Raw genomic sequence first — 48,675 nt, forward strand, 5'->3', positions numbered from 1 at the left:
TCCGAAGACCAGTGCTCTATCCAATTGAGCTACGGACGCAAAATGTGGCCTTTAGCATAAGGTCTAGGCGCCTCACCGACAAGCGACTGCTAGAAGGATGGGTAATGTCTTGCGATCAAACCAGCTTGCCCATCAGCCACAGAACGGCCATCACAACCACCATGAACACCACGATCCAGCCGGCGAAGCGGACCGCATGATTGACGATCGGCCGGAATTCCTCGTGATGCGTTGCCGCACAGACCAAGCTCACGCTCACGATCAAAGGCACGGCGTACCACATACTTACCACCGCAAGCAGTGGGTATACCGGAACAGTATTCAAAAATGAAAGCATGCTACGATCTCGCGACTAAGAGCTGCCATCGGATGGCGTCGGCTTGTCACGATCCTGTTTCTTGGGATGTGTTTTAAGAATGAGTGGCCCCGACACCGCATCGCAAATGACTAAAACATTCAGCAACCCCGCGATGACCGTGTAAACGGTTCCAATCTCGAAAAACGGATGGAGTTCAACGGTCCACTTGGCGAGTTCGTTGGGCTGCGTCGACATGTGGCCCGAATCGTCTTTCCAGGGAGTGGGCTCATTCTTGGGGGGAGCCATCAAGCCGTTCCATAGCGGAGGCTTGCCACTTTCAACGCGTTGACGTTGAATTAGCATGGGCGTTGCCGGCAGGCCTACGCCAAGCTGACACAAATACTGCCAGCGATATTGCTGCTCCCAATTCGTAGCCGCATAAACAACCTTGCCGCCACCCAGGTAAAGGCCATAGGCGAACGTGCCCAGGATGCAAATGAAAAACAGCAGGCCCTTGCCCGTGCGGCCTTGATACACGTGACCCAAGCCAGGAATGGCCCACGCCAGCAAACCGGCGAGCCACGGCTGCTTGAGGTCGATCACTACCGCTTCGCCAGGAGCGTCGGAACCGTCGGCATTAGGAATCAGGACTTTGGCCATATAGCATTGGAAAAAAATTCATGTCCGTTGGCCGCAGGCCTACGAAGAGTTGGTCTTAACACGAAATCCACGAATTCGCCATTTTAGAGAACGAGATGGAGTCGTCCCAGGGCAGAATTATCGCGTTGGCTTCGTGTTCTAAGGACAATTCGCCGCAGACGCTTGAATATTGCCTGCCGATGAAATTCATCGCAACGCGGCGATCAGGCCGATCACGGCGAGTACGACAGCCACAATCCCTAGCATTTTCAAGTTGGGGCCACTTTTTTCGACAGTTCCCCCTGCTTGCAAACGCTGGGTCAAGTTGGGAATGCTGACGGTCGAATCACTCGCCGATTCCGAGGCAGGTTGCTTGGCATTATTAAAACTCACCGCGTTTGCTTTGCCTGCGAGCAGGTTTTCCAAGGCTTCGGCGATGATCATCGCATTGGCAGGACGATCCTCGGGCTTCTTTGCCAACATTTGATCGACTAAATCGGCAAGCTCCGTAGGACAATCTTTCACCAACACATCAAGCCGCGCCGGCGCGGTTTCCAGATGTTGATCGAAAATTGTGGCAAAGTCTGGTCCGTCAAAGGGGACATGGCCCGACAACATTTCAAAAGTAATACACCCCAACGCATAGATATCTAACCGGCCATCAATGTTATCTTGTCCCGTGATTTGCTCGGGGGGCATGTATCGCCAAGTGCCAACAGTTTGGCCAGCCACGGTAAGACGCGAGTCGTTCAGGTCGCGCGCGAGGCCAAGGTCTCCGAGTTTAACCAATCCGTCGTCGGAAAGATAAAGATTGGCCGGCTTGAGATCGCGATGCACACACCCACGCTCATGAGCATGAGCCAACGCGCGGCAAACCTGTGCCGTCACTTCGGCGGCTTCACGCCAGGGGAGTCGATAGCGAGAGTTGAGGACGTCCTTTAACGTGCCGCACTCGACGAGTTCCATGGCACAGTAGATACTGCCTTCGTGGAGTCCCGCTTCATAAACACGGACGATATTTTGGTTGTCCAGTTTTTTCAATAAGGCCACTTCGCGGACAAATCGCCGCTGGACCTCGGGCTCCATCTCCTTAGTGCCGTGCAAGATCTTGATCGCGACGCGCTGGCCCGTTTCTTGATGATGAGCTTCAAAGACGGCGCCAAATCCGCCGCGGCCCAAACAACGGCCCAATACATAGGGCCCCACTGATTCTTCAGTCGTCGGCATAAACGCAAACCTTGCGCAAGTTCTAGGGAAAGAAAAATGCGAGGCCGCCTGACTCGCGATCGACCCACATTCTAACCATTGTTTCGTTGATTCCCAACAGATTTACCTTGCGAATTGGCAAGGAGTGCTGGAATATGAGGCAAGCCATTTTGGAGGCCCATTCGTGAAAAGTATGCCATTTTGGATTGTGATTTTGCTGTGGCTAAGTCCGGCTGCGCTCGCCGAAAGCCCGTCGGGGGTAACGGGCATAATCGAGCATCACCCCAACTTTCCCGCCAAAAATCTAGCCTCCAGGCACATCGACGTCTGGCTGCCGCCGTCCTATGGCACCGATCCCGACAAGCGGTATCCGGTCGTCTACATGCACGACGGGCAGAATCTTTTCGATCCCAGCAAGTCGTTCATCGGCGTTGACTGGGGCGTCGACGAAGCGATGACCAAGCTGATTGCCGAGAATAAGATTCGCGGAGCGATCGTCGTCGGCATCTGGAACACGATTGATCGGACCAAAGAATACTTGCCGGAACGCGCGTTTCGCGAACTCGCCGAGGAGTCGCTCCGCGATAAAGTCCTCAAAGACCTTGGGCATGGCGACAAGGCTCTCACACTCGATGACTTGCGTGCTGACCATTATCTCCAGTTTCTTGTCGATGAACTCAAGCCGTTTATCGACAAGACCTATCGCACGCAACCCGAATGCGCAAACACCTTCACCATGGGTTCCTCAGCAGGCGCATTCATTTCGCTTTATGCGATCTGCGAGTATCCCAATGTGTTCGGTGGAGCAGGGAGCATATCGGGGCACTATCCACTCGGTGACGGAATGCTGGTTGATCCCTTTCGTAAACGGCTGCCCGACCCGTGCTGCCACAAACTTTATTTTGACTTCGGCACCGAGACGCTCGACAAAGATTACGAACGCTTTCAGTGGATGATGGACGCCGCCGTCGCCGCGCGGGGTTATATCCGCGGTTGCAATTGGCTCACCTGTAAGTTTGCCGGTGCGGACCATTCCGAGCGTGCTTGGCGGGCACGGGTTGATATTCCGCTTGAGTTCTTTCTCGGCAAGCAATCAGGACGTTTCTATCCACGTCACTGGTGGTCGGCGATCGAGGATCCCAATAAACCCGCTTGGGAAATTTTGCCGCAGGCCGCCCAAGATGGCGAAGTGATCTTATCGAAACGCAACGAACTGGGGCTGCTCTCCAATTTTGCCGCGACACCATTTACGTTCTGCGACAAACGCTATGCAAGCCTGGAAGGGTTTTGGCAATCGATGAAATATCCGGAAGGTCCAGATGACCCACGCAACGATCATCCAGAAGTGAAGTGGGAGTTTACCCGCGACGAAGTGGCTCAGATGGTCGCCTTCGAGGCCAAGCAAGCCGGCGACTTGGCTTCCGAGAGCATGCGTAAAATGGGCATCGACTGGGTCAGCTTCAATGGCCGGCGATTTCCCTATCGTCCTGACCAACCCGGTGAACATTATCGCTTGATCGTCGCCGCCACGAAAGCGAAGGTTTGTCAGAACCCCATCGTATCAAGCGCGTTGCCTCGACCGGCGATCTCATCCTGAAGCCCGATCACCTTCAAGAGGGCGATACTCCCGCCGCTTGGCGTTATTACGACATCCTGATGCAAATACGAAGCGAACTACGCGAATTACACAAATAGGAACAAGAATTAACCGCTAATGCTCGCTAATATGCGCTTATGATTTGTTTTAAGGGGGGATCAATTGTCCCTTTGGATTTGCAATTTGATTCGTGCAGATTCGTCTTATTCGTGGTTCTTTAAATCTGTAACTTTGGACAAGCACACAATGCTAAAATCTGATCAAAAAGCCCCCCGGAAGTGGTGCTTTTGCGAAGAAATCATCCCGAAAACCTAGCTCAAGGCCAGATATTCTCGACACGGCCTACCAAGTCGTTAGAATGGCGATCCATGGTGCGTCGCATGCGGCACGCGCGCTACACAAGCTTTTCGAGCCGCAAATGCAGTGGGAGTCTTTTTTAAGCGCAAGAGGGTGTTTCCTCCCCCGGCCTTGGTGTTCGCCGCCAAAGTACCGTCTTGCGAGTGCCGGCACTTTTCTCGTCAGACTGAATTAATCTTGTCGCACGTGGCAAAGGGCCCGTCTTTTTGGAGTCCGTGAGATGAAATTGTATGTGGGTAACCTATCGTATTCGACCACCCAGGAAAGTCTTGAGACCGCGTTCAGCGATCACGGACGAGTGGAAGAAGTGGCTATCGTGATGGATCGCGAAACGGGCCGTCCCCGTGGATTTGCCTTCGTGACGATGAACAACGAGGACGAAGCGCGGGCGGCGATCGATAGCGTCAACGGCCAGGAGATCGACGGTCGAACCGTGACCGTCAACGAAGCTCGCCCCAAAGCTGAACGGAGTGGCGGCGGTGGTCGCAGCGGCGGCGGTGGCGGACGCCGTTGGTAATCGGTTCGAGTGAGTACAAAAAGAAACAGTCCGGAGAGTTTGCTCTCCGGGCTGTTTGTATTTCCAAGTTCAGCCAAACAAAATCAATAATCCGATTCCTTGAGGGGCGGATTCATGAATTGCCTCATTCTCTCGGGCTCATCATTGGCGGTGTAATCGAGTGCGTCCGCTTTTGCACCATTGGGTGTCATCAACTGCTGATAAACTCGATATTCGATATTCTCAGCGATGGCTTTAGCATTCCCACCCACAAAAACTACATTGAATACTTCCGAATGACTGCTCGCAGGACGAGCATAAAATCGACCCTCTGAAGCGTAATCCGAAACCGATGCATCTGCTCGATTCAGAGGTGCCTGCGAGGAAGGATTTGCAGGGGATGAGGGGTCGAAATCCCAAACCATGCCATAGATTTGCTCGACATTCAAACCGAGATTGGGCAGCCGCGGATCGAGCGTCACGGGACCCAACCAAGTCACCGCATTGGAACCGATGGTTTCATCACGATGGATGTTTTCTGAGAACATCAAAGTCGAATTACCGCCATCCTTGATGTCTGCGCCCAATTTCACTTTGGCGGCACCAGAGTATCTTTGGTCGTGGAATACGCCGTTGGCCTTTACGTCGTTGATCTGATTGCCACCGTTCTTCTGAGTGCGGTCGAAATAGCCTGAGTTGGCAACGTAACTCACTTTTGCAACTTCGGCATTCGTACCTTCGTCGCTAGGGCAAACGAAGATCGCGAGCCTGGGAGGGTTTTTATAAATCGATTGCGGGCTCGAGGGGTCCATACCCGCGCCGCCGTTGTTTGTCGTCAGCTGTTCGGCGAGACCTTGTTGGTCGAGATTGGCGAGTAGCTTCGCCGTCCAAGGCATCGCCAGATCAACAACTTTGTCCGGATTGTTGGGAAGACCATCCATAAATTCAAAATCGGCATACACATCAACTGGAATACCAATTCTTTGGTATTGAACGAGTCCGGGAAACTCGCCGTTCTTCGATGTGGTATAACTGCTCATCCCCGTGCCGAGTTCCTTCATGTTGTTCAGGCATTGCGCCTGGCGGGAACGGGCGCGAGCCGCATTGACCGCCGGCAAGAGCAAGCCCACGAGCGTGCCGATGATGGCGATCACGATCAACAGCTCGACCAAGGTGAAACCGCGACCCGCTGACAATTTTGCCGCTGGAAGTTTCATAAGAGACTCTCCTCGAAAAGTTTGTTCCGGCTCACGCCGCCGCGTCGCCTCAAAAGAATTGTTCCTGACACCTGGCGGACCAGCCACATAATTATCACCCAAATCCCGGGAAAATGCCAGCGATTGTAGAAAACAGCGAGCCGGGTGGTCCCCACCCCGGCCCCGGGCAGTGTTGAGACCCCCGGCCACGCTTCGTTTCTTGTCGGGAGGGCCTCCGGGTCGTAGATTAAAAGATGGCGGCGTGGGGGTGAATTTCTGGGGCCTCGCAATAGGATCCGAGATGGGGATTGGCTCGTTTTTCAAATCGATTCTCGACGGCGGCAAAGTCGACATTGCCAAGCGGTACGAAATCCTACGCGATGCCGTCTCCGGCACGATGTCGGACTTTCACAAGGCTCGCGACCGCGGGACGGATCAAATCGTCGGCTTGAAAATCCTCGACAAGGAAAAGACCGAGCAGCTCGAAATGCGCTTCCGTGGCTTGAACAAGCCCTCGGAAGGCGAAATCGCCATGTTGTTTCAGCACCCCCGCATCGTGCGAACCATGGGCTACGGCACCACTTCCAAAGGCCAGCAGTTTATCGTGATGGAGTTCCTCGACGGCCCCGGTTTGAACTCGCTCATCATCGGCAAGAGCAAGCAACTCGACGGCAACCGGGTCGCCCTCATGAGACAAGCCGCCGAGGCCCTGCAAGTTGTTCACGAAGCGGGTTACATCCATCGCGATATCTGCCCGCGAAATTTCGTCTGTTCGGCCGATGTGACATCGCTCAAGCTGATCGACTTCGGCCTAACCGTGCCGTCGCGAAAAGAATTTATGCAGCCGGGCATTCGCACGGGGACACCCAACTACATGGCCCCCGAGGTCGTCCGCCGCAAACCGACCGACCAGCGGCTCGACATTTTCGCCTTTGGCGTGTCGATGTACGAAATGTTTGCCTTTGACCTTCCCTGGCAGCGCGGCACGGGGGACGGCTTGGCGGCGATGAGCAACGGACAGTCCGAGCCCACGGCACTCACCAAGCACGTGGCGGATATCCATCCCGAAGTGGCCAAGGCGATCCATCATTGCCTGGCACCGGATCCCGAAGCGCGTACCTCGTCGATGAAGCAATTTTTATCGGCAATTTCTCATGTGGCCCACGAAAAAGCGGAACACCCCTCGAATTTGCGGCGGAAATAGGGCAAATTTTGCCGCCCTAAGCCTGCCGTGACACCCTTGCCGGAATACTAAACCGCGGTCTATACTGGTCGATTCGACCAAATTGATTTGCCACGCCTGAGGGTGTGGATCTTCGGGAGTTGAGTGAGATGACCATCGATAAAAGTTTGAAAGTTCGCCGCGGTGCGACCTCCAGTCGCAGCGTGCTCACGCGGATTGAGCGTCTTGAGAAGCTCAAGGAAATGGACCGCTGGACCGAGGGCGATTCCCCGTTGGGTCTGGCCAAGGTGCGAGTCCGCAAGCTTCAGCTGAAGAAGAAAAAGAAGGAAAAGAAGGAAGAAGATGCCACAACCAAGGGCAAGGGTGGAAAAGGTGCCAAGGGCGCTGCACCCGCCAAGGAAGCTCCAAAGAAAAAGAAGTAAGCCACTCGCGGCTTAACGAAATACACAGAGCTAATAAAACCATGGGGCTGGTGAGAAGCGATTCTCACCAGCCTTTTTTGTTTTTTCTACTTAGTAGAAACAACTTCTATTCCTTAATAATATCCCGCACGGTTTGGCCGCCGGGGATCATCGGCAGCACGTGCTCTTGATATGGCACGGCCACGTCGAGCACATAAGGCCCGTCGTGAGCGATCATTTCTTCGATGGCCGGCACGAGATCGACTTTCCTTTCGATATACGCGGCGCCGCAGCCGAACCCTTTGGCGATCGTCACGAAATCGGGATAGCGGTTGCTACGCTCGCGGGGGCCAATGCCGTCCCCTTCACCCCGCCATTCAGGGTTGTCGATCGGACCGAGATAGGTGTGTGCCCGATTGCCGGCCATGAAGCGATCTTCCCATTGCACCACCATGCCAAGGTGCTGGTTGTTGAGCAACAACACCTTCACCGGCAACTTTTCGCAGGCGCAGGTGGCCAACTCTTGAATGTTCATCAAGAAGCTGCCGTCGCCGTCGATGTCGAACACCAAGCGTCCGGGGTTGGCGGCTTGGGCGCCCATCGCGGCGGGGAGTCCAAACCCCATCGTTCCCAGGCCGCTACTGCAGAGCCAACGGCGAGGCTCGACGAATTTGTAGAACTGGGCGGCCCACATTTGGTGCTGGCCCACGCCCACTGAAATAATCGGATCATACTTTTGGGTAAGTTGCCACAACGTGTGAATCGCCGATTGCTGCAAAATTCCTTCGTAAGCCGTATCGTACTTGAACGGCTCGTCAGCTTTCCATTGCAGGCACTTCTCGACCCATTCAGAAATATCTTCAGGGGCTTCGACGATCTTGTTCAATTCATCCAAGGCATATTTCACGTCGCTGCACACGGGAATGTGCGCGAGCTTGTTCTTGTTGAGTTCCGACGCATCGATATCAACGTGAATAATCTTGCCATGCTTGCAGAATTCTTCGACCTTGCCGGTCACGCGATCATCGAACCGCACGCCCAAGGCGATCAGCAGATCGGCCTCATCTACGGCGTAGTTCGCATAGACCGACCCGTGCATGCCCAGCATGTCGAGGGATAAGCGATCCGTCGAAGGATAGGCCCCGAGCCCCATCACGGTGGTTGTGATCGGGATGCCGGTTTTCTTGACCAATGTCTGCAGCGCATCGCTCGCCTCGGCCGTGATTATGCCACCACCGGCGTAAATCACGGGACGGCGAGCTCTCTTGATCGCCGCGGCAATCTGATTGATCTGTTCGGGCCGCGCCTTCGGATTCTCAGCTTTGAACCCGGGCAGGTTGAGCGGTGATGTGTAGTCAGGCGTGCAATACGCCATCTGCACGTCCTTGGGCATGTCGATCAACACGGGCCCAGGACGACCCGACGTGGCGATTAAAAACGCCTCGCGAACCACACGGGCCACGTCGTTGACGTCGGTCACCAGATAATGATGTTTGGTGATGCCGCGGCAAACTTCGACGATTGGCGTTTCTTGGAACGCATCCGAGCCAATTACCTTGGTCGGTACCTGGCCGGTGATTGCGATCAGCGGAATGCTGTCGAGCTTGGCATCGGCGATGGCGGTCACGAGATTCGTGGCCCCAGGGCCACTCGTGGCCATACAAACACCCACCCTGCCGGTGCTGCGAGCCAAGCCTTGGGCCGCAAACGCGCCACCTTGCTCGTGACGGGGCAAAATCGTGCGGAGCTTGTCGCCATAGCGGGTAAGCGCCTGATGCAACGGCATGCTGCACCCGCCCGGGTAAGCAAAGATCTGGTCGACACCCAAGTTGACCAAGGATTCGACCAGAATGTCGGCACCACTCATCAGGTCAGTCTTGGGGGGAGTCTTCTTTTGCTTTTCCACTGTAGCCACGATGCACCTCAATCCAACGAATAAAATAAACGTGTTGATTCAAGCAACCAACAACTACTCGAACCCTTTATCTTAAACCGACTTGCGGCTTGAAACAAGGATTTCCACGATGTGCCAAATCGGCCGTGGGTTCAAGAAGAACGGCGAATTTCCCCGGAAAAACAGAGAAATCCGTCGACGAGACCGCCAGCACAGTCTCTGGACAAATTTGAACCCAGCTCGGTTCGCTCAGCCGTTCATCCGCTTGGGTATCGTGAACGAATAGAGGACCACAACCGCGCCACCCCCCATTAAGACGGAAGGAGCCCAGACCGGCGGCACGATTTCGCGTTGCTCGATGAAGGCTTTTTGACCCTCGGCGGGCTCCTTCAGCACGGCCTTTTCAACGGCTATGGCTTCGACCCCGAGCAAACAGGTGTAAGCACCCAGTGCCAAGAATAGAGAACGAAACATGGCGTGGATTCCTCAACAATCTGATTGAATGTACTGTGCCTCATCGTTCGGTATCGTCCAAGATGAGATGTGTCTCCAGAGAAGCAAACCACCTACGCATTAAGTGGCTCGCCACGATTGTGACGGCTTGATGTACTGTTCCTTCCAGCGAAATGCTACGATACGGCCATGGCAACTGCACCTCGCTCCTTCTTCCGCATTCGCTATCGCACAGCCATTTTGCTGTTGGTGGCGGGAATGATCCTCTGGAGCGGATTTTCTTACTGGTCCGAATATAGCGAGAATTCGGCGCGGCGCGCGCGGGAGCTGCATGCCCCGCCCTTGGGTGTTACCTGCACCGTGAAAGCCGTTAGTGACGAGCCGCTTGAGTGGATCGGCAAAATTACCGAACAAAGCGAGCGGTGGATCGTGTTGCAAACCGTGCCCGATCCGAACTCACCAAACACTCCCACGAAACACGTCTGGATTCCGCGCGAACGGATTGAGTCGATCGAGGTTTATTGATAGCGATTATTGCTGCGTCGTGGAATCTTTGGAACGGGCTTCGCGATCAACCTCTGCGTCAGGCTCGGTCAGAACCATCGAGCCAATCATCATCTCATCCCACGATTGATCCCCCCAATGGATATCCTTGGTGGGGTCCGGATTCATAAGATTGTCCGCCGAGTTATCAAAATAGGCGTCGCAGTGCATCACCGTGCCCGCGGGCATGAGTTTTGGTTCGGCGAGGACGTAGGCATTCTGCCAATTGAAATCGTAGTTCGGCACGTCAAGCAACACTTCCAGCGTGCCGTCGGGATAGTTAGCCGTGTAGCGGAAGGCCTTGCCGCGGAGGTGCATGTGCGGCACGAGCATGTGCAGAATCTTGTCTTCACGGAAGCGATGTTCGGCTGGGACATGATAATTCGGATCCCCCGCCGGAATGTTGAATCTCGGATTCACCGCCACGTCGTACTCAATTTTCTTCTGCACTTCGGCCGGATCGGCATAAACCAAGCCCAGTTCGGATCGATCGGTTTGAATACTGCCGTTGGGCGTGTAATGCAATTGGAAAACGAGTTTCGCCCCTTTGGGAATAAACCGTGCATATCCCTTGGGCCATGAGGCCGGGGGCATGCCTGGCGAATAAGTGCCAATCGAATTGATTAGCGGGTCGCTCGCCTTGAAATCGCGATCGGGCGGAATGAAAAACGCGATCGCATGATGCACTACCGCGTAGTTACTCGGCCGGACTTCCGCGGCGGAGATCCAAGTGTTTTCCGGCATGCTCGGCTCGATCACCATATAGACATAGGGCACAGTTCCTTTGGGGGGAACGGTGAACACCTTTTCCATCTTGTAGACTTTTTCCGGTTCTGGGATCTGCCAACCTTCGACGAAATCCAAAGGAGCGGGCAGCTTGCTGGAATCCCCCTCGGGCATGCCATTGTCGACCCACTGGCGAAACGTTTTCTTATCCGCGTCGCTCATGCGAGCGTCGTTGGAAAAGTGCCCCACTTTCGGATCGGCATGCCACGGCGGCATCCGCCCGTCGTCGATCACTTCAAGCATCGTTTCCGCCCAAGCGGCCACTTCGTCATAACTCGTGAGTGCAAACGGCGCGACCTGTCCCTCGCGATGGCAGCGGACGCAGTGTTGCTGCATCAATCTCGAAACATGTTCGGCGTACGTAATGTCGCCCGTTGGCTCGACCTTTTTACTACGCCCGATGATGCAGCCAACCGCCTCGGTCTCGGGGAGTGCGACTTCTTGACCCGCGAGCAAATCTTCTAACGCATTGGCCAAATTGTTTTGCTTGATCTCGCTCCGGCTGTAACCCACGCCAAACTGGTCGTCAATCCGGCCGCTGTAGCGAACCTTGCGATCCTTATCGAGCACGTACACCGTGGGGGTGCGTTCAGCCCCGAATTGATCGGCAAGCGTGTGCACGGAATCCTTAAGCAATGGGAACTCAATCTTGTGCTTCTCGGCGTAATGCGCGATCTCGCGAAGCGTGTCCTGTTGGTTGGAATTGACGCCAACGAACTGCACGCCGTCGGCTTCATATTCTTTGGCCATATCCGCCAAACGGCTGCCGTAAAGTTTCGCCAGCGGGCATTCCGTTCCCAAAAACGTCACAACCACGATCGGCTTGTCTTCCCAATCGCTCAGCTTGTGTTCTGCGCCCAGATAGTCCTGCAGCTCAAACTCGGAAATCACAGCCTCGGCGGCTTGGCTAGCCGAGGGAATGAGGATCAAACAAATTGCTGCCCAGATGAACTTCATCGTTATTCCTCTCCGTTCAAAGAACGCGAGACAAATCCTTTGTTAATCAAATCTCTGCGTTATTGTCCGACAAGTTTTCGCAACCTGCAACTCGGCCCCCAAATATCAACAAACAAGGTAGGCACCAGCAAATACGCTGGTGTACAGAGAGCGATTACAACTTTCCGCCAAATACCTGACCTGTAAATGCTCTCCTGCGGTAGACTGCTGAAAAAAATCGAATTGTCCGATCAAATCTCTCTATCAGGCAGATGCACTCAGAGTCCGTTATTGTCTTTTCTCAATCGTGCATCCGGCTTACAATTCGCTCACTTGCATGATGTCCACAGTCGTCGAGGCCAGTACGGCGGCTGCCCGTGAGCTGCACCAACTGGCCAACCAACTTGAGCGGCACAGCGGCTTCGCTGACGTGCTAGCGAGCTTGACCGCAGGTCATGGCGGGACGCTCGGCGGAGTCTGGGGATCCTCCTGCGCGCTCGTCGCGGCAGCCCTCGAACACCACGCCCCGCAAACCTTGGTCGTGGTTTTGCCGCACATTCGCGACCTCGATTCGCTCTCCGACGACCTCACGCTGTTTACCGACGCCACTGTGGCGCAATTCCCCGCCTGGGAAACCGACGCCGGCGAGCGGGTACTCAACGACGAAATCTATGGCCAGCGCCTCCGACTGCTCAAATCTCTGAGTTCCCAGCGCAAGCCGCGCATCGTTGTCACAGCCATTCAAAGTTTGATGCAGCCCGTGCCAAGCGCGGAGACGCTCACTCAAGCCACCCGGCAAATCAAAGTGGGCGACACGCTCGATACGGCCGAACTCACCCGCTGGCTTGCCGAGGAAGGCTGCACCAGCACCTCGGCGGTGGAACTCGCGGGCGAGTTTTCCTTGCGCGGTGGGATTCTCGACCTATACCCTCCCGATGCCGAACACCCCATTCGGGTCGAGCTCTTCGGCGATGAAGTTGAATCGTTGCGGACGTTCGACGTCGCCACACAGCGGAGCTTGGAATCACTGCAGTCCGTCGATATCACGGTCCTACAACCAACACGCGAGAACCGCACGCACCTCGCTGCTTACCTGCCCCAGGAGAGTTGGTTCTTACTTGTCGAACCCAACGAACTCCAAGAAGAAGGCCGCTACTATCACCAGCGGCTCGAAAAGCCGGAGAATTTTTTTTCCACGTCGCTCACGCTCAGCGAAATCAACAAATTTCCCACGGTCACAGCGGCGGGGGTGCCGACGGGGTCGTATGACACGACGGCCCATTTGCAGTTTGAATCGGTCGAACGCTTCAGCGGCGATATTCACCGCGTGCGAGAGGAGCTGGAAACCGCGGCGGCGGATCATCGCGTTTATTTGGTGACCGAAACCGAGGCCGAAGCCGAACGCCTTGGTGAACTTTTTTCTCAAACACGCTTGCTTAAAGAAGGACTGCTTCAGTTTGTAACCGGGCGACTTGCTCGGGGATTTCGCTTTGTCCAAGAGCAGGTGCTGCTCATCAGCGCCGCCGAGCTTTTCCATCGCGAAGAGTTTTCACGACCGACCCAACGCCAAACGGGCAGGGCGATCGACAGTTTTCTGCAACTCCGCGAAGGGGATTTGGTTGTCCATCTTTCCCACGGGATTGGCCGCTATCGGGGTTTGAAACTGCTTGAAAAAGAGCAGGGGGCCGAAGAACATCTCGAAGTTGAGTTCCACGGCGGCACGCGAATCTATGTCCCCACGAGCCGCATCGAGCTCGTGCAAAAGTATGTCGGCGGGCGGCAGGCACGGCCCACGCTCGCCCACATTGGCGGCAAATCGTGGGTTCGCCAGAAACAAGCGGCCGAAAAAGCCGTCACCGACTACGCCACGGAAATGTTGGAACTGGAGGCAGCGCGTAGTTCGCGCCCCGGCATAGCCTTTCCCGACGACACCGTTTGGCAGCAGGAGTTTGATGCCGCGTTTCCTTATCAAGAAACCCCCGACCAACTGTCGGCCATCGCCTCGATCAAAGCCGACATGCAACTTTCCAAGCCGATGGATCGCCTGCTTTGCGGCGACGTTGGTTTTGGCAAAACCGAAATGGCGATGCGAGCTGCGTTCAAAGCCATCGACGCCGGTTATCAAGTCGCCGTACTTGTGCCGACGACAGTGCTCGCCGAACAACATGGCCGCACTTTCAAGCAGAGAATGGCTGAGTATCCGTTCCAAATCGCCACGCTCACGCGGTTCAGCTCGGCCAAAGAGCAGCGGCAGATTCTGGAAGGGACCGCCGCAGGCAGTATCGACTTACTGATCGGCACGCACCGTTTGGTTTCGCCCGACGTGAAATTCCAAAATTTAGGCCTCGTAATCATCGACGAGGAACAACGCTTCGGCGTGACCGTCAAGGAACGACTCAAAGCCTTGCGGGCGAGTGTCGACGTGCTCACCATGACCGCCACCCCCATTCCGCGCACGCTTCACATGTCGCTGTTGGGGGCTCGCAGCATTTCCAATTTGGAAACACCCCCCAAAGACCGCTTGGCAGTCGAGACGCGTGTCGCCCGCTTCGATGAAACGCTCCTCCGCCATGCGATCTTGCGCGAACTCAACCGCGGGGGCCAGGTGTTCTTCGTCCACAATCGCATTCACGATATTCACAATCTTGCGGCCAAATTGCGAGAGATCGTTCCCGAAGCGAGCATCGGCATCGGACATGGCCAGATGACCGAGACGGAACTCGAAGACGCGATGCTCGGCTTTGTCCGCGGCAGTTACGACATCCTGCTGGCCACGACGATCATCGAAAGCGGTCTCGACATCCCCAACGCCAACACAATTTTCATCGACGACGCCGATCGCTACGGACTGGCCGACTTGCACCAACTCCGCGGCCGTGTAGGACGCTACAAGCATCGGGCTTATTGCTATTTGCTCGTCGATGAGAACCGACATCTTTCGCCCGAAGCCGCGCGGCGATTGCGCGCGATCGAAGAATTCAGCCAAATGGGGGCAGGCTTCGCACTCGCGATGCGCGATCTTGAACTCCGCGGGGCGGGCAATTTGCTCGGCACACAACAAAGCGGTCACATTGCCACGGTGGGTTACGAACTTTACTGTGCGTTGCTCGAAAAGGCAGTTCGGCAGCTCAAGAAACTTCCTCCACGCGATTCGGTCGACGTGTTGGTGGACCTCCCCATCGGGGCCTTCTTTCCACGCCAATATGTTCCCGACATGCGGATCAAAATCGATCTCTACCGCCGCTTGAGCCGTTTGGTTGCTGAAAAGGATCTCGACGAATTCCGCGCGGAACTGGTCGACCGCTTTGGTCCGCTGCCAGCCCCCGTGGAGCAACTGGTGCAGCTAGCACGCTTGCGGATTTGGGCCCACGGCTGGCAGATTGGCTCGATCCATGTAGAAGGGCAGTACGTGGTGCTGGGCTATAAAAGCCGCCGGCAACTCGACTTGCTGGTAGCACGCAGCCAGGGACAGTTGCGGATCGCCGACGATCAGAGTGCTTATTTGCCACTGGGCAAAGAGATCGCCGAGCCGGAGCGAATTATGGAATCACTGGAAACGCTCTTGCAGCGAATCGAGCCCAGCCACTAGACTCCCCCCCGCTTTCTAGCGCCCAGTTTTTGGCTATAGGCAGAGTCCCGCTAGTCAAATCGTTCGCGCTGAGGCTTATCGACTACAGGTTTTTCCGAGGGGATCCGTGCACTTGTTATCTCTGCGATTGATAACAACGATCGTTTGCGTGCCATCGGCGCTGTTGAGCGCTGGTCTGGGGCTTGCGCAAACGGACACGCCTTTTGCCCCTCCGCCCCCCTCAGCAGTGCGTGGCGTCCAGAACATCGACACAAATTCGTCGCCGGCGGCTGTGGTGCCTCCTCCTTCGGCACAAGTCGCCGAACCGGTCATCGATTATTCGGTCACACCTACGCCGACTTCGGCCACGGCCAAGCCGCTCGAAGGGGGCGAAATCGTGGCCAAGATCGATGGCGAAATCGTGCTCGCTAGCGACGTGCTGTGGCAAGTCAACTTGCTGCTCGAAGCCAACCGCGATCGTATTCCTCCCGATCAAGTCGAAGATGCCAAACGTGCGCTGCTCCGGCAACAAGTCATGGGATTGATCGACACCAAAGTTTTGTATGCCGACTTCCGCCGGAAAATTCCTGCCGAGAATTTGCCCAAGATCGAACAGAACCTCAGCGAACCCTTTGAACAGTCGGAAGTCCCCCGCCTGTGCGAATCCTTGAAACTCAAAGATCGCGCCGAGTTGGATGAATTCTTGCGCGCCCGGGGAACTTCGATCCCCGACGTCAAACGTCAGTTCTGCGAACGGACGATCGCCGGGGAATGGCTCCGCCAAATGGCTCCCAGTCAGAAAGCGATCACCCACGACGACTTGTTGGCTTACTACCAAAAGCATGAAGCGGAATTCGACTTTCCCGCCCAGGCAAGATGGGAAGAATTATCGATTCAATTCGCACGCGTGAACGGGGATCGAGCCGCCGCGTGGAAAACCATCGCCGAGATGGGAAATGAAGTTTGGCAACACGTCACCGCAAACCCTGATTTGCGCGGGCCCGTGTTCGGCGACATCGCCAAAGCCAAATCGCACGGCATCACCGCCGCATCGGGCGGGGTTCACGAATGGACCACTCGGGGAGCATTGCGCAGTGCAAAAATCGACGAGGCGATCTTTTCCCTCGAAGTTGGCCAAATGAGCGACGTCATCGAAAGCGAAATCGGCTTTCACATCATCCGTGTCCTCGAACGCAAAGAAGCAGGACGCACCCCTTTCACGGAAGCCCAGGCCGACATTCGCAAGATTATTGAAGGCGAAAACAAAAAATCGCAGGTCACTGTCGAGCTCGACAATCTCCGCGACAACAGCCGCATCTGGACCGTCTTCGATGGTGAATTTCGTGGTTCAGAATTGAAGCAGCGAGCAATGCGAGAAAATCAGGTTCGTTAAAAACGAACACCTTGCATTAGAAATTCTGATTTCAAATCTCTTCTAAATTGCACCAATTGATCGTTCGCCGGGGCACCGGTACACTCACATTGGCGGCATAAGTGGTTGCCACAAATGGTAGCCGTAACACGGTTCTTTCCGTGGCCCGAGCGATCTCCGGTCTGAGGACGCTCTGTTATTCGTGATCAAGCCGACCATAAGCACAACAGTGAAAAGGGATTCCGCGATGTCCGAAGTCGCAAAACTGATTCTTGGTGATGCCGAAGTCGAGCTGCCAATCGTTGAAGGTACCGAGCTAGAACGGGCCGTCGATATTACCAAGCTCCGCGGCGCCACGGGCTACATCACGCTCGACGACGGCTACATGAACACCGGGTCGACGAAAAGTTCGATCACCTACCTCGACGGCGAACAGGGAATCTTGCGCTATCGTGGCTATCCCATCGAGCAACTGGCACAGAACTGCGATTTCATCGAAGTTGCTTACCTGCTGATTAATGGTGAACTACCCACCGAAGAGCAATTGCATAAGTTTCGGATGAAGCTTCGTCGCCACACGATGCTGCACGAAGACATGCGGATGTTTTACGACGGCTTCCCCCGCGATGCCCATCCCATGGCGATCCTCAGTTCCGTGGTGGGCGCGCTCTCGACCTTCTACCAAGATTCGCTTGACCCGCATGACAAAGGCCAGGTCGAAGAATCGGTCATGCGACTGCTGGCCAAGCTCCCCACGATCGCCGCGTTCGCTTACAAAAAATCGATCGGCCAACCGTTCGTCTATCCCAAGAACGATCTCACTTATTGCGAAAACTTCTTGCGGATGATGTTCTCGGTTCCGTCCGAGCCTTACGAAGCCGACCCCGATTTCGTCGAAGCGCTCAATCTGTTGCTGATCGTTCACGCCGACCACGAACAGAATTGCAGTACGTCGACCGTGCGAATGGTGGGCTCATCGAATGCCAATCTGTTTGCTTCGATTTCCGCCGGCATCAGCGCCCTGTGGGGACCTTTGCACGGCGGAGCCAACGAAGCCTGCGTCGCCATGCTCGAGCAGATTCGCAAAGACGGCGGCAACGTCAAGAAATACGTCGACCTCGCCAAAGACAAGTCCAGCAGCTTCCGGCTCATGGGCTTCGGCCATCGCGTTTACAAAAACTTCGACCCCCGCGCCACGATCATCCAGGCCATGTGCGAGCGACTGCTCAACAAGCGCAGCATCGACGATCCGATTTTCGATATCGCGCGGCAGTTGCAAGAAGTCGCGCTCAATGATGAATACTTCATCGAACGCAAACTGTATCCCAACGTCGATTTCTACTCGGGCGTGATCTATCGCGCGATCGGCATTCCCGTCCCGATGTTCACGGTCCTCTTCGCCATCGGCCGCCTCCCCGGCTGGATCGCTCACTGGAGCGAAATGCACGAGAACCCGAACAAAAAAATCTGCCGACCCCGACAAGTCTACACAGGCCCCACGATCCGCGATTTCGTGCCGCGGGATGAGCGGTAGTAATTTTGAAACGCAAAGATCGCTAAGCACACAAAGACCGCAAAGAATTGGTTCAAGAATATCCTTGCTCTGTGTTTCTCCGCTTCTTCGCGAACTTTGCGTTTAACTATTTCAAATCCTCGACAAACCTCAGCATCTCGGCGTTGAGCTGCTTCACGTCGCTGCCGAAAAACCGCGTGAAATCAGCCACACGCTGCTTGGCCGTGTATTTGCTGAACGGTTTGCGCGCCCCCACTTGCTCCAGATAGTCGCAATATTCCTGCGGCCGGGTTTCGCACAAGAAAAACGAAAGCATCCAAGCCTCGGCATACGCCCGCGCGGTATCGCTCTGAAACATCTTGTCCGACGCGACAATCTGGCCGATCGCATTCGGCGAGCGATCCTTCAAAAAATAACGAAAGTCGTTGAGCCGCCCCCGATTGATGCGGTCCTGGCGAGTGTGCGTCGAACGCGCGTCCCACAGTCCCGGTGCTTCGAACATCGTGGCGAGTCCTTCGCCCAACCACCGTGGCTGCTCGGCGAACCGTTGATGCACGCCGACGTTGAACGCGGTCTGGTGCGTCGCTTCGTGGATGATCGTATCGTCACTGGCCGTCCAATCTTTGCCTTCCTCGCGACCTTCGTCATACAGATAGACGCGGTTTGTGCCCGTCGAATAATGTCCCAACGTGTTGGGCTGCATCGGCGTGCCGCTCGCCTCGGCGTAGCGATAGTAGTCCCCCTGATTGCGAAACACGACGGCGACCAGCGGCACGCGCGGTTCATTCAAATTGAAGCCCCGCACCGACATGTAATGCGTGAACGAACGGTAAAGAGCTTCCAGCCGATCCGCCCAAACGCTCCAAGCCCCTTTGGGATGCACCACCACAAAATGCTGGGTGTGGCTGATGTCGTACTCTTTGCCAAATTCCTCCCGCAGTCGGTCTCGCATTTCCATGATCGAATAGCCGCGGAACTGGCTGGCGGTCTTTTTCGATTTCTGCGCACTCTTGGGCGGGAATTCGTAAAGCTGTCCGTCCCGACCCATCAGCACCATTTGCTCGTCATTCCAGGCGAGCGGCTGACCTTCGAGCGATTCGCCCCCCACGTGCGTGAGCATCATAAACGGAGCCGGACCCTGAGCCTTGGCCTGCCCGGCCAGACAACACACAAGCAGAATCAATGGATAGCGCATGAGAATTCGCTGATGGCGGTGAAGAGATTGTTACTCAAAAAGCTTAGCCTATAAATCCCGAACTTCACTCGCTACAGTCGCGCGAAACAGTACAATTGGCACATGAACTCTCATTGTCAATTCAGCCTTGTCTTAGTGCTTTCACAGCTCCTGACCGTCGCCCACGCCGCCGAGCCGACGCCCCAGGAAATCCTGCAACCGACGCGGCTGTCGCTCATCACGGCAGGTTCGGATCTCAAGAGCGTGTTCGCCGACGTTGAAAAGCAAACGGGCAACAAACTCGTCGACGAAACGGCCCGTTTCCGCGATGCCGGAGAGCCACTTTCTTGGAATTTCAGCCTCAGCGACCGCGAGTTCTGGCCGCTGATGGATAAATTTTTCGATGCCGCACTACTCGAACCACTCAACGACACGCCTGCCGACGGCTTACCGGTTGGTCGACGCTACGAAGGAATGACCCCGCGCTTCGGCGATGCGATCTACGTGGGTCCGTTTCGTTTGGCAGTCACACAGGTCAGTTCTCATCTCGACAAGCGCGTCATCGGCGATCATCGCGCCACGGTGGAACTCGAAATCGCTTGGGAACCACGGCTGCATCCGCTCATGTTTTCGCAAGCGATCGGTGATTTGAAGTTGATGGCCGACGAAAAAACGCCGATCTCCGTCCCCGAAAGCCATGGCGAATTAAGCGTTGAAGTCCCCACGGAGAGTCATGCCGTCAAGCTGCAGATCCCCTTGCAACTCCAAGGCCAACAAGTCGGCGCGATCAGTTCCCTCAAAGGTCGCATCAAAACCTTGGTGGCGACCAACACGCCCGAGTTTCGGTTCGACAAATTGCATAAGGCCAAGAACGTCACGCAAACCGACGGCGGCGTGACGGTCGTGCTCGAGCAAGTCCGCGAGAATCAAGGTCTTTGCGAATTGCACATGCGCGTGGAATTCGACGAAAAATTGCCCGCACAAGTCGCCCAAGGTAGTTGGAATTTTCAGAACCCCACGTATCTGGAAAATGCGGCTGGCGAGAAGCTCGAACATGCGGGCTTTGAATCGACGATGCAAACCACGCGCAAGGTGGGGCTCGCTTATTACTTCGATGTTCCCGCGGAGAAACTCGCTGAATACACGTGGGTCTACAGCACACCCGCCGCGATTGTGGAAGTGCCAATAGAGTTTGAGCTTAAGAATGTGGCGCTGCCCTAGCCGCCAGCGCAAGCTGGTGATCGGCACGCATACCCACCAGCTGGCGCTGGCGGCTACTCATTTTTCTTCAAGAAGAGCCCACCCAGTTCGACGACTTGTTTACCGTCGGTGCGCAGTTCGTCGAGCCAACCTTTGAGCGCCAGTGGATCCGTCGGATCGAGCACGAGCATCTGCTCGACGACCTCGATCGCCAGCGGCGTGAGCTGCAACCCATGCAGACACCACACCAAACCCCGGCCGCAATCGAAGAACACGCGATTGGCCGGATGCATAGCCGCCACCGGCTTGGGCTCGCCCGCGCGACGCCACGCCTGGAGCCCCAATTGATAGCCCGCGCCAAAATGTCCACGACCCAGCGGGATGTCGTCGTTAATTTCCACGGCGATTTTGCCCAGCAGAAAATGCGCGGCCAACATTTCGCCACAGAGTTCCAACAGCCAGCGCAATTCGTCGACGGCGATTTCCGTTTCACCCGCCGCGATCATGTCGCGAACTTCTTCCAGGTCTTCCGCACATTCGAGCACTTCACGGGGATGGGAGAAGACCCAGGCATTGCCGCTCCGCGCACGCTCAAGCGACAGAGAATTTTTATTCGAGCGACGCTTTGAAAATTTAGCCACGGCACAAACCAAGAACTATTTCGCCGCGGTGCTGGCACCGCGCTCAATCCGCCACGACTGGCGGGCTCAATAGTCTCACTTATTTTGCGTCGGCCAGCAACTTGCCGAGGTTGTAAATCTCGTCGGCGTCGAACACGCGCTGATTGGAATCGAAAAGCTGCCGAATCGCGGCTTTGTGAATCTTCATTTTCAGCCCACCAACACCCAGCGCGCCATAACAAAGCTGCTTCCCTTGCTTGGTGGCTTTGTCCGTCGGCTCGACGCCCCCAATTCCCACGGGTGGAACGGCATTGAGATCAATCGCCACTTGCAACGAAGTCGACGCTAAGCGAGTGGCTTTGTCCAAAAGTTCCACACCGGCCGCGCCAGCGGAAATCACCAGTTGTACCCCGTCTAGGAGCGATGCCATGTCATGATCGGTCGTGGAATGCGAAGTCAGCCGCGCGCTCGGCACGGCCACGCCAATTCGATGACAAACGGCCTCGGCGTGCGTTCTTTTACGCGAAGCAACACGAACATCAACACCCTCTCGGGCCAACATCCGCACCACCCGCTGCCCGACGGGCCCCGTCGCTCCCAATACGAGGGCATTGGTTTCTGGGCCCAAAGGCAAATGCCGGCTGGCACACACAACCGCCGCCGCGGCCGTTGTGTTCGCTCCGTTGGAATCGAGCATCACCGAGACACGGACCAGTCCAAAAAACGATTCGCGCACAGTTTGTAAAATCTGCTCACCAGCGACGACGTCGGAACCACTAATGAACACGGCCGTGTTTTTCAGTTCGTCACCGCCACGGGTGAACATCGCTCCATGAACCAAATTGCGCACCACGGCGGGAGTCACCCCACCGTGGCGCAACAAATGATCCACGCCCGCATCGATTGCGACGATGCTGTCGAACGCACTCGGCTGCGGATCGCTGTCTAAAAAGAGCAGTATCTTTTTCATGGCCTTTAGAAGCCGCGGAACGGATGAGCCGCCTTGTCCTTGCCGGCAATCATTTCCTCGGCCGAGGGCTTGCCTTCCATCGCGTTCTTGATCGCCATCTTGGTCGCTTCGTAGTTGTATTCGTATATCTTCTTGTCATCAGCCGCTTCGGGGTGAATGAACACGCCGCAAACGCAAACAAGATTCTCGGCATCACCCTTCTTGATCACGCCGTCGGCGACCGAGTCGGCCACAGCCTTGGCAACCGCGGCTTGGGCAGGGCCAAACATTTGCACCGCTTGGCGCATTCCCTTGATCGTCACCTTGGTGATCATCACCGTGGCGGGCTTCACAGCCAGATTCGGCGTCAACACGGCGAGCAAGTTCGTGTGGCCTTCGCTTTGGCGGGCGAGGGCGTTGGCAAATGCCACCCCCACGGGGCCATCCTTGCTGCCAATCAACAGATCAATGTGGGCGATTTCGTTGCCGTCGCCGGTGAGTGCTTCTCCGATGAACATCGACATAAGTGCTTTCTCCTGCCAGGGATATGTAAGTTTGTGTTTTTAAGCCGCCTCAGTGTACGGGCAGGCTCTCTAACATATCAGTGGCCTTGGTTGCACGACAACCGCCTCTCTTGCGAATGCTTATAAATACAGGCCACTGCTCGCTTTAATTATTTCAATTAAAAATGTTTACCCAGCCAGTCCTATGTAAATTCTCCCCCCGCCAAGATCGCTCAAAAAAACCTTGTAATCTTCTCGACCAGGGGTTTATACTGGGGCCGCCGGTGCGAGGGACGACACTTTCCGGAACATCTCCTTCGTTGCCGCCACTTGTTAAGCCAAGATTCCTACTGGGGGAGGAGTTGGCTATCTGGGCTGGGCTATTTCGGTTCCTTTCACGAGAAGAGGTGAACCATGCGCCAGTCATGCGCTCGAGCATTTACGCTCGTCGAGTTGTTGGTCGTGATCGCGATCATTGGCACGTTAGTGGGCTTGTTGCTCCCCGCGGTGCAATCCGCTCGGGAAGCAAGCCGGGCGAATCAATGCCGGATTCACATGACGCAGGTCCAAAAGGCCCTGCAAATGTATGCCGATTCAATGGAATCGTTTCCCGGCTATTCCAACGAGCTCGGCTTCAAGGGGGCTCCCCAAAAGAACGCCAGCTACGTTGTGATGATCCTCCCCTTTTTGGAACAGAACGCGCTTTGGGATGAATGGAGCAAACCTTCGGAAGGGATTGGCCCTGTGGCAAGACTGGAAGTGTTAATGTGTCCCAGCCGGCCAGGCGTCTCTGACGATCAGGGGGGGCTTTCCTATGTCGTGAACGCAGGAAATATCGAGAACGAGCCGGAGGATGTTTGTGAGAACAGGCTCGAACAGCCCGGCAATGGTTTGTTTTTTGACCGCTCGCGATTGGGCGAAGTCTTTGCAACTGAAGGCCTCGATCAACGCGAGAAAGGGCTAGGTGACAACGGATGTAAGCCAAATGCAGATTCAAAAATTAAAATGACTTTTGCTTATGTTCAGTCGAACGATGGCTCAACGTCGACTTTAATGCTAGCCGAAAGTTTGCGTTCCATTACCTGGGCCAGGACGACCCCCACGATGGATCGCAAGTGGCACTTCGGTTTCTGTTGGGGACAACCTCATCTCGTCATCGCTGGCATGGAGGAGCAGAACGGCTACGAGTTTGCCCATATCAACTCCGGCATCGAAGAGCGCGAGTACGGCCAACTGAGCGACATGACCGCCGCCGATGCCTTTCCCTCCAGCCATCATCCGGGCGGGGTCAACGTGGCCTTCTTGGGAGGGAACGTCAAACTGCTGAGCGAACGGATCGAACCATTTGTTTACGCCCAGTTGATGACCAGCAATCGCAAAACGTCCCAACTCGGGATACCGCAAGGGAACGATTTCCTGTCGGAAGCAGAGATTGCCCCCCCGGATGACTCCAGTTACTGAAAGTCAGGCAACTGCCATTTCCCGCTGGAAAAGGTATTTGCCGGTAACTTTTCTGGACAAACGGCGGGAAAACTGAGAGAATTTATATTGATAGTCGGCTTTTCGGACCAGAGAATTATTAATTATCCGATAGTTGTTAATGCTCGGCGCTTTCTATGCGCTGATCATCCTTCCAGAAATTGGAGATATTTGAGATGAGGCACTCACTTAATCGTCACTCTCTTCCTCTTCTGGCGAACCATCGCCGGCGTTGGGCGTTTACTCTGGTCGAGTTGTTGGTGGTGATCGCCATCATCGGCACGCTCGTGGGGTTGCTTCTGCCGGCAGTGCAATCAGCTCGCGAAGCGGCCCGCAGCAACACCTGCAAGAACAATCTCAAGCAATTGGCGTTAGCCATGCAGACTCGAGAAACTTCGCTCAAGAAGTATCCGGGTTACATTAACATGGTCGGCATCAAGGGAACAAATAACTTGGCCCGTGCGAGTTGGGTTGTCTCGATGTTTCCTTACATTGAGCAAGTTCAACTTTTCGAGCAATTCAACACGGGAATTCTTCCTGACGTTTTACCGCAAATCGAAGTGCTCGTTTGCCCGAGCAATCCTCCCGCGATTGAAGGGGCCCCTAACTTGTCTTACATGGCAAATTCTGGCTTTCGTTATGCGTGGGATCGTGGAGAGAACACAAACAACAAACGATTGTCTTGGGAAAACCCAGCTGACGGCGTGTTTACCGACCAAACCCGAGTTAACGCTATGCCAAGTTTTTTTTCAGGTTCGGCCGACAGACGTGATAACCCCACCTCTGCTCCTGTCCAATCCATGACGACAGCCTATATTCAAAGCAAGGGTGATGGCACAACCAAGACTCTCATGTTTTCGGAAAGCCTCGCAGCTCTTTATTACACCTATGCAAGTGCCGATGATTACCAGAACACGCCTGATGCCAATTTCCACTTTGGCTTCACTTGGGTTCAAGCAGCTACGGTCGGATTTGATAACAAATTGAGGGTTAATGGAAGCAAAGCCATCCCAATCTACACCGAGTTCTCCGAAATGTCGGATATGGTTGACTCCACAGCACCTACATCTACCATCCCTACAACGACCGAAGAACAACCTCGCCCAGGCATTGCCTCCAGCTTCCATCCTGGTGGTGTCAACGCAACGTTTGTCGGTTCGCAGGTCAGCTTCATTACAGATCAAGTTGATCCCGTGGTCTTCGCTCAGTTGATGACTTCCAACCGTAAGCAATCAGAATTGGAATTTGCAACGCCCCCCAACGGCTCAGATTATGAAGACGATGATCCGGATCCAGCCGACGGCACTTATTGATCGTTGCAGAGTCTTGAACTCATTCAAAACCGGGATGCGTGAAACGCATCCCGGTTTTTTTGTGCGCTGGCTGTAAGACATCCCCAACAACAACGTATCGGTGGCTTCCAGCCGCTGCCCTTTTGCCGTTCCGGAAATTCTGCGGCTGGAAGCCACCGATACAAAAACTTGTCGGAAATGGCCACCCGTTCTGTCATAATGAGCCCCACGCCTCACGGCACTTGCTCTTTGATAACTCGGATGGACTATGGCAACCGCGTCTCCACCAGCGGAGCAACTTGCGATACGGACTTTTGGAACCGCGCAATTGCGACGTAAACTCGGTGAGTTTTGTCACCTGCCGTCGTCGCAAGGATCAGGCAAATCGAGACTTGCGCAATCGACAGGTGACAAAAAGAGGGACTTTTCGCGCGAAAGTTGGGACCCCAGGCGACGTGCCAAAAGTGACAAAACCCGGCCTACGTTCATACGCGAGAACAGGTTTTTGTGACCTAAACTTGCGGTATGACCGCTACACTCCTAACGCACGAATCGACAACTCCGCAGAGAATCGCCACCCGCCGGGTGCTGCACGTCATCAACGGCGAGCACTACTCGGGGGCGGAACGGGTGCAGGACCTGTTGGCCCAGGAACTGCCCCACTGTGGCTTCGAAGTCGGCTTTGCCTGTGTGAAGCCCGGGCGATTTCCTGAAGCACGGCACTACCAACAGGCGCCGCTCTACCGCACGCCGATGCGGGGGCGATTCGATCTGCGTTGTGGCAGAGAACTCGCCAAGTTGATCCGCCGCGAAGACTTTGCCCTCGTGCATGCCCATACGCCACGCTCGCTCTTGGCCGGCATGGTCGCGGCTCGCGAGGCGGGGGTGCCACTGGTTTATCATGTGCATAGCCCGACGGGCAAAGACTCAACGCGTCGCATCCAGAACTTTGTTAACGACCGTATGGAGCGCTGGCTGCTACGACACGCGGCGAAGCTGATCGCCGTCTCGCCCAGCCTGGCCGACCTGATGGTTCGCCAAGGTTTTGCTCCCGAGCAGGTCGTCTACGTTCCCAACGGCGTGCCGAGCGTGACGCCCATCACCCGGCTGCGTCCTCACAGAACATGGACGCTCTGCATGGCGGCCTTATTCCGGCCACGCAAGGGGATCGAAGTTCTGCTGGAAGCGCTGGCGATCCTCCGAACCCAGGGGCGAGACGTGCAACTCTTGGCCGTGGGGCCTTTTGAAACGTCCGGCTACGAGGAGGAAGTGCTTTCGCTGGTATCAAAGCTGGGCCTGACCGACGCCATCGAATGGACCGGCTTCGTGAGCGACGTGCCCGCCGAGCTTCGACACGCCGATCTTTTCGTGCTCCCCAGCCTGTTTGGCGAGGGGCTGCCGATGGTCGTATTGGAAGCGATGGCCGCGAGCTTGCCGGTGATCGCCAGCAATGTGGAAGGGATACCCACTGCAATTCGCGATGGGCTCGATGGATTGCTCGTCGAGCCGAACGATCCCGAGCAACTCGCCGCCGCGATTGGCGAAATCATCGCGACAGATAGCCGCTATGACTATCAGACGATGTGCGAGAATGCCCGCGAACAACACGCGAACAAGTTCTCAGCGGAAGCCATGGCCCAAGGCGTGGCACAGGTTTACCGCGACGTGCTCGATAGTTAACCGGCATCGTCGCGATGCCGATCTCTCGCAATAACGCTGCCAAGTTTACTTCAACTGCGTCGTCGCCGGTTGCGTCGCCTGCGGAGCGGATGGCATTTCTTCCACAACGCGCGTCCACCCCAGTGGCGTGCGTGGCGAGCTAAACAGCGAGCCGAACAACGCATCGAGCGTCCCATTCACGGTCGGTTGCTCGAACATGTACACCGACCGGTTCCGGCCGTTAGGCATATGCATCTGAATCGCCGAGGGCATCATCGTCTTGCGATTGAGCATGATGTCGACGTGGTGATAGTTGGCGGCGTCGGCCTGCAAGCGTGGGTAGGCTTCGAGCCAGATTGTCCCTTCGTCAGACTTGAGGCTGCGAATCCAATAGCGCTGCTTCAACTTGTCGGCTTCGGCACCAAACAGAAAGGGTAGGGGACCATCGACGATCGATTGTCCCCGCATTTCCTCGGGCAACGGTTGGACGACAAGCTGCTTCTTGTCGTGCTTATATTCGAAGATCGCCTTGCCGTCGCAAACCCAGTGCTCACCGACTTCTTGCTTCTGAGCTTCATAAACTCCCGGCGAGGTTTCGTCCTTCTTCACATAGCGTTCGATTTCGCTGATCTTGAAGCTCCCTTTATCAGGCTTCGAGTAGGAAAGCTGACCCTGGCTCTTGATTGCCGGATCGTTCGCGGGTCCAAACACGGGATCGTATTCCCAGCGATTGAACTTGCAGTCGAACGTCTTCACGTCCTTGGATTTGTTTTCCCACATTTGCAGGATCTGATCGACGAATTGCTGCTCAACATCGCTCAATTGAAACGGCGGGCCCATTGGGGCGGGTTGAGCCGGGGGGGTGGGAGTCGTCCCTTCCGCCGGCGGTTGGGCAGGAACGGATGCCACTTGAGCAAGCGGAGCACCCATCGTTTGAGCCTGCGAAATATTGGGCGTTTGCGCGACGGCAGTCGCTATCGGCTGCTGAGCCGTTGGAGTGGTCAGTGGGGGAGAATACTGTGTTTGAGCAATCGCCGTTACGGAAAACGAGGTGGCCAAAAGTAACGCAAAAATATGCTGCTTGAGATGCATGGGTGTAGTCTCTCAATAGGCGTGTTGTCGAGACACGCTTAGACAGGTTCGAACACGAAATCCGCCGACGTTTGCCGTCGGCAGCGGGGCGGGGAGGATAGCAACCGGCACGATTCGCCACTAGGGCGATCCGAGAAATATCCATAACGTATTTTCGACGGCACGTGAGCCCGCCTTGACTTCCTGCCAGCAATGCGCGCAGTATGCCGGAAGTATCAATTGCACTCAGGAATTTGTGATGGAAATCCGCTGGAAAGCCAGTTTCTCGGCCAGTTGTCTCCATTCCGTGTGCTGCCTGCACAAGGGTTGGCCGGCCGTCGACATGCAGTTAGGAGATTTGATCTTCGAACCGGCCGAACAGCTTGTTGCGGCCATCGGTGAGAATCATTTGCCAGTCGCAGAAACCCTCACCGAATTGGCGATCCTCGCGAGCGACTATGAAAACAACCGCCAGTTGGTCGAAGTCGCTCTTAAACGACTACATGGAAACCCTTCCGAATCCACCGTGAGCCAAGTCGCAGCGGCGATCAGCGGGCTTGAATCAAGAGTTCTCACGAGCCGAGCGGAACTGGTTGAGGAACTGGCCCTACGAGGCAGACCGCTGCAACAACAATGGCAAGCTCGCGGGCCCGGATTGCTGCACCAAGTGCGAAGGCTCACCGAGGAAAACTTCGTGGCCTCCTCCGCGGAAGTGACATTGGTTACGCCGTGGGTGGGAGGATACGGCTATGGCCATCTCAAATCAAATCGTGTGCTGCTGGAGGCCATGCTCGCCGACCCGCATGATGATCTGCCCGAAACTTTGCGGCTCGGTTGGTTGCTAGCACAACTCAACGCCGATTTACCCATATATAGCGAACCGATCCCGGCGGATCGCCTATTACTAGTTGCTCAACTCGCGACACTACCCGTTATCCTAACTGCCGCCGAAGGCGTGGAGTGGGGTACGTGCAATCTTTCCACGATCGAACAGGCGATCACATGCTGGCAAATTATGCCAAAACCGGCATCACAGCTTGCCGCGCAACTCTGGCGATGGTGGCAAGCTTACCAAGAGGGAACCGCTCCGTGGCTGGTGGCATGGCGTGGTTTGGAAGCGCTGTTGGGATGAAATCGCGAAAATGCTACCGTTTGGCAAACGATTTCCGCACTCAACTTCGAGTTGACCATGCTCAAGCAATTTGCCTGCAGTCTACTACTGCTTCTAACAACGACCGCGAGCGCGGAAGAATCCGCTGTTCAACCCGCAACTCACAATGCCTCTGTTGCGCAGCCAACAACTATCCGGTTTACACAACAACCGACGTCCGTTGGCGAACGCGTTGTCCAGCGCGTCGGTATGGAGCTCAATCTCCATACGATCATCAAGCAAGCTGACCAAGTGGCTCATGAAGGCTCCACAGGGCTCCGCCGTCGCCAAGAGCGCGACATTCAGGTGATTGAAGTCGTGGAAGGCAAGGCACGACAAGCCAAGGTGACTTATCCGCTCTCGCGGTTGATGTCGCCTGAGAACGAAAATCCCACGGATGAAATTGCCCAAGTTGTCGAAGGCAAAAGCTATCTCATCACTCGCGAGAATGATCGTCTTTTTATCACCGATGCGGAAGGATCGATTCCAACCAGCGAAGAGTATGAAATCGTCGCCAGCACGATGGAAAGCTTTGGCAAACCCAATCCGCTGGCCGAATACTTGCTGTCTCGCGAGGTTCGCGTCGGTGAGATTCTTCAAGTTCCCACGGAACTGGCAACCAAGATGATCGGTTTCGATTCGCTGGGCGAGGTGCAAAAGTTCGAGATGCTGCTGGTCGAGATCAAGGACATCAATCAGAAAAAGTGCGCCGTGTTCAATGCCACGATCCTGGCAAAAGGCAAGCCCGAGAACCCGCTCGAAGTCGAGGCCCACGGCGCGGTGGTCATCGAACTCGCGACCTGCCGCACCATTGAAGCCACGCTCACCGGTCCAATTTCAATGCTCTCCACCGACCAAGGCACCGAGTACAGTGCCTCCGGAAACTTGCTGCTGGCGATTCGTTCGCAATACGGCACCGCAAAATAATTTCCAAGATCACCGCTGGTTTGTCGAATTCATGCTGAAACGACAGGCCCAAACCAGCGAAAAATGGCTTTTCTTTTCCCCTTTCCACTAGCGACGTATAATTGCGTCGAAAATAGGCGCTCGAAATTCTCGCACAAAACGTCTGTATGACACCTTTAGGTTTTCGCAACCCGTTTGGGCATCGACGGACGATCTGGCCATGGCTGGGCTGTTGGCTCGCCTTTGCAGTTCTTCCCGTGCAGGCTGTCGACGTCGATCCGGATCCTAAAGACGCGCCTGCGAGCAAGAACTTGGCTGGCCTCGTACGCGTGCAACTTCCACTGACGGGAAGTGCCGACCAAGCCCTGCAAACGACTATCCGCCGCGTTCGGGATGAACTTGTAAAGCAATCCCGTCTGACCAAAGACTCGCGGCGGCCGCTCTTGATTTTGCAACTCGATGCCCGACCACAAAATGAAGAAGCCGGCGATGGCAGCCAATTTGAACGTGCGTTTGCTCTCGCTCGCTTTCTCTGCAGCCGCGAAATGGCCGACGTAAAAATCGTCGCGTTTATTCCCCGCACACTCAATGGGCACGGTGTCTTGCTGGCATTGGCCTCGGAAGAAATTGTCATGGCCCCCGACGCGATGATCGGTAATGCGGGTGCTGATGAGGCCACTGACGAATCTATTCGTCAAACCCTGGTCGCCGCCTATCGGGAAATCGCCGAAACCCGGTTGACCATTCCCGTGGCGCTTGCCGTGGCGATGATTGATCCCACGGTCGAGGTGCTGCAAGTCGAAGCCGAAGATGGCACGCACTTTCTCACCCGCGAAGAATTTGAAAAATTTGCCGCCGACCATGAGATCGTGGAAGAAAAAGTTTTGGTTCCCGCAGGAACGCTTGCCGAGTTTGACGGCCGCGAAGGTCGCCGTTTTGGCTTTGTTAAATATTTAGCCTCAACCCGTGACGGATTGGCCACGGCCTTGAATGTGTCGGCCGACGCACTTGTGGAGAATGAATCTCTTGCCAGCGAATGGCGACCCGTTGTGATCGATATCAGTGGCGAGCTAACTCCAAAACTCGCAAGCCGCATGGAAACTTTGCTAGGGGCCGCTGTTCAACAACAAGGTGCCAACTGGATCTGCGTGAGAATTGATAGCGCTGGCGGTGATCTCGAAGCAGGCATCCGCATGGCCTCTGCACTGGCACGATTGGATGCGAATTCTGTGCGAACCGTGGCTTACGTGCCGTCGGAAGCGACTGGCGCGGCGGCCTTGGTGGCTTTATCCTGCGACCAATTGGCTATGCATCCAACGGCGCGACTAAGCAGTGCATTGCCTGTTGCCATGGAAAAGGGCAAGCCACGGATCAAGAATCGTCCCCTCGGTCCGGAAGATGCTCAGCTTGCTGCCGCTGTGCAATCGATCCGCCAATCTCTTGCCCCGCGAACGGATTACACGTGGTCGCTCTTGGCAAAACTGGTCGATCCCAATCTGGAACTGGCCCAATATCAGAACAAAGCTACTGGTGAAGTTCGGTTGATGAGCCCCGCAGAACAAGCGGAGCAGCCCGATTCCGTCAGTTGGCATCAAGGTCAAGTGTTGTCGCCCAAAAATGAAAGACTGGTGCTCGATGGCCAACAAGCGCACGAACGGGGCATTGCCTGGCACACGGTTGATACCTTTGACGAATTGAAACAGCAGTTTGGTCTGACAGGAGAAGTTCCCAATCCGCAACCCAATTTGGCACTTGAGTTTATCGAGGCACTGGCTACTCCCGAGTTGGCGATCATTCTGCTGATGGTCGGATTTGCAGGAATTTATATCGAGTTCCGCACACCGGGTGTCGGCTTAGGGGCCTTTGTGGGTGCAGTCGCTTTGCTGCTGTTCTTTTGGAGTAAGTATCTCGACGGCACGGCCGGCTGGTTGGAGGCACTGTTATTCGTCGCGGGTCTAAGTTTCGTGATGCTGGAAGTCTTTGTGCTTCCCGGCTTTGGCATCTTTGGCCTGGGGGGCGGCGCGATGATGCTCGCCTCGCTCGTATTGGCCAGTCTGACATTTGTCCGGCCTCACAGCGAAGTAGAACTCGAGGAGCTTGCGCGTTCGGTCGGCACGGTCGCACTCTCGGGGCTGGGCGTGATGGCATTTATACTCATTTCGCGGCGCTATCTTCCTCAAGCCCCCTTATTCCGTAACATTGTCCTTGAACCACCCGTTGGTGACGAACTGAACGAACTTGGTCATCGCGAATCGGTTGCCGATTTCTCGGCACTCATCGGCGCCAAAGGTTATGCCGCCACGGATTTGCGTCCGGCGGGAAAAGCGCGGATTAACCACGAACTCGTCGACGTGATCGCCGAAGCCGAGCCGCTCGACAACGGTACACCGATTGTGGTCATCGAAACTCGCGGCAACCGAATTGTTGTCCGCTCCGCAAGATAGGCTCAAGAGGGCCTAGGCCAGATCGGCTCTGCACCGCTTGGCATTTTCGTAGTAGAATCGTCTTGCTAAGTGTCGCCGGAGCTTTCGCTTTATGACGGGATTAGATCCTTTTACTTGGGCCATTATTCTGATGCTCATCGGCTGCGCGCTGGTGGTGCTTGAGGTTTTCGTCCCCTCAGGGGGAATTCTCGGCATGCTCTCGGGGTTTGCCATTCTCGGAAGCATCATCTTTGCTTTCCGTCGGGATCCAACGGCCGGTATGGTGTTTGTCCTCATTTCGTTAGTAGCCGTACCCACCTTACTCGCGCTGGCATTTCGAGTTTGGCCCCACACGCCCATGGGCAAAGCCTTTCTGGGGGAGCTCCCTTCCGAGGACGAACTTAAGCCGATTGATGTCCGTCGCGAGCTTGTCGGTCGCTCTGGCGTGGCCAAAACAATGATGCTTCCCTCGGGTTCCGTGTTGGTCGATGGACACTGGCTGGATGCCGTTTCTCAAGGCGATGCCATCGAGTCGGGAGAGCCGATTGTCGTGGTCGAGGTGCGTGCCAATCGTGTCGTTGTCCGCCGAGCAGAACCTGACGAGACGCAACAAATCTCGAACCAATCGCCGGACATTCTCTCAAAACCACTCGATGAATTGGACCTCGAAGGATTCGAGGATGAGCCGCTGGGCTAATGCTCGATCTTGCATTTGGCCATCCCAAGGGGTACAAAAACCTCTGTGACGCAAGGGCTTATGATCGCTGAGGGGATAAACTTCATGAACTGGCACCTGACTATGACTCCCTCATTGGGAGCCATTTCGACGACCGTTATTTTGGTTTTGGGCTTCATAGGTCTTGTCATCTTCATGATCTTTTTCGCGGTATTTGCGCGATACGCTCGGTTGTGGATTCAGTCAGTCAGCACAGGAGCCCGCGTCGGTATTTTCGATCTGTTGCGCATGACCTTTCGTAAGGTGAATCCGACGGTCATCCTCCGCAGCAAAATCATGGCTATCCAGGCCGGCATCACCGAAGCTGAAGGAATCACAACTAAAGCTTTGGAAGCCCATTATCTTTCCGGTGGCAATGTGCCGTTGGTGATTCGCTCGATGATTGCCGCTCGCAAAGCCAAGATCATCGACCTCGATTTCAAGCGAGCAACGGCCATCGATCTGGCTGGGCGGAATATCCTTGAAGCCGTGCAGACAAGCGTTTATCCGAAAGTCATCGATTGTCCTTCGCGGCAATCAAAACGCCCCACGTTGGATGCCGTCGCCAAAAATGGCATTCAACTGAAGGTCAAGGCCCGAGTCACCGTGCGGGCGAATCTCAATCAATTGATCGGTGGAGCTGGCGAAGAAACCATCATTGCCCGCGTCGGCGAGGGAATTGTCAGTGCTATTGGTTCGGCGGAAACGCATGCTCACGTTCTAGAGAATCCTGACACGATTTCCAAAGCCGTGCTGGCGCGAAAATTGGATTCCCAAACGGCATTCGAAATTGTTTCGATCGATATCGCTGATATCGACGTGGGTGACAACATTGGGGCTCGTTTGCAGGCCGATCAGGCTGAAGCCGACACGCGCGTGGCCCGTGCCGCGGCAGAAGGCCGGCGTGCGATGGCCGTTTCTCAAGAGCAAGAGAACATTGCAATGATGGAAGAAAATCGCGCTCGGCTCGTGGAATCAGAGGCTGAAATTCCTAAAGCCATCGCCGAGGCCTTTCGCAGTGGCCGCTTGGGGATACTGGATTACTACAAACTCAAGAATGTACAAGCCGACACCGACATGCGCGAATCGATCGCGGGCGTTGGCGCCTCTCGCCGCGAGTAAAATGCTTTACTGATGCAACATTTAGCAATCTACATCATCGCCGCGAACTGGATGGAATGGGTTTTCCCCGTCATCGTGTTCATTCTTTACACGCTTGGCCAGTTGATGTCGGCCCGAGGAAATAAGGCCAAGCAACCGCCGCGAGTTCCCAAACCTCGCGATCCCGCCGCACCTCCGCAAAAGCCTCGTACGCTTGAAGAGAAGCTGCGTGGTGAGGTCGAGGATTTTTTACGCCAAGTTCGTGGCGATCAACCCGAAGCCGAGGAGCCATCCCCCGTGGTTGTCGCTCAGCGGCCGGTTGTCGTTAAGGTCGAGCAAACGCCCAGAAGAATTGTTGAACTGGAAAAGCCTCGCGAAAGCATTCAAGAGTCTGTCGCCAAACACATGAGCACGGCGGACATTACCCAACATGCTCACGCGTTAGGTGCTGATGTTGGTCAGGCCGACGAAAGATTGGTGGCCCACCTCCACCAGACATTTCAACACCAAATCGGAACGCTCGAACCGAAGCAAGAACAACCCCGACCAATAAAGCGGCAAAACAAAGCCGCCGCCGAGATTGCCGAATTGCTCCGCAGTCCGAAGGGGATGCGGCAAGCCATCATTGCGAGCGAAATCTTACGCCGCCCGGAGATTTAACCAATGCCTCTCTACGATTTCGTCTGCCGTGATTGCCATAAAGAACAGGAACTTCTGGTCCGGGGCGAGGAAACCCCCTCCTGTGAGGCCTGCGGCAGCGGCCAGCTCACGAAACTTCTTAGCGCGCCGGTCGCCCATTCGGCCTCGGCGCACAGCAGCTCTCCCCGGTCACTCCCTGGCGGTGGGTGTGGGTCAGGATGTGCCTGTCACGGCTAAAATTTGCCTATCGGGCAGCCTCGCAGATAGAATTGCCGGTAGAACCTGTAGTTTTCCCAGGGAAATCCCGCAGCTTCACCCAGATTGCCTCAAGCGAAAGTTTGACACTCTTTTCGCACCCTGATTATACTGCGACTAGTGCAATTATCTCTTGTCGTGGCAGAGATTTGGGACTTGTCGAGGCCGATCTGACCTCCAAATCCCCGACTTTGCCGACAGAACGAGGTTTGCAAACGAAGCATCGGAGGCTTCCCTTTACCGGAACATATCCTTCGCGGACGACCTAGGTTGGTTGCCGCTGAGGCAGTGTCGGAAGCTCGGGTCGTGTTGATACGCCTGGTTTCCCCATGAGGAAGTGAATTCGATGAATTTTTTCGGCAAAGTTTTGATCGCCCTCACTGCCATCGCGTCCATTTTCTTGCTGGCCGCGTCGCTCATGGTTTATGCGACTCACCGGAATTGGAAGGACGACTACGATAAGCTCAAAACCCAGCTCACGGCGGCCCAAACCGCCAATCAAGAACTGGAAGCCACAAAGAACTCGCTGGAAAGCCAACTGACGGCTGAGAAAGATTATGCCGTTCAAGAGGCCAGCAAGCTCGTCCTGGAACGCGATCAGCTGGCGAAGCAGAATGCCGATATTGGGAAACGCCTTGAGCAGCTTGATCAAACTCAACGCGATCAAGCCGCGGCACTCGCTGCCACTCAGGCCAACAACGAAAAGCTGACCGGCCAAGTGGCTGCACTCCGGGGTGAGATTCGCACAAATCAATCCGAACGCGACCACGCGTTCACAACGGCACTCCAAGCCACCGACGATCTCCATCAAGCCGATAACGAACTGACCGTCTTGCGTGAACGCAATTCGCAACTCGCGCAAGAAGTCGGCAACAAGACGGCCCTGCTTGATGAAAACGGAATCGATCCTGCCACCGATCCCGGTGCGATCGTGCCGCGTGTTCGGGGCATCGTGAGCAAGACTCAAAGCACCTCCGGCAGCCAGCTGATCGAGGTCACAGTCGGTGCTGACGACGGCCTCAAACCTGGCCACACCGTCGAAGTCTTCCGCGGTGACCGCTATCTCGGCCGGGCAGAAATCCTCAAGACGGAGCCGGATCGCGCCGTGGGCCGCATTCTTCGCCAATTCCAACAGGGACAGATTGAGGAGGGCGACGATGTCGCAACCAGATTTAGAATCAGTTAGCATGCCAAGCGTTATCAACAAAAAACCACGCTACGACGTCTATTTCGTCATGCTGCTGGTTTCGTTGATTGCGATCTTGATTGGCTGCCTGTTCCTGTTCCTGGAAATCCGTGCCTACGGTGGCTGGGGAGCCTGGAATGGCTCGCCATTGAGTTCAGTGACTCCATCCTTCGGCGACGCACTGCCGCGCTATTTGTGCTGATCAGGGGTTGCTCACGCACCCGCATCGGGCTGGCGCTGCGCGAGTTCGCGGTCGAGGTCCAATAACGAGGCGGGATCGTTCTGCACTAAATGAAATTTGTGCACGACCTCACGAGCCGTTTTCTCTTCTTCGACTTGTTCGGTGATAAACCACTCGAGCTCGACGAGCGCAGCGAAGGCTTTTTCTTGAAAGGCCAGTTCATAAAGCTTGTCGATTTGCGAGGTCACCTTTTGCTCCTGTGCAAACGCTTTCTCAAAGACTTGCACCACCGAAGCAAATTCGTTCTCAGGAGCTGCAATCGGCTTCAAGACCACTTTGGCATTCCGGGCCAAGAGGAAGTCGTACAGCTTATGGGCATGGATCTTTTCTTCTTCGCTTTGAAGACGCATCCAATGCGCACAGCCCGTGAATTGCTCGTGCTGACACCAGGCCGCCATTGAGAGATAGCTGTAAGACGAGAACAGTTCATTATTGATCTGTTCATTGATGGCATCTTGCATCACTTGCGTGAACATGGCGTTACTCCTGTGCGAATGGGTTACTTGTCACCCAAATTGTAAAAGCCTGACCGTGGGTGTCTACATCACGCGGCGATTCTTGCAGCAAAGAAAAAGGCTCGTCGTCACGAATTGACGACGAGCCTCAATCTCATCAATAACCACTTATTCGCCGAGAGACATGAAACTGAATCTCGACATTCAAGTGGGCCCGACTGGAGTTGAACCAGCACGCCCTTTCGGGCACATGCCCCTCAAGCATGCGCGTCTGCCTATTCCGCCACGAGCCCTAGTTATTTTGAAAACACTGCACGGCCGACCTCCAATTGTCGGCAATCCATCGAGTCTACCTTGACCCGTCCGTCCGTCAACCCGCACTCCCCACGACTAAACCCCGATTTCGCCGACAAAATCGCGCAAAATGGCGGAATTGCCCCCACTGTTTCGCTGGTTTTTCGCCGTGCCAATACGGTACAATCAACGGTCCACGCGGCCCGACATTCATCCCGGGCTCACGCACCCTCCTCCACGGTCTCTGTCGATCATGCCCGCCGGAAACAAATCTCACCTGCAATCCCGCGGCAAGTCGATTCGATATCGGCTGCAGCGTGGATACGCTTGTGCCGGCCTGTTGATAATGACAGTCTTTCTCGCTCCAGCGTTCGCGGCGAGCGAGGCCGACCTGGAGCAGTTCCGCACGCAGGTCGAACCGATCCTCATTGAGAAATGCTACGACTGCCACGGCAATGGGATGAACGAAGGCAGTGTTGCGTTCGATAGTTTTTCCTCGCAGGCCGAGTTGGTCGACGATCCACAGCTTTGGTGGCGTGCCTTGCGAATGGTCCGTGCGGGCATGATGCCGCCAACCGATATGACGCCGCTGACTGATGCCGAAAAGCAAACCCTGGAAACATGGATCAAGCGTTCCGCATTCCATGGGGACCCAGCGAATCCTGATCCGGGGCACGTCACGCTCCGTCGACTGAATCGCAACGAATATCGCAACACAATTCGCGATCTGATGGGGGTCGACTTCGACGCGCAAAGCGACTTCCCTCAAGACGACAGCGGCCATGGTTTTGACAACATCGGCAGCGTACTCACGGTATCTCCGCTGCTGCTGGAAAAGTATTTATCTGCTGCCCGGACAATCGTTTCCCAAGCCGTTCCATTAACTAGCAAAATGGCTCCGGAAAAAACAATCACCGGTATGGAGTTCCAACCGGAAGGTGCTGACCCCAACCAAAAAGAGCAGGGGCCACGATGGCTCTCTTATTATGAACAGGGTTGGGTATCGCATCGCGTGAAAATTGAGCACGCCGGGCAATATCAAATTCAGGTCAATCTGAGTGCCGATGAAAAATATCTCGACGGCGAGTTTGATTACAACAAATGCCGATTGACGTTTTCCGTCGATGGTATGGGCAAACTTAATGAAGAGTTCAGTCGCCAAGGCCACAAACCCTACCAATTCACTTACGACGTCGATTGGCAACCGGGTGAACACGAGCTGATTTTCGAACTCACGCCGCTCACCCCTGATGAAAAGCATGTCCGCGATCTCAGCATGCGGATTAAGTCGGTCGTCATTAAGGGCCCCCTGAACGACGAACATGGAATACCCGTACCCAATTATGCCAAGTTTTTCCCTCGCAAAGTTCCCAACGGAGCCAAAGCTCGTCAGGCTTATGCTCGGCAGATATTGAAGAAATTTGCCACAAAGGCTTACAGGCGGCCGGTCGACGCGGAAACGCTCGATCGCTTGGTCGCTCTTGCCGAGCAGCATTACTCTCACCCGGGAAACACATTTGAATCTGGCATCGCCGAGTCTATGACGGCCGTGTTGGCTTCACCTCGATTTCTGTTTCGCGAAGAAGTCGCTGTAACACCGGAAGCCGCAGCCGAGTTTCCTTATCTCGACGATTATTCCCTCGCATCGCGACTCTCCTACTTCCTATGGTCGACAATGCCCGACGACGAGCTGATGCGCCTCGCCGCCGAAGGAAAGTTACGCGAGAATTTGCCTGCTCAATTTGAGCGAATGTTCAATGATCCGCGATCAGAGCAATTTATTCGGCATTTCGTTGGCCAATGGCTACGGGCTCGCGATATTCAGAACGTGATTGTCAACGCCGTAGAAGTCATGCGTCACGATGCGCCGCCCAATAAAGAGGATATCGAGGCTCGGAAACGATTCCGTGAACTGGTCAGCAAACCCCGCGATCAATTCACTGAAGAACAGCGTGCCGAGTTTGAACAACTCCGGCAGCAATTCGCTGAGAGATTTCGTGAATTCCAGAACTTTGAACTCAATCCTGAACTGCGCCGCTCGATGCGACGTGAATCCGAACTGGTTTTCGAAACCGTTCTTCGCGAGGATCGTCCGCTGGATGAGTTGCTGGATGCCGACTATACGTTCCTTAACGAACAGCTTGCTAAGCACTATGGCATCGAGGGAGTTAAGGGCAAAAAGATGCGGCTGGTGAATCTGCCAACCGACAACCCGCGCGGTGGGATTCTCACGCAAGGAACCGTCCTGGCTGTGACATCCAATCCCGATCGAACTTCACCGGTCAAACGCGGGTTGTTTGTGCTCGACAATATTCTGGGCACACCACCTCCACCTCCACCACCGAATGTCCCGCTGCTGGAAGATGCCGCCAAAGGTCAAGATGGTGCGCCGCTCACCGTGCGAGAATCGTTGGCGCTCCATCGCGAAGCACCTTTGTGCAGTTCGTGCCACAACCGGATGGACCCCTTAGGCCTCGCGCTCGAGCGGTTTAACGCACTTGGCAGATGGCGCGAAACCGATCAAGGCAAGCCCATTGATTCCGCCGGCGCGTTGATCACTGGTGAGGAATTTAACGATATTAATGAACTCAAGCGGGTTTTGGTCGCTAACCATCGCCAAGAATTCTACCGCTGCTTGACCGAAAAGCTGCTTACCTATGCCTTGGGCCGTGGAATCGAGTATCATGATACAGAGACGGTCGATGCGATCGTGGCTCAATTGGAAGCCAACGAAGGCCGACCGTCGGCGCTTTTGAAAGGGATTATCGCGAGCGCGGCCTTTCAGAAATGTCGTCCTGTCGAGCAGGCCGATGGCACAGCGGCGATCAAGACGGCTAGCTACTCAGGGTCTCAACTCCCGGAGAACGATTGATGTCTCATCGCGATAGCAACTCAAACGGCAAATATCCCCGCCGGCATTTTTTGCGAGGCTTGGGCGCGAGCATTGCCGTTCCAGCTCTGGCTTCGCTGACGGGCACACGACTCCTCGCCGCTGAATCTGCCGCCAACTTGGCGGTGACGCCTGCTGGTGCGCCACTGCGTACAGCATTTGTCTATTTTCCTAACGGTGCGATTCCAGCTTCGTGGTGGCCTTCGCAAACTGGCACAGACTTCACCCTCACGGGCACTTTAGAACCACTCGACAAGCTCAAAAGCACATTACAGATTTTCGGCGGACTCGATCAAGTGAATGCCGAAGCCGGTCCGGATGGCGCGGGCGATCATGCCCGAGGCAATTCCGTATTCTTGACCGGTGTGCGGCTTCAGAAGAGTGCCACCGATGCCCGCGCGGGGATTTCCATCGATCAAGAGATCGCTCGGCAAGTTGGCGATCAAACCTTGCTCCCTTCGCTGGAGCTATCCAGCGACACCGAGCGCCCGTCGGGAAGTTGCGATTCTGGTTATGCTTGTGCCTATCAACAAACCGTCTCGTGGAAGTCGGCCACTACGCCGATGCCTCCCGAACGCAATCCCCGGCTTGTGTTTGAACGCTTGTTTGGTGCAGGCTCCCCCGGCGAACGGGCCGCGAATCTTGCCCAACGCCGAGCTGGCCAGCGTTCGATTCTCGATTTCGTGATTCAAGATGCCCGGCAGATGCAGAACCGGTTGGGCACACAAGATCGGGAAAAGCTCGACCAATATCTCACCGGCGTTCGTGAGATCGAACAACGGCTCGAGCGCTCCGAGCGGATGGCCGCAACCAAAGACCCTGGCTTGCCAGCCCCCGCGGGTGTTTCGCAAGATTTCAGTGAGCACGTCGGCATCACGTTCGACATGATGCTGCTGGCATTTCAGTGCGACCTGACTCGCGTGGCCAGCATGATGCTTGCTCACGATGGTAGCAACCGCTCGTTTGAACACATCGGCATTACTGAAGGGCATCACGAGCTGACCCACCATCGCAACGATGAACAGCGAATTCAAAAAGTGGCTCAGATCGATCGCTGGTATGTCGAGCAATTCGCCAAGTTCTTGGAACGTCTGAAAAACACGCCCGACGTCGACGGCAAATCCTTGCTCGACAATTCAATGATCGTCTACGGCAGCGGCAACGCCGATGGCAATCGCCACACACACTCGAACTTGCCGGTCATCCTGGCTGGCGGTGGCGGAGGCACGCTCACCCCAGGCCGACACGTCAATCACGGCTCCAAACCGCTGTGCGACCTCTTCTTAAGCATCGCCGACCGCATGGGTGCCACCGGCCTAGAACGCTTCGGCGATTCGACGGGGCGGCTGAAGGACGTTTAACGCTAGCTGCCACTACGGCTTAGGCTGTGGTACTACTGGAATGCGAATCACGAGGTCGCTTTTTTCTCGGTCGACTTCTTGGTGATTCGATTGCCATTCCCCGTTGCGTATCTGGCCGTATAGATCACTTGCGCCGTCATCAGCTTCGTTCTCGAATACGCTGTAGAGCAGAAAGCCATTTTCTTGCCTCTCGTATTGCAGAGGTTCTTCGGTGTATAGGTCCTTCGGAATTTCCGGCAAGATGGAGCGACTGAGCTCGGCAAGCTTATCGGGATAGTGTCCATGCTCCGCTTTGTAGACAGCAAGCGCCGCGGCGATCCTAGTGAGCATTAAATACTGTTCGTGTTGATCGAAGCTATCACATAGATCCTTTAAAGCGGGAAATGTGTACAAAAAGAAAATTTCACCGATAACATTACTTCGAAATGTCTGCGAAAGCCCACCGAGCTTTGCAATCGAAGAGGTTTCCTTAGCTTCTTGCTCGAACTCTTGTTCAAGTTTTGTGGATTGTACAACGCGCTTCTTGCGGTCCTGAATACGTGATGTCAACACAATTTTATCATATCGTTCGTTTATCCATCTTAGTGATAGATTGAGATCTACTCCTGCCTTCACAATTTTGTCTACACTTTCATCTTTCTCTTCTGAAGTCATACCTCCCAAGCGACCGGTAGTCATCCTTAGCATATAATCAAGGGACATCATACGCTCGGCATTATTCAGAACAGCTGAGAAGTCAATCGAGCACTCTACCTTAACCAAATTGTCCAATATCTGGCGCGCTAGTTTGGGTGAAACTTCAGGCAAAGACAGTAACACGCACGCTCCACTAAACCCTTTCTCTCGAACATGCATACGCATTAATTGCTCAGCAATCATGTGCCCTGACGGAACGTGCTCGCCGAGCGCAATACAAGCTCGACAGTCAGCCCACGCTCCTTCTAAATCATTCTCTGCAGCGAGATTCATCGCTCTTGCCATTAAAGCGCGAGCAGCTATCCGGATGCCAGTTGCATGTTGCAATTGAATGTCCAAGACCGACACTGTCCGGTCGACCAAAAGATTAGGATAAGGGCTGTAAAACTCAGGCTTACCGGAGGCCTCGACCAACAGATCAAGTGCAGGTTCATTCTCAGCCAGCCATTTGCCAAGCGGAGGGACATCTCTGTCCGTCCAAGGATTGGCCTGAACCCAGGCCACGTACTCTTCAGCTAATTTCTCAAGTTCCTCAACGTCAGAACTTCTTCCCGTGTCACGAAGCCACTCAACAACGGCCTGAATATTTGATTTGTCTTCCAACGGAGTCAGCGGTTTGACTATGCTTTCTCGCGTCAAACCAATCTCATCTGAAAGACGATCGAACTGCTCATCGTCCATCTCGCCTTGCCCCATGGCCTGCCAGAAAGGAACCGCTCCATTTTGTTCAGGAGTCATCTCCTTGTGCGCAAATTCCTGCATCGCCAGCGCGTAGTTGGGTAGTCCATCACCAGCCAGCGGCTCGATAATGAACGTGGTTTCTTTCGAGAGCTCAATAGGTTTTGCTGGCAGTTCGCACAGTAAGCTTGGTAGCAGGCCGATCAATAATAAAAGCGTGGACATCGCAGCCTCTTCGAATAAAAAAAGCGGAGGGCAAAAACCCTCCGCTTGATTATTATCACAACCAACCGGAACCGCCAAGCGAATCTCTCACTCCGCCGGCGGTTCAATCGGTGGCTCGGGTGAACCTTCGACCGCTGCTTCACCTGAATCGACAACGTTCTCGTCTTGCGGTACCCGCACGACGGCCGTGAGGGTATCCCCTTCATCGAGCGACATGATCCGCACGCCCTGCGTGTTGCGACCGATCTGATTGAAGTCACTCACCTTAACGCGTTGAATCTTGCCGCGGGCGGTCATCATCATCAGTTCATCGGTATCGTCCACGCGAACGATGTCGACCACGGGACCGTTGCGGTCGGTCGTTTTGATGTCCCGCACACCCTTACCGCCACGATTTTGCGTGCGATAGCGGAATGAGCTGCTTGCTTCGTCGACCGCATCTTCCGATTCGTTTTCCACGGGTGTGGACTCGGCCGATTCGTCTTCAGGGATTTCATCGACCGGCGCGCTGGGACCAAATGGCGTCCGCTTGCCGTACCCGTTGGCACAGGCGGTGAACAGCGTCGCATTAGGATCAGCAACCACCATACCCACTAGCGAATCGCCCTTCGTGAGTGAGATACCCTTGACCCCGCTCGTATTGCGACCCATCGGCCGGGCATCGGCCTCATTGAAGCGAATCGCCATTCCCTTGGCCGTCGAAAGCACCACTTCGTCACCTTTTTTGGTGATCGCCACTTCAACCAATTCGTCGTCCTCGCGCAGCTTAATGGCGATGATACCGGTCTTCATCGGACGGCTGTAAGCCTTGAGTTCCGTCTTCTTCACCAAGCCTTGACGGGTGGCCATCATCAAATAGTGATCCGGCAGATCAAAGTCACGAACGGCGCGACAATCGGTGATGTTTTCATCCTCAGCCAGATTCAACAGATTAACAACCGCCCGACCTTTTGCATCCCGCGAAAGCTGCGGCAGGTTATAAACCTTTTGCCAATAGACTTTGCCCTTCGACGTGAAGAACAGCAGATAGTCGTGCGTGCTGGTCACAAAGAGATGCTCGACGGGATCGTCCTCGTCGACCTTGGCCCCTTTGATTCCCTTGCCACCGCGTCGTTGCGAACGGTACACGCTCGCAGGGGTCCGCTTGATGTAGCCATTGTGCGAAATCGAGACGACCATCTGCTCCTCTTCGATCAGGTCTTCCAGATCGACTTCGCCAATCTCCTCGTTGGAAATCTCCGTCCGACGTTTGTCAGAGTGCTTGGCGATGAGCATTTCGCAATCTTCGCGAATCATCGCGAAGATCTTTTGCTGATCGGCCAAAATGCCCGTGTAGTGGATAATTTCGTCGAGCAACGTCGCATGTTCCTCGGCGAGTTTCTCTTGCTCGAGGTTCACCAATTGACCGAGCGTCATCCGCAGAATCGCATCGGCTTGCACGGGAGTGAGCGAATATTCTTCGGCCACGCCGCGTTCGGATTGAAATTGTGCGTAGCCCTCGTCGCCCAAAGCACGTTGGAGCATGGCCCCCGGCGTCTTGATCGCCATGAGTGCCTGCTTCGCTTCGGCCTGTGTCTTCGACGCACGAATTACGCGAATCACCTCGTCGATGTTGGCGTGAGCCAACAATAGGCCTTGCACCGTATGCTTGCGTTTGCGTGCCTTGGACAGCAGGAACAAGGTTCGCCGACGGATCACGGTCGCGCGATGGCGAATAAACTCGGCCAGCATCTCCTTCAGCGACAGCACTCGTGGTTTGCCATCTACAAGCGCTAGGAAATTGAGCGAAAACGATTCTTGCAGCGGCGAGAACTTATAAAGCTGGTTAAGCACGACGTCGGGGTCGGCATCGCGCTTAAGTTCAAGAATCAGCCGGACCGGTTCCTTGAGATCGCTTTCGTTGCGCGTGGCGGCAATGCCAGGAATTTTGCCCTCTTGAGCAAGCTGTGCGATGCGCTCTTCCACGCGATCACGAGCTTGCTGGAAGGGAATTTCGTGAATGATGATCCGCGTGCGCTTACCAGTTTCTTCGATTGACGTTCGGGCGCGAACAACAATCGTGCTACGACCTGTTTCGTAGCCCCGCCAAATCGCGCTGCGACCGCAGATGATTCCGCCCGTTGGGAAATCGGGACCGGGAATATGTTCCATCAGCTCTTGGACAGTAATCGCAGGATTGTCCAACACGGCGATGACGCCTCTGCAGACTTCGCCCAAATTATGAGGCGGAATGCTGGTCGCCATGCCGACGGCAATGCCGTTCGCACCGTTAATTAAGAGATTAGGAAATTTTGCTGGCAGGACGGTTGGCTCGCTATGACGTTCGTCATACGTTGGAACGAAATCGACCGTATCAAGCTTCAGGTCCTCAAGCATCATCGCCGCAAAAGGCGACATGCGAGCTTCGGTGTATCGCATCGCCGCGGGAGGCAATCCAGCAATCGAACCAAAGTTTCCCTGCTTGTCGATCAACACGTGTCGCATGTTCCACTCTTGGGCCATGCGGACTAGCGTCGGGTAAATCACGCTTTCACCGTGCGGATGGTAGTTACCGCTCGTGTCTCCAGAGATCTTGGCACACTTCACACGGGCTGCGCCCGGCGTGAGGTTAAGATCGTTCATCGCCACCAAAATTCGCCTTTGCGAGGGCTTCAAACCGTCGCGCACGTCGGGAAGCGCGCGGCTGACAATTACGCTCATCGCGTAGGTGAGATAGCTGTCTTTTAGCTCATCTTCGATCGGCAAATCGATCAGCCGGGCGGCAATAGATTGTTCAGGATCGAAAGACGGCACGGGAGCATCTGGATTGTCGGTCGACACGAAGGAGAGTCCTTTTGCAGCAGTTCTTCAGCACTTCACAAGGCAGGAATAGCCGCGACATAACTAGCCGCAGACTCCTGCTGTAAAAGCCTAAATTTTAGCAATTTTGGGCCTTACCAACAACCTGCTGAAAAGCTCGGCGATAAGCATGGCTTGACAAAGCTATTACGAACAACACAGCAAAGCAGGGCGAAGATAACAGTCGAACAGCTAGACCTTTCGCACCTTCCACCATGCAACGAGGAATAGCACTCCCCAAGTGAGATCTACCAAACCCGCTGCGAGCATTTGTGCCGATAAGCGTTCTTCAAGAAACAAGGCGATTGTTGCAAAGCCGAATGAAGCCTTTTCAAGAATTGCGGGGAGCATGATTGGCCGGTAGCGCGCGGGGTCACGTGCCATGATTAAGAATGCAACCTGCCAAGCCAGCGCAACTCCTACGAAACCATAAAAGTACTCAGGGTGCGTAATGGCCGGCGGATAATCGCGTCCTACCTGCTGTTCCAGAAAAAACTGGGGCAGCAGAACCGCCACGCCGTAAATGCCTGCCAACAAGAACACCCATCGAGCAAACTTCATGGTTACTCACTCTTGCTCTTAACGACGCCGATAAACTCGGCCACTATTGCGATGGTAAGAGCGATTCTTTTGCCGGTGCTGCTTTTCCCATTGCATCGAGCCGTAATTCACGCCGCTAATGTTGAAGCTGCGGTAGGGATTCTGCGGGCTGATCATTGCCGCGTCCGATTGCTCGACCATGCCGCCCAGAAAAACCATCGCCACCAGGACCAAACAGAGTTGACGCGCCATGAGAGAATCTCCGTCTACACTCGTGCAGGAAGCTGCGCAGGCAAGCCGCTTCCATCGATACCGCCAAAATCAATCTTAACTCTTAAATAACGGAAAGCAAAATTCACGCATGACTATTCATCGCCCGAGGGGCCATACATTCCCGGCACGGGGAGATCGTTCAGTCGTAAGTAAACACACGTGATCGCCCGATGGTGGATGATATGATTCAACACGAACGAACGAATCACGGCAGCTCGCGGCATCGTGAAAATCACATCGCCTTGATATTTGAGCGTCCAGGGCACTTCCATGTCCTCGTCATTGACTGATTCAATCGCTTGACGGGCGGCCGCCACGTTTTTGTCGAATTCCGCCAGAATCTCTGCTCGCGTTGCCAAGGCGGGCGTTTGGTAAGCCGGGGCTCCAGGTGGCGAAAAGTCCCACTCAGTGTCGTTGATCGTACCGACTGCCCAACCGGGGATCTCGGCCAGGTGATTGGCGTTCCAGCCGAGCGTGTTCGACTTGGGATGGGCCCGCCAGTCGGCCTTCTCTTCGGGAAAACGCTCCAAAACCTTGCGCGTATTGGCCATTTCCTCGTCGAATTCGGGCAAAAGACTCACGGCATAACTCATAGCTCGACCCCTAATAGCTGGTAAACAGGCAAAACTGCGAAGAACGTCAACTTAGGTTTACATGTGTACACCATCACTTGCGACAAGAATGCCATAGGTCGTGCTGAAATGCAAGTCTCCAACGGACTCCCCAAAAAGCTGCCGCGATTGATTGAAGATGGGAAGTTTGGGTAAACACTAATCATGCCGCGGGAGGTGACTAGGAGTTCTGCAAATCTCTGAGAGAATTGCCTAATTTCGAGCAATTAACTGTATCGCCGGGCAGGGGAATCCCGTAAACTAAGCTGTTGCTTGGTTCGTCGAACGGGTGTCCGCCGCTGCTTCAAAGGGTAGGGCCCGATCACTCTTTCGTCCGTCCCTGCGCTATGGGCCCTCGTGCGGGCCTGCTCTTGTGGCCCCGAGACCTTGATAGGGGGCCGAGTTTGCGATTTGTAGGAGAGTTTTGGTGGGTAAGAAGCTTTATTGTGGAAATTTGAGTTATGGCGTGACCAACGCCGATCTCGAAGCTCTGTTCTCAGAGTTCGGACCGGTTCGCAGCGCCGACGTGATCATGGATCGTGAAACGGGTCGCAGCAAGGGATTCGGATTTGTCGAAATGGAAAATGATTCGGACGCTGATGCTGCCGTTGATGCACTCAACGACAAGGATCACAACGGCCGGCCATTGAAGGTCAACGAAGCTCGTCCCCGCGAAGAACGTCCTCGTGGCGGCGGTGGCGGTGGCGGGGGCTACGGTGGTGGTGGTGGTGGTCGCGGTGGCGGCGACCGTGGTGGAAATTCTAGATATTAATCTAGTTTTCACTAACCAAATAAAGGCTCATAATCTTCCAA

Annotated in this window: 42 protein-coding genes and 1 tRNA gene; 24 read left to right on the forward strand and 19 right to left on the reverse strand. The window is 55.1% G+C overall.

Annotation, left to right across the window (positions count from 1 at the left end; all coding sequences use genetic code 11):
• Window positions 1–115: 115 nt before the first annotated feature.
• The 3 genes from AC6T8Q_RS18220 to AC6T8Q_RS18230 all read right to left on the reverse strand — a co-directional run bounded on the left by AC6T8Q_RS18220 (window position 116) and on the right by AC6T8Q_RS18230 (window position 2,164).
• A complete protein-coding gene (locus AC6T8Q_RS18220; protein ID WP_496920331.1) occupies window positions 116–337 on the reverse strand; it encodes a hypothetical protein in 222 nt (73 codons plus the stop codon).
• 15 nt (window positions 338–352) lie between these two features.
• Window positions 353–958 (reverse strand): DUF6677 family protein, encoded by a 606-nt coding sequence (locus AC6T8Q_RS18225; protein ID WP_496920332.1) that lies wholly within the window; start codon window positions 956–958, stop codon window positions 353–355.
• A gap of 186 nt (window positions 959–1,144) precedes the next feature.
• A complete protein-coding gene (locus tag AC6T8Q_RS18230) occupies window positions 1,145–2,164 on the reverse strand; it encodes a serine/threonine-protein kinase (RefSeq protein WP_500680442.1) in 1,020 nt (339 codons plus the stop codon).
• A gap of 172 nt (window positions 2,165–2,336) precedes the next feature.
• Between AC6T8Q_RS18230 and AC6T8Q_RS18235 the strand changes: the two genes are divergently transcribed.
• Both AC6T8Q_RS18235 and rbp (AC6T8Q_RS18240) read left to right on the forward strand, forming a co-directional pair.
• A complete protein-coding gene (locus tag AC6T8Q_RS18235) occupies window positions 2,337–3,740 on the forward strand; it encodes an alpha/beta hydrolase-fold protein (RefSeq protein ID WP_500680475.1) in 1,404 nt (467 codons plus the stop codon).
• Between the two features lie 577 nt (window positions 3,741–4,317).
• Window positions 4,318–4,614, forward strand: a complete 297-nt coding sequence (gene rbp / locus AC6T8Q_RS18240) for an RNA-binding regulator (protein ID WP_496920335.1) — start codon at window positions 4,318–4,320, stop codon at window positions 4,612–4,614.
• Between the two features lie 83 nt (window positions 4,615–4,697).
• Here rbp (AC6T8Q_RS18240) and AC6T8Q_RS18245 read toward each other — a convergent pair whose 3' ends face one another.
• Window positions 4,698–5,810, reverse strand: a complete 1,113-nt coding sequence (locus AC6T8Q_RS18245) for a DUF1559 family PulG-like putative transporter (protein ID WP_500680443.1) — start codon at window positions 5,808–5,810, stop codon at window positions 4,698–4,700.
• Window positions 5,811–6,090: 280 nt separating this feature from the next.
• Between AC6T8Q_RS18245 and AC6T8Q_RS18250 the strand changes: the two genes are divergently transcribed.
• Together AC6T8Q_RS18250 and AC6T8Q_RS18255 are read left to right on the forward strand one after the other, a co-directional pair.
• The gene (locus tag AC6T8Q_RS18250) at window positions 6,091–6,993 is read left to right on the forward strand and encodes a serine/threonine protein kinase (protein WP_500680444.1); all 903 of its coding nucleotides are present in this window, start codon (window positions 6,091–6,093) and stop codon (window positions 6,991–6,993) included.
• 128 nt (window positions 6,994–7,121) lie between these two features.
• Window positions 7,122–7,394, forward strand: coding sequence for a small basic protein (locus tag AC6T8Q_RS18255; RefSeq protein ID WP_500680445.1), 273 nt, complete (start codon window positions 7,122–7,124; stop codon window positions 7,392–7,394).
• A 106-nt stretch (window positions 7,395–7,500) separates the two neighbouring features.
• On the opposite strand, the gene ilvB is transcribed toward AC6T8Q_RS18255, so the two are convergent.
• Window positions 7,501–9,240 carry a biosynthetic-type acetolactate synthase large subunit gene (gene ilvB / locus AC6T8Q_RS18260; RefSeq protein ID WP_500680476.1) on the reverse strand — a complete coding sequence of 580 codons (1,740 nt, stop codon included), beginning with the start codon at window positions 9,238–9,240 and terminating at the stop codon, window positions 7,501–7,503.
• A 276-nt stretch (window positions 9,241–9,516) separates the two neighbouring features.
• Window positions 9,517–9,741 (reverse strand): hypothetical protein, encoded by a 225-nt coding sequence (locus AC6T8Q_RS18265; RefSeq protein ID WP_500680446.1) that lies wholly within the window; start codon window positions 9,739–9,741, stop codon window positions 9,517–9,519.
• A 168-nt stretch (window positions 9,742–9,909) separates the two neighbouring features.
• On the opposite strand from AC6T8Q_RS18265, the gene AC6T8Q_RS18270 reads away from it, so the two are divergent.
• Window positions 9,910–10,245 carry a hypothetical protein gene (locus AC6T8Q_RS18270; protein WP_500680447.1) on the forward strand — a complete coding sequence of 112 codons (336 nt, stop codon included), beginning with the start codon at window positions 9,910–9,912 and terminating at the stop codon, window positions 10,243–10,245.
• A gap of 6 nt (window positions 10,246–10,251) precedes the next feature.
• Here the strand turns inward: AC6T8Q_RS18270 and AC6T8Q_RS18275 are convergent, their stop codons facing one another.
• Window positions 10,252–12,006: a redoxin domain-containing protein gene (locus AC6T8Q_RS18275; protein ID WP_500680448.1), complete on the reverse strand. Its 1,755-nt coding sequence runs from the start codon at window positions 12,004–12,006 to the stop codon at window positions 10,252–10,254.
• A 319-nt stretch (window positions 12,007–12,325) separates the two neighbouring features.
• Between AC6T8Q_RS18275 and mfd the strand changes: the two genes are divergently transcribed.
• From mfd to AC6T8Q_RS18290, 3 genes are all read left to right on the forward strand, one after another.
• The gene (gene mfd, locus AC6T8Q_RS18280; protein WP_500680449.1) at window positions 12,326–15,574 is read left to right on the forward strand and encodes a transcription-repair coupling factor; all 3,249 of its coding nucleotides are present in this window, start codon (window positions 12,326–12,328) and stop codon (window positions 15,572–15,574) included.
• Between the two features lie 106 nt (window positions 15,575–15,680).
• Window positions 15,681–16,946, forward strand: coding sequence for a peptidylprolyl isomerase (locus tag AC6T8Q_RS18285; protein WP_500680450.1), 1,266 nt, complete (start codon window positions 15,681–15,683; stop codon window positions 16,944–16,946).
• A 226-nt stretch (window positions 16,947–17,172) separates the two neighbouring features.
• Window positions 17,173–18,459 carry a citrate synthase gene (locus tag AC6T8Q_RS18290; RefSeq protein ID WP_500680451.1) on the forward strand — a complete coding sequence of 429 codons (1,287 nt, stop codon included), beginning with the start codon at window positions 17,173–17,175 and terminating at the stop codon, window positions 18,457–18,459.
• Window positions 18,460–18,565: 106 nt separating this feature from the next.
• Here the strand turns inward: AC6T8Q_RS18290 and AC6T8Q_RS18295 are convergent, their stop codons facing one another.
• Window positions 18,566–19,633 carry a DUF1570 domain-containing protein gene (locus AC6T8Q_RS18295; RefSeq protein WP_500680452.1) on the reverse strand — a complete coding sequence of 356 codons (1,068 nt, stop codon included), beginning with the start codon at window positions 19,631–19,633 and terminating at the stop codon, window positions 18,566–18,568.
• Between the two features lie 102 nt (window positions 19,634–19,735).
• Between AC6T8Q_RS18295 and AC6T8Q_RS18300 the strand changes: the two genes are divergently transcribed.
• On the forward strand, window positions 19,736–20,833 hold the full coding sequence (locus AC6T8Q_RS18300; protein ID WP_500680453.1) for a hypothetical protein: 1,098 nt from the start codon (window positions 19,736–19,738) through the stop codon (window positions 20,831–20,833).
• Window positions 20,834–20,886: 53 nt separating this feature from the next.
• On the opposite strand, the gene AC6T8Q_RS18305 is transcribed toward AC6T8Q_RS18300, so the two are convergent.
• The 3 genes from AC6T8Q_RS18305 to fae all read right to left on the reverse strand — a co-directional run bounded on the left by AC6T8Q_RS18305 (window position 20,887) and on the right by fae (window position 22,905).
• Window positions 20,887–21,453 (reverse strand): hypothetical protein, encoded by a 567-nt coding sequence (locus AC6T8Q_RS18305; RefSeq protein WP_500680454.1) that lies wholly within the window; start codon window positions 21,451–21,453, stop codon window positions 20,887–20,889.
• 79 nt (window positions 21,454–21,532) lie between these two features.
• Window positions 21,533–22,402: an NAD(P)-dependent methylenetetrahydromethanopterin dehydrogenase gene (locus tag AC6T8Q_RS18310; RefSeq protein ID WP_500680455.1), complete on the reverse strand. Its 870-nt coding sequence runs from the start codon at window positions 22,400–22,402 to the stop codon at window positions 21,533–21,535.
• A 5-nt stretch (window positions 22,403–22,407) separates the two neighbouring features.
• Window positions 22,408–22,905, reverse strand: coding sequence for a formaldehyde-activating enzyme (gene fae / locus AC6T8Q_RS18315; protein ID WP_496920349.1), 498 nt, complete (start codon window positions 22,903–22,905; stop codon window positions 22,408–22,410).
• Window positions 22,906–23,298: 393 nt separating this feature from the next.
• Here fae and AC6T8Q_RS18320 point away from each other — a divergent pair, with 393 nt between their 5' ends.
• The 3 genes from AC6T8Q_RS18320 to AC6T8Q_RS18330 all read left to right on the forward strand — a co-directional run bounded on the left by AC6T8Q_RS18320 (window position 23,299) and on the right by AC6T8Q_RS18330 (window position 27,335).
• A complete protein-coding gene (locus AC6T8Q_RS18320; protein WP_500680456.1) occupies window positions 23,299–24,345 on the forward strand; it encodes a DUF1559 family PulG-like putative transporter in 1,047 nt (348 codons plus the stop codon).
• Between the two features lie 194 nt (window positions 24,346–24,539).
• Complete coding sequence (locus AC6T8Q_RS18325) at window positions 24,540–25,676, forward strand: DUF1559 family PulG-like putative transporter (protein ID WP_500680457.1); 1,137 nt, start codon at window positions 24,540–24,542, stop codon at window positions 25,674–25,676.
• Between the two features lie 504 nt (window positions 25,677–26,180).
• Window positions 26,181–27,335: a glycosyltransferase family 4 protein gene (locus tag AC6T8Q_RS18330; protein WP_500680458.1), complete on the forward strand. Its 1,155-nt coding sequence runs from the start codon at window positions 26,181–26,183 to the stop codon at window positions 27,333–27,335.
• 45 nt (window positions 27,336–27,380) lie between these two features.
• On the opposite strand, the gene AC6T8Q_RS18335 is transcribed toward AC6T8Q_RS18330, so the two are convergent.
• Entirely contained in the window at window positions 27,381–28,406 is a 1,026-nt protein-coding gene (locus AC6T8Q_RS18335) for a TIGR03009 domain-containing protein (RefSeq protein WP_500680459.1), read from the reverse strand.
• Between the two features lie 238 nt (window positions 28,407–28,644).
• On the opposite strand from AC6T8Q_RS18335, the gene AC6T8Q_RS18340 reads away from it, so the two are divergent.
• The 9 genes from AC6T8Q_RS18340 to AC6T8Q_RS18380 all read left to right on the forward strand — a co-directional run bounded on the left by AC6T8Q_RS18340 (window position 28,645) and on the right by AC6T8Q_RS18380 (window position 36,962).
• A complete protein-coding gene (locus AC6T8Q_RS18340) occupies window positions 28,645–29,517 on the forward strand; it encodes a hypothetical protein (protein ID WP_500680460.1) in 873 nt (290 codons plus the stop codon).
• 57 nt (window positions 29,518–29,574) lie between these two features.
• On the forward strand, window positions 29,575–30,462 hold the full coding sequence (locus AC6T8Q_RS18345; protein ID WP_500680461.1) for a hypothetical protein: 888 nt from the start codon (window positions 29,575–29,577) through the stop codon (window positions 30,460–30,462).
• 146 nt (window positions 30,463–30,608) lie between these two features.
• A complete protein-coding gene (locus AC6T8Q_RS18350; RefSeq protein ID WP_500680462.1) occupies window positions 30,609–32,885 on the forward strand; it encodes an NfeD family protein in 2,277 nt (758 codons plus the stop codon).
• 91 nt (window positions 32,886–32,976) lie between these two features.
• Window positions 32,977–33,561 (forward strand): NfeD family protein, encoded by a 585-nt coding sequence (locus tag AC6T8Q_RS18355; protein WP_500680463.1) that lies wholly within the window; start codon window positions 32,977–32,979, stop codon window positions 33,559–33,561.
• Between the two features lie 102 nt (window positions 33,562–33,663).
• Window positions 33,664–34,701, forward strand: a complete 1,038-nt coding sequence (floA, locus tag AC6T8Q_RS18360) for a flotillin-like protein FloA (protein ID WP_500680464.1) — start codon at window positions 33,664–33,666, stop codon at window positions 34,699–34,701.
• Between the two features lie 12 nt (window positions 34,702–34,713).
• Window positions 34,714–35,340: a hypothetical protein gene (locus AC6T8Q_RS18365; RefSeq protein ID WP_500680465.1), complete on the forward strand. Its 627-nt coding sequence runs from the start codon at window positions 34,714–34,716 to the stop codon at window positions 35,338–35,340.
• A 3-nt stretch (window positions 35,341–35,343) separates the two neighbouring features.
• Window positions 35,344–35,556: an FmdB family zinc ribbon protein gene (locus AC6T8Q_RS18370; protein WP_500680466.1), complete on the forward strand. Its 213-nt coding sequence runs from the start codon at window positions 35,344–35,346 to the stop codon at window positions 35,554–35,556.
• A 364-nt stretch (window positions 35,557–35,920) separates the two neighbouring features.
• The gene (locus AC6T8Q_RS18375; protein ID WP_500680467.1) at window positions 35,921–36,760 is read left to right on the forward strand and encodes a hypothetical protein; all 840 of its coding nucleotides are present in this window, start codon (window positions 35,921–35,923) and stop codon (window positions 36,758–36,760) included.
• Window position 36,761: 1 nt separating this feature from the next.
• Window positions 36,762–36,962 (forward strand): hypothetical protein, encoded by a 201-nt coding sequence (locus AC6T8Q_RS18380; protein WP_496920361.1) that lies wholly within the window; start codon window positions 36,762–36,764, stop codon window positions 36,960–36,962.
• 11 nt (window positions 36,963–36,973) lie between these two features.
• Here AC6T8Q_RS18380 and AC6T8Q_RS18385 read toward each other — a convergent pair whose 3' ends face one another.
• Both AC6T8Q_RS18385 and AC6T8Q_RS18390 read right to left on the reverse strand, forming a co-directional pair.
• A complete protein-coding gene (locus tag AC6T8Q_RS18385) occupies window positions 36,974–37,477 on the reverse strand; it encodes a ferritin (RefSeq protein ID WP_496920362.1) in 504 nt (167 codons plus the stop codon).
• A 188-nt stretch (window positions 37,478–37,665) separates the two neighbouring features.
• Window positions 37,666–37,749, reverse strand: a tRNA-Leu gene (locus AC6T8Q_RS18390).
• A 347-nt stretch (window positions 37,750–38,096) separates the two neighbouring features.
• On the opposite strand from AC6T8Q_RS18390, the gene AC6T8Q_RS18395 reads away from it, so the two are divergent.
• On the forward strand, window positions 38,097–40,622 hold the full coding sequence (locus AC6T8Q_RS18395) for a DUF1592 domain-containing protein (RefSeq protein WP_500680468.1): 2,526 nt from the start codon (window positions 38,097–38,099) through the stop codon (window positions 40,620–40,622).
• Window positions 40,622–42,001, forward strand: coding sequence for a DUF1552 domain-containing protein (locus AC6T8Q_RS18400; protein ID WP_500680469.1), 1,380 nt, complete (start codon window positions 40,622–40,624; stop codon window positions 41,999–42,001). Before AC6T8Q_RS18395 ends, AC6T8Q_RS18400 begins: the two co-directional genes overlap by 1 nt.
• A 12-nt stretch (window positions 42,002–42,013) precedes the next feature.
• On the opposite strand, the gene AC6T8Q_RS18405 is transcribed toward AC6T8Q_RS18400, so the two are convergent.
• The 5 genes from AC6T8Q_RS18405 to AC6T8Q_RS18425 form a co-directional block, all read right to left on the reverse strand.
• Window positions 42,014–43,600, reverse strand: a complete 1,587-nt coding sequence (locus AC6T8Q_RS18405; protein ID WP_500680470.1) for a hypothetical protein — start codon at window positions 43,598–43,600, stop codon at window positions 42,014–42,016.
• Between the two features lie 87 nt (window positions 43,601–43,687).
• Entirely contained in the window at window positions 43,688–46,300 is a 2,613-nt protein-coding gene (gene gyrA / locus AC6T8Q_RS18410; RefSeq protein WP_500680477.1) for a DNA gyrase subunit A, read from the reverse strand.
• Window positions 46,301–46,630: 330 nt separating this feature from the next.
• Complete coding sequence (locus AC6T8Q_RS18415) at window positions 46,631–46,999, reverse strand: hypothetical protein (protein WP_500680471.1); 369 nt, start codon at window positions 46,997–46,999, stop codon at window positions 46,631–46,633.
• An 18-nt stretch (window positions 47,000–47,017) separates the two neighbouring features.
• Window positions 47,018–47,230: a hypothetical protein gene (locus tag AC6T8Q_RS18420; protein ID WP_500680472.1), complete on the reverse strand. Its 213-nt coding sequence runs from the start codon at window positions 47,228–47,230 to the stop codon at window positions 47,018–47,020.
• A gap of 113 nt (window positions 47,231–47,343) precedes the next feature.
• Window positions 47,344–47,844 carry a DinB family protein gene (locus tag AC6T8Q_RS18425; RefSeq protein ID WP_500680473.1) on the reverse strand — a complete coding sequence of 167 codons (501 nt, stop codon included), beginning with the start codon at window positions 47,842–47,844 and terminating at the stop codon, window positions 47,344–47,346.
• Window positions 47,845–48,289: 445 nt separating this feature from the next.
• On the opposite strand from AC6T8Q_RS18425, the gene rbp (AC6T8Q_RS18430) reads away from it, so the two are divergent.
• Window positions 48,290–48,634 (forward strand): RNA-binding regulator, encoded by a 345-nt coding sequence (rbp, locus tag AC6T8Q_RS18430; RefSeq protein ID WP_500680474.1) that lies wholly within the window; start codon window positions 48,290–48,292, stop codon window positions 48,632–48,634.
• Window positions 48,635–48,675 lie beyond the last annotated feature (41 nt).

The organism is Bythopirellula sp. (assembly GCF_041737835.1).
GTDB lineage: Bacteria > Planctomycetota > Planctomycetia > Pirellulales > Lacipirellulaceae > Bythopirellula.

What these genes read in the sequence shown, in the direction of transcription:
- AC6T8Q_RS18220 (WP_496920331.1), bottom strand. Translation starts at nt 337, where the DNA reads ATGCTTTCATTTTTGAATACTGTTCCGGTATACCCACTGCTTGCGGTG.
- AC6T8Q_RS18225 (WP_496920332.1), bottom strand. Translation starts at nt 958, where the DNA reads ATGGCCAAAGTCCTGATTCCTAATGCCGACGGTTCCGACGCTCCTGGC.
- AC6T8Q_RS18230 (WP_500680442.1), bottom strand. Translation starts at nt 2,164, where the DNA reads ATGCCGACGACTGAAGAATCAGTGGGGCCCTATGTATTGGGCCGTTGT.
- AC6T8Q_RS18235 (WP_500680475.1), top strand. Translation starts at nt 2,337, where the DNA reads ATGCCATTTTGGATTGTGATTTTGCTGTGGCTAAGTCCGGCTGCGCTC.
- rbp (WP_496920335.1), top strand. Translation starts at nt 4,318, where the DNA reads ATGAAATTGTATGTGGGTAACCTATCGTATTCGACCACCCAGGAAAGT.
- AC6T8Q_RS18245 (WP_500680443.1), bottom strand. Translation starts at nt 5,810, where the DNA reads ATGAAACTTCCAGCGGCAAAATTGTCAGCGGGTCGCGGTTTCACCTTG.
- AC6T8Q_RS18250 (WP_500680444.1), top strand. Translation starts at nt 6,091, where the DNA reads ATGGGGATTGGCTCGTTTTTCAAATCGATTCTCGACGGCGGCAAAGTC.
- AC6T8Q_RS18255 (WP_500680445.1), top strand. Translation starts at nt 7,122, where the DNA reads ATGACCATCGATAAAAGTTTGAAAGTTCGCCGCGGTGCGACCTCCAGT.
- ilvB (WP_500680476.1), bottom strand. Translation starts at nt 9,240, where the DNA reads ATGAGTGGTGCCGACATTCTGGTCGAATCCTTGGTCAACTTGGGTGTC.
- AC6T8Q_RS18265 (WP_500680446.1), bottom strand. Translation starts at nt 9,741, where the DNA reads ATGTTTCGTTCTCTATTCTTGGCACTGGGTGCTTACACCTGTTTGCTC.
- AC6T8Q_RS18270 (WP_500680447.1), top strand. Translation starts at nt 9,910, where the DNA reads ATGGCAACTGCACCTCGCTCCTTCTTCCGCATTCGCTATCGCACAGCC.
- AC6T8Q_RS18275 (WP_500680448.1), bottom strand. Translation starts at nt 12,006, where the DNA reads ATGAAGTTCATCTGGGCAGCAATTTGTTTGATCCTCATTCCCTCGGCT.
- mfd (WP_500680449.1), top strand. Translation starts at nt 12,326, where the DNA reads ATGTCCACAGTCGTCGAGGCCAGTACGGCGGCTGCCCGTGAGCTGCAC.
- AC6T8Q_RS18290 (WP_500680451.1), top strand. Translation starts at nt 17,173, where the DNA reads ATGTCCGAAGTCGCAAAACTGATTCTTGGTGATGCCGAAGTCGAGCTG.
- AC6T8Q_RS18295 (WP_500680452.1), bottom strand. Translation starts at nt 19,633, where the DNA reads ATGCGCTATCCATTGATTCTGCTTGTGTGTTGTCTGGCCGGGCAGGCC.
- AC6T8Q_RS18300 (WP_500680453.1), top strand. Translation starts at nt 19,736, where the DNA reads ATGAACTCTCATTGTCAATTCAGCCTTGTCTTAGTGCTTTCACAGCTC.
- AC6T8Q_RS18310 (WP_500680455.1), bottom strand. Translation starts at nt 22,402, where the DNA reads ATGAAAAAGATACTGCTCTTTTTAGACAGCGATCCGCAGCCGAGTGCG.
- fae (WP_496920349.1), bottom strand. Translation starts at nt 22,905, where the DNA reads ATGTCGATGTTCATCGGAGAAGCACTCACCGGCGACGGCAACGAAATC.
- AC6T8Q_RS18320 (WP_500680456.1), top strand. Translation starts at nt 23,299, where the DNA reads ATGCGCCAGTCATGCGCTCGAGCATTTACGCTCGTCGAGTTGTTGGTC.
- AC6T8Q_RS18325 (WP_500680457.1), top strand. Translation starts at nt 24,540, where the DNA reads ATGAGGCACTCACTTAATCGTCACTCTCTTCCTCTTCTGGCGAACCAT.
- AC6T8Q_RS18330 (WP_500680458.1), top strand. Translation starts at nt 26,181, where the DNA reads ATGACCGCTACACTCCTAACGCACGAATCGACAACTCCGCAGAGAATC.
- AC6T8Q_RS18335 (WP_500680459.1), bottom strand. Translation starts at nt 28,406, where the DNA reads ATGCATCTCAAGCAGCATATTTTTGCGTTACTTTTGGCCACCTCGTTT.
- AC6T8Q_RS18340 (WP_500680460.1), top strand. Translation starts at nt 28,645, where the DNA reads ATGGAAATCCGCTGGAAAGCCAGTTTCTCGGCCAGTTGTCTCCATTCC.
- AC6T8Q_RS18345 (WP_500680461.1), top strand. Translation starts at nt 29,575, where the DNA reads ATGCTCAAGCAATTTGCCTGCAGTCTACTACTGCTTCTAACAACGACC.
- AC6T8Q_RS18350 (WP_500680462.1), top strand. Translation starts at nt 30,609, where the DNA reads ATGACACCTTTAGGTTTTCGCAACCCGTTTGGGCATCGACGGACGATC.
- AC6T8Q_RS18355 (WP_500680463.1), top strand. Translation starts at nt 32,977, where the DNA reads ATGACGGGATTAGATCCTTTTACTTGGGCCATTATTCTGATGCTCATC.
- floA (WP_500680464.1), top strand. Translation starts at nt 33,664, where the DNA reads ATGACTCCCTCATTGGGAGCCATTTCGACGACCGTTATTTTGGTTTTG.
- AC6T8Q_RS18365 (WP_500680465.1), top strand. Translation starts at nt 34,714, where the DNA reads ATGCAACATTTAGCAATCTACATCATCGCCGCGAACTGGATGGAATGG.
- AC6T8Q_RS18370 (WP_500680466.1), top strand. Translation starts at nt 35,344, where the DNA reads ATGCCTCTCTACGATTTCGTCTGCCGTGATTGCCATAAAGAACAGGAA.
- AC6T8Q_RS18375 (WP_500680467.1), top strand. Translation starts at nt 35,921, where the DNA reads ATGAATTTTTTCGGCAAAGTTTTGATCGCCCTCACTGCCATCGCGTCC.
- AC6T8Q_RS18380 (WP_496920361.1), top strand. Translation starts at nt 36,762, where the DNA reads ATGCCAAGCGTTATCAACAAAAAACCACGCTACGACGTCTATTTCGTC.
- AC6T8Q_RS18385 (WP_496920362.1), bottom strand. Translation starts at nt 37,477, where the DNA reads ATGTTCACGCAAGTGATGCAAGATGCCATCAATGAACAGATCAATAAT.
- AC6T8Q_RS18395 (WP_500680468.1), top strand. Translation starts at nt 38,097, where the DNA reads ATGACAGTCTTTCTCGCTCCAGCGTTCGCGGCGAGCGAGGCCGACCTG.
- AC6T8Q_RS18400 (WP_500680469.1), top strand. Translation starts at nt 40,622, where the DNA reads ATGTCTCATCGCGATAGCAACTCAAACGGCAAATATCCCCGCCGGCAT.
- AC6T8Q_RS18405 (WP_500680470.1), bottom strand. Translation starts at nt 43,600, where the DNA reads ATGTCCACGCTTTTATTATTGATCGGCCTGCTACCAAGCTTACTGTGC.
- gyrA (WP_500680477.1), bottom strand. Translation starts at nt 46,300, where the DNA reads ATGAGCGTAATTGTCAGCCGCGCGCTTCCCGACGTGCGCGACGGTTTG.
- AC6T8Q_RS18415 (WP_500680471.1), bottom strand. Translation starts at nt 46,999, where the DNA reads ATGAAGTTTGCTCGATGGGTGTTCTTGTTGGCAGGCATTTACGGCGTG.
- AC6T8Q_RS18420 (WP_500680472.1), bottom strand. Translation starts at nt 47,230, where the DNA reads ATGGCGCGTCAACTCTGTTTGGTCCTGGTGGCGATGGTTTTTCTGGGC.
- AC6T8Q_RS18425 (WP_500680473.1), bottom strand. Translation starts at nt 47,844, where the DNA reads ATGAGTTATGCCGTGAGTCTTTTGCCCGAATTCGACGAGGAAATGGCC.